At 65.3% G+C, this 56,583-nt stretch carries 46 protein-coding genes (1 of these 46 only partly in view); 15 read left to right on the forward strand and 31 right to left on the reverse strand.

What is annotated here, in order from left to right; all coding sequences use genetic code 11:
- From xrtA to AC07VI_RS06570, 8 genes are all read right to left on the reverse strand, one after another.
- Nucleotides 1-928 (reverse strand): exosortase A (gene xrtA, locus AC07VI_RS06535; protein WP_494808779.1); only part of this gene is annotated, 928 nt, incomplete at its 3' end.
- Entirely contained in the window at nucleotides 925-2,211 is a 1,287-nt protein-coding gene (locus AC07VI_RS06540; RefSeq protein ID WP_099420063.1) for a TIGR03087 family PEP-CTERM/XrtA system glycosyltransferase, read from the reverse strand. The genes xrtA and AC07VI_RS06540, both read right to left, overlap by 4 nt.
- Before the next feature lie 15 nt (nucleotides 2,212-2,226).
- Nucleotides 2,227-3,333 (reverse strand): FemAB family XrtA/PEP-CTERM system-associated protein, encoded by a 1,107-nt coding sequence (locus AC07VI_RS06545; protein WP_193068868.1) that lies wholly within the window; start codon nucleotides 3,331-3,333, stop codon nucleotides 2,227-2,229.
- Nucleotides 3,333-4,184, reverse strand: coding sequence for an XrtA system polysaccharide deacetylase (locus AC07VI_RS06550; RefSeq protein WP_492994068.1), 852 nt, complete (start codon nucleotides 4,182-4,184; stop codon nucleotides 3,333-3,335). The genes AC07VI_RS06545 and AC07VI_RS06550 overlap by 1 nt, the downstream gene beginning before the upstream one ends.
- The gene (wecB, locus tag AC07VI_RS06555; protein ID WP_099420062.1) at nucleotides 4,181-5,338 is read right to left on the reverse strand and encodes a non-hydrolyzing UDP-N-acetylglucosamine 2-epimerase; all 1,158 of its coding nucleotides are present in this window, start codon (nucleotides 5,336-5,338) and stop codon (nucleotides 4,181-4,183) included. The genes AC07VI_RS06550 and wecB overlap by 4 nt, the downstream gene beginning before the upstream one ends.
- 9 nt (nucleotides 5,339-5,347) lie before the next feature.
- A complete protein-coding gene (locus tag AC07VI_RS06560) occupies nucleotides 5,348-6,883 on the reverse strand; it encodes a TIGR03016 family PEP-CTERM system-associated outer membrane protein (protein ID WP_492994070.1) in 1,536 nt (511 codons plus the stop codon).
- Nucleotides 6,867-7,721, reverse strand: coding sequence for an XrtA-associated tyrosine autokinase (locus tag AC07VI_RS06565; protein ID WP_086148449.1), 855 nt, complete (start codon nucleotides 7,719-7,721; stop codon nucleotides 6,867-6,869). The genes AC07VI_RS06560 and AC07VI_RS06565 overlap by 17 nt, the downstream gene beginning before the upstream one ends.
- Nucleotides 7,722-7,741: 20 nt before the next feature.
- Nucleotides 7,742-9,271 carry an XrtA system polysaccharide chain length determinant gene (locus AC07VI_RS06570; protein ID WP_086148448.1) on the reverse strand — a complete coding sequence of 510 codons (1,530 nt, stop codon included), beginning with the start codon at nucleotides 9,269-9,271 and terminating at the stop codon, nucleotides 7,742-7,744.
- A gap of 250 nt (nucleotides 9,272-9,521) precedes the next feature.
- Here AC07VI_RS06570 and AC07VI_RS06575 point away from each other — a divergent pair, with 250 nt between their 5' ends.
- Both AC07VI_RS06575 and AC07VI_RS06580 read left to right on the forward strand, forming a co-directional pair.
- Complete coding sequence (locus tag AC07VI_RS06575; protein ID WP_086148447.1) at nucleotides 9,522-10,145, forward strand: XrtA/PEP-CTERM system exopolysaccharide export protein; 624 nt, start codon at nucleotides 9,522-9,524, stop codon at nucleotides 10,143-10,145.
- A gap of 198 nt (nucleotides 10,146-10,343) precedes the next feature.
- Nucleotides 10,344-11,090: an N-acyl amino acid synthase FeeM domain-containing protein gene (locus tag AC07VI_RS06580; protein ID WP_086148446.1), complete on the forward strand. Its 747-nt coding sequence runs from the start codon at nucleotides 10,344-10,346 to the stop codon at nucleotides 11,088-11,090.
- Between the two features lie 4 nt (nucleotides 11,091-11,094).
- Here the strand turns inward: AC07VI_RS06580 and AC07VI_RS06585 are convergent, their stop codons facing one another.
- From AC07VI_RS06585 to prsT, 3 genes are read right to left on the reverse strand one after another with little or no spacing between them, the layout of a single operon-like run.
- Nucleotides 11,095-11,865 (reverse strand): S1 family peptidase, encoded by a 771-nt coding sequence (locus AC07VI_RS06585; protein WP_086148445.1) that lies wholly within the window; start codon nucleotides 11,863-11,865, stop codon nucleotides 11,095-11,097.
- Nucleotides 11,862-14,327 carry a hypothetical protein gene (locus tag AC07VI_RS06590; protein WP_492994074.1) on the reverse strand — a complete coding sequence of 822 codons (2,466 nt, stop codon included), beginning with the start codon at nucleotides 14,325-14,327 and terminating at the stop codon, nucleotides 11,862-11,864. The genes AC07VI_RS06585 and AC07VI_RS06590 overlap by 4 nt, the downstream gene beginning before the upstream one ends.
- Before the next feature lie 3 nt (nucleotides 14,328-14,330).
- Nucleotides 14,331-17,114, reverse strand: coding sequence for an XrtA/PEP-CTERM system TPR-repeat protein PrsT (prsT, locus tag AC07VI_RS06595; protein ID WP_492994076.1), 2,784 nt, complete (start codon nucleotides 17,112-17,114; stop codon nucleotides 14,331-14,333).
- A 219-nt stretch (nucleotides 17,115-17,333) separates the two neighbouring features.
- Here prsT and AC07VI_RS06600 point away from each other — a divergent pair, with 219 nt between their 5' ends.
- Both AC07VI_RS06600 and AC07VI_RS06605 read left to right on the forward strand, forming a co-directional pair.
- Nucleotides 17,334-18,641 carry a nucleotide sugar dehydrogenase gene (locus AC07VI_RS06600; RefSeq protein WP_492994078.1) on the forward strand — a complete coding sequence of 436 codons (1,308 nt, stop codon included), beginning with the start codon at nucleotides 17,334-17,336 and terminating at the stop codon, nucleotides 18,639-18,641.
- Nucleotides 18,641-19,966 (forward strand): SDR family oxidoreductase, encoded by a 1,326-nt coding sequence (locus AC07VI_RS06605; protein WP_226935639.1) that lies wholly within the window; start codon nucleotides 18,641-18,643, stop codon nucleotides 19,964-19,966. The genes AC07VI_RS06600 and AC07VI_RS06605 overlap by 1 nt, the downstream gene beginning before the upstream one ends.
- Nucleotides 19,967-20,268: 302 nt before the next feature.
- Here the strand turns inward: AC07VI_RS06605 and AC07VI_RS06610 are convergent, their stop codons facing one another.
- From AC07VI_RS06610 to AC07VI_RS06620, 3 genes are read right to left on the reverse strand one after another with little or no spacing between them, the layout of a single operon-like run.
- Nucleotides 20,269-21,765, reverse strand: a complete 1,497-nt coding sequence (locus AC07VI_RS06610) for a SpoVR family protein (RefSeq protein WP_099420058.1) — start codon at nucleotides 21,763-21,765, stop codon at nucleotides 20,269-20,271.
- A complete protein-coding gene (locus AC07VI_RS06615) occupies nucleotides 21,762-22,997 on the reverse strand; it encodes a DUF444 family protein (protein ID WP_086146214.1) in 1,236 nt (411 codons plus the stop codon). Before AC07VI_RS06615 ends, AC07VI_RS06610 begins: the two co-directional genes overlap by 4 nt.
- A 2-nt stretch (nucleotides 22,998-22,999) precedes the next feature.
- Nucleotides 23,000-25,036: a serine protein kinase gene (locus AC07VI_RS06620; protein WP_492994083.1), complete on the reverse strand. Its 2,037-nt coding sequence runs from the start codon at nucleotides 25,034-25,036 to the stop codon at nucleotides 23,000-23,002.
- Between the two features lie 250 nt (nucleotides 25,037-25,286).
- On the opposite strand from AC07VI_RS06620, the gene AC07VI_RS06625 reads away from it, so the two are divergent.
- Both AC07VI_RS06625 and AC07VI_RS06630 read left to right on the forward strand, forming a co-directional pair.
- Nucleotides 25,287-26,471, forward strand: coding sequence for a chymotrypsin family serine protease (locus tag AC07VI_RS06625; RefSeq protein WP_492994085.1), 1,185 nt, complete (start codon nucleotides 25,287-25,289; stop codon nucleotides 26,469-26,471).
- 105 nt (nucleotides 26,472-26,576) lie between these two features.
- On the forward strand, nucleotides 26,577-26,915 hold the full coding sequence (locus AC07VI_RS06630) for a hypothetical protein (protein ID WP_139842518.1): 339 nt from the start codon (nucleotides 26,577-26,579) through the stop codon (nucleotides 26,913-26,915).
- Nucleotides 26,916-27,028: 113 nt separating this feature from the next.
- Here the strand turns inward: AC07VI_RS06630 and AC07VI_RS06635 are convergent, their stop codons facing one another.
- From AC07VI_RS06635 to AC07VI_RS06655, 5 genes are all read right to left on the reverse strand, one after another.
- On the reverse strand, nucleotides 27,029-28,465 hold the full coding sequence (locus AC07VI_RS06635) for a catalase (protein WP_492994087.1): 1,437 nt from the start codon (nucleotides 28,463-28,465) through the stop codon (nucleotides 27,029-27,031).
- A 253-nt stretch (nucleotides 28,466-28,718) separates the two neighbouring features.
- Nucleotides 28,719-28,982, reverse strand: a complete 264-nt coding sequence (locus tag AC07VI_RS06640; protein ID WP_494808780.1) for a hypothetical protein — start codon at nucleotides 28,980-28,982, stop codon at nucleotides 28,719-28,721.
- Between the two features lie 128 nt (nucleotides 28,983-29,110).
- Nucleotides 29,111-29,809, reverse strand: coding sequence for a tetratricopeptide repeat protein (locus AC07VI_RS06645; protein ID WP_492994091.1), 699 nt, complete (start codon nucleotides 29,807-29,809; stop codon nucleotides 29,111-29,113).
- A 50-nt stretch (nucleotides 29,810-29,859) separates the two neighbouring features.
- A complete protein-coding gene (locus tag AC07VI_RS06650; protein ID WP_099374514.1) occupies nucleotides 29,860-31,956 on the reverse strand; it encodes a bifunctional 2',3'-cyclic-nucleotide 2'-phosphodiesterase/3'-nucleotidase in 2,097 nt (698 codons plus the stop codon).
- Between the two features lie 114 nt (nucleotides 31,957-32,070).
- Complete coding sequence (locus AC07VI_RS06655; protein ID WP_492994093.1) at nucleotides 32,071-33,117, reverse strand: hypothetical protein; 1,047 nt, start codon at nucleotides 33,115-33,117, stop codon at nucleotides 32,071-32,073.
- Between the two features lie 236 nt (nucleotides 33,118-33,353).
- On the opposite strand from AC07VI_RS06655, the gene zigA reads away from it, so the two are divergent.
- The 4 genes from zigA (at nucleotide 33,354) to AC07VI_RS06675 (ending at nucleotide 36,509) form a co-directional block, all read left to right on the forward strand.
- The gene (zigA, locus tag AC07VI_RS06660) at nucleotides 33,354-34,586 is read left to right on the forward strand and encodes a zinc metallochaperone GTPase ZigA (RefSeq protein WP_492994095.1); all 1,233 of its coding nucleotides are present in this window, start codon (nucleotides 33,354-33,356) and stop codon (nucleotides 34,584-34,586) included.
- A 13-nt stretch (nucleotides 34,587-34,599) separates the two neighbouring features.
- Nucleotides 34,600-35,604 carry a CobW family GTP-binding protein gene (locus tag AC07VI_RS06665; protein ID WP_492994097.1) on the forward strand — a complete coding sequence of 335 codons (1,005 nt, stop codon included), beginning with the start codon at nucleotides 34,600-34,602 and terminating at the stop codon, nucleotides 35,602-35,604.
- 120 nt (nucleotides 35,605-35,724) lie between these two features.
- Entirely contained in the window at nucleotides 35,725-35,946 is a 222-nt protein-coding gene (locus tag AC07VI_RS06670) for a hypothetical protein (RefSeq protein ID WP_099420053.1), read from the forward strand.
- A gap of 44 nt (nucleotides 35,947-35,990) precedes the next feature.
- A complete protein-coding gene (locus tag AC07VI_RS06675; RefSeq protein ID WP_086146224.1) occupies nucleotides 35,991-36,509 on the forward strand; it encodes a GNAT family N-acetyltransferase in 519 nt (172 codons plus the stop codon).
- 18 nt (nucleotides 36,510-36,527) lie between these two features.
- Here AC07VI_RS06675 and AC07VI_RS06680 read toward each other — a convergent pair whose 3' ends face one another.
- The 3 genes from AC07VI_RS06680 to AC07VI_RS06690 all read right to left on the reverse strand — a co-directional run bounded on the left by AC07VI_RS06680 (nucleotide 36,528) and on the right by AC07VI_RS06690 (nucleotide 39,918).
- Entirely contained in the window at nucleotides 36,528-36,953 is a 426-nt protein-coding gene (locus tag AC07VI_RS06680; RefSeq protein WP_076572177.1) for a Fur family transcriptional regulator, read from the reverse strand.
- 192 nt (nucleotides 36,954-37,145) lie between these two features.
- On the reverse strand, nucleotides 37,146-38,357 hold the full coding sequence (locus AC07VI_RS06685) for an SO2930 family diheme c-type cytochrome (protein WP_492994100.1): 1,212 nt from the start codon (nucleotides 38,355-38,357) through the stop codon (nucleotides 37,146-37,148).
- A gap of 82 nt (nucleotides 38,358-38,439) precedes the next feature.
- Nucleotides 38,440-39,918, reverse strand: a complete 1,479-nt coding sequence (locus AC07VI_RS06690) for a parallel beta-helix domain-containing protein (RefSeq protein WP_157792337.1) — start codon at nucleotides 39,916-39,918, stop codon at nucleotides 38,440-38,442.
- A gap of 158 nt (nucleotides 39,919-40,076) precedes the next feature.
- On the opposite strand from AC07VI_RS06690, the gene AC07VI_RS06695 reads away from it, so the two are divergent.
- Nucleotides 40,077-41,099, forward strand: coding sequence for an AraC family transcriptional regulator (locus AC07VI_RS06695; protein WP_492994102.1), 1,023 nt, complete (start codon nucleotides 40,077-40,079; stop codon nucleotides 41,097-41,099).
- Between the two features lie 21 nt (nucleotides 41,100-41,120).
- On the opposite strand, the gene AC07VI_RS06700 is transcribed toward AC07VI_RS06695, so the two are convergent.
- The 7 genes from AC07VI_RS06700 to AC07VI_RS06730 form a co-directional block, all read right to left on the reverse strand.
- On the reverse strand, nucleotides 41,121-42,473 hold the full coding sequence (locus AC07VI_RS06700) for an alpha/beta hydrolase (RefSeq protein WP_099420051.1): 1,353 nt from the start codon (nucleotides 42,471-42,473) through the stop codon (nucleotides 41,121-41,123).
- 108 nt (nucleotides 42,474-42,581) lie between these two features.
- Nucleotides 42,582-43,457, reverse strand: coding sequence for a proteasome-type protease (locus tag AC07VI_RS06705; protein ID WP_099420050.1), 876 nt, complete (start codon nucleotides 43,455-43,457; stop codon nucleotides 42,582-42,584).
- A 91-nt stretch (nucleotides 43,458-43,548) separates the two neighbouring features.
- A complete protein-coding gene (locus AC07VI_RS06710) occupies nucleotides 43,549-44,358 on the reverse strand; it encodes a transglutaminase family protein (protein ID WP_492994105.1) in 810 nt (269 codons plus the stop codon).
- Nucleotides 44,358-45,311 carry an alpha-E domain-containing protein gene (locus AC07VI_RS06715; protein WP_086146231.1) on the reverse strand — a complete coding sequence of 318 codons (954 nt, stop codon included), beginning with the start codon at nucleotides 45,309-45,311 and terminating at the stop codon, nucleotides 44,358-44,360. The genes AC07VI_RS06710 and AC07VI_RS06715 overlap by 1 nt, the downstream gene beginning before the upstream one ends.
- Nucleotides 45,305-46,759, reverse strand: coding sequence for a circularly permuted type 2 ATP-grasp protein (locus AC07VI_RS06720; RefSeq protein WP_086146232.1), 1,455 nt, complete (start codon nucleotides 46,757-46,759; stop codon nucleotides 45,305-45,307). Before AC07VI_RS06720 ends, AC07VI_RS06715 begins: the two co-directional genes overlap by 7 nt.
- Before the next feature lie 229 nt (nucleotides 46,760-46,988).
- A complete protein-coding gene (locus tag AC07VI_RS06725) occupies nucleotides 46,989-48,143 on the reverse strand; it encodes a hypothetical protein (protein ID WP_492994108.1) in 1,155 nt (384 codons plus the stop codon).
- Nucleotides 48,144-48,158: 15 nt separating this feature from the next.
- Nucleotides 48,159-48,506 carry a hypothetical protein gene (locus AC07VI_RS06730; RefSeq protein ID WP_086146234.1) on the reverse strand — a complete coding sequence of 116 codons (348 nt, stop codon included), beginning with the start codon at nucleotides 48,504-48,506 and terminating at the stop codon, nucleotides 48,159-48,161.
- Between the two features lie 971 nt (nucleotides 48,507-49,477).
- Between AC07VI_RS06730 and AC07VI_RS06735 the strand changes: the two genes are divergently transcribed.
- Entirely contained in the window at nucleotides 49,478-49,798 is a 321-nt protein-coding gene (locus tag AC07VI_RS06735) for a hypothetical protein (RefSeq protein WP_492994110.1), read from the forward strand.
- Between the two features lie 186 nt (nucleotides 49,799-49,984).
- Here the strand turns inward: AC07VI_RS06735 and AC07VI_RS06740 are convergent, their stop codons facing one another.
- Nucleotides 49,985-50,878 (reverse strand): hypothetical protein, encoded by an 894-nt coding sequence (locus tag AC07VI_RS06740; RefSeq protein ID WP_099374504.1) that lies wholly within the window; start codon nucleotides 50,876-50,878, stop codon nucleotides 49,985-49,987.
- Nucleotides 50,879-51,072: 194 nt separating this feature from the next.
- Between AC07VI_RS06740 and AC07VI_RS06745 the strand changes: the two genes are divergently transcribed.
- A complete protein-coding gene (locus AC07VI_RS06745) occupies nucleotides 51,073-52,671 on the forward strand; it encodes an eCIS core domain-containing protein (protein WP_492994112.1) in 1,599 nt (532 codons plus the stop codon).
- A 206-nt stretch (nucleotides 52,672-52,877) separates the two neighbouring features.
- Here the strand turns inward: AC07VI_RS06745 and AC07VI_RS06750 are convergent, their stop codons facing one another.
- Complete coding sequence (locus AC07VI_RS06750) at nucleotides 52,878-55,079, reverse strand: TonB-dependent receptor (protein ID WP_492994114.1); 2,202 nt, start codon at nucleotides 55,077-55,079, stop codon at nucleotides 52,878-52,880.
- Between the two features lie 232 nt (nucleotides 55,080-55,311).
- Between AC07VI_RS06750 and AC07VI_RS06755 the strand changes: the two genes are divergently transcribed.
- Nucleotides 55,312-55,983 carry a hypothetical protein gene (locus tag AC07VI_RS06755; protein WP_492994116.1) on the forward strand — a complete coding sequence of 224 codons (672 nt, stop codon included), beginning with the start codon at nucleotides 55,312-55,314 and terminating at the stop codon, nucleotides 55,981-55,983.
- Between the two features lie 112 nt (nucleotides 55,984-56,095).
- A protein-coding gene (locus AC07VI_RS06760; RefSeq protein ID WP_099374500.1) for a 2-hydroxyacid dehydrogenase crosses the window boundary here: on the forward strand, nucleotides 56,096-56,583 show its 5' portion. The gene runs 466 nt beyond the window's last position; 488 of the gene's 954 nt are visible here — the first part of the coding sequence; the start codon lies at nucleotides 56,096-56,098; its stop codon lies beyond the right edge, outside the window.

The following is a 56,583-nucleotide window of genomic DNA, read 5'->3' on the forward strand; positions in this document are numbered from 1 at the left end:
CGGCGGCGCGGCGGTCCGCCATGGGCGCGCGCACGGGCGCCGGCGCGGGCTGTGCGGCGCGCAGCAGCGGCGCTTCGCGCCAGCGGGCGGCGATCCAGAATAGCAGCAGGGCCACCAGGCCGAAGAACAGCCAGCCGTAGACCAGGTGGTCGACGCCGACGGCCAGGCGCATATTGCTCAGGTGCCCCAGCATCACGATCAGGTAGGCGCGCACGCCATTGGCGAGGATGGGCACGAGCAGGGCGGCGGCCATGACGGCCAGGCGCCGCCGCGCGCTGCGGAAATTCAGGTGGGCGTAGAGGGCGCCCAGGGCCAGCGCGGCGATCAGGTAGCGCAGGCCGCTGCACGCCTCGACCACCGACCAGTTGCCAGTGGGCAGCGACAAGTTATTGCCGTCGCGAAAGACCGGCACGCCCGTCAGCTGCAGCGCGGCCACCGTGAAGCTGGCCGTGAAGTCGATCAGCGGTTCGAGGAAGATTTCGCCGAAGGGCACGGCGAGGAACAGGTAGGCCAGCGGAAAGGCCAGCACGCGCACGGCCGGCCAGCCGAGGATGGCCAGCACGCAGGCGGGCAGCATGGCCGTGGCCGCGTATTGCTCCACCACCTGCACGTTGGCGGCGTCGGCCAGCAGCCAGGCCAGGCCCAGCAGGGCCAGCAGCAGCAAGCCCCACGGCGACGGGCGGTGCGCCAGCGCGGCCAGGCGGGCGCGGCGGCGCCAGGCCAGCCATGCGCTGATGGGCACGATCATGAAGCCGTGCGCGAAGGTCTGCGAACGCGACCACAGTTCCACCATTGACCAGAACGTGGCGTGGTACAGCAGCACGACGGCGGCCAGGGCCAGCAGCAGGGCGGGCAGGGCCAGGTCGCGGCGGCCGTCCGGCAGCAGGGCCGCGGGCAGGCGATTGACGCTGTCGAGTTGCACGTTCATGTCGACGCTTCCCGCGCCGGTCGCGCCGCGCCCTGGCCGGCGGGCCGTCCCGCGCCCGGCCCGCCGCCGCCCAGGCCCAGCATGGCGCCCAGTCCCTGCAGGTTTTTCTCCCAGTCATGGTCCTGCAGCACCAGCTGGCGCGCCGCCGCGCCGATCGCGGCGCCGCCGTCGCCGTCGCGCTGCTTGCACAGCACGCGCGCCGCGTGGTGGATGAATTCGATGTCGTCGCGCGCCAGCAGCAATTCCAGGCCCGGCTGGGCGGCGATGCCTTCGAGCGCCTGCGGCGTGGCCAGCACGATCTTGCCCATTGCCATCGCTTCAAGCACCTTGTTCTGCACGCCGCGGGCGATGCGCAGGGGCGCCACGGCCAGGGCCGCGCCCGCCAGGTAGGGGCGGATGTCGGGCACCTTGCCCGTCACCGTCACGCCGGCCACCCTGGCCAGCGCCGTGACGGCGGGCGCCGGCCGGCTGCCGACGATGTAGAACTGCAGCTGCGGGAACTGGCGCCGCAGGGCGGGCCACACATGGCGCACGAACCATTGCACGGCGTCGATATTCGGCCAGTAATCCATGGCGCCCGTAAACACCAGCACTTGCGCGCCGGGCGCGTACGGGCCCGGCGCCGCCGCCGCGGCCGGGGCGAAATACACGGCGTCGACACCGTTGTTGAAATGCCCCGTCTTGCGGCGCGCCATGGGGGCGCACTGGCGGAACAGGGCCGCCTCGGCCGGCGAGACGAAACTGGCGGCCGTGAACTGCTGCGCGATATGGCGTTCGTACTGCAGCAGCAGGCGGGCTTCGTGGCGGTACAGCTGCGACAGGGGCCAGGGCTTGCTGTCGCCGTACTGGCGCCACTTGTCGGAATCGACGTCGACGAAATCGATCACGCGGTGCAGGGAGCGGCCCGCGCTGCCGTCGATGTATTGCGCCATGGGCCCGGAATAGGCGACGGCGTGGCGCACCTTGCCGCTCGATATCACGCCGTCCACCCATTGCAGCAGCCGGGCGTCGCGGTAATAGTGCACGCTCATGGCTTGCCGCGCCAGCAGCGCCTGCGCCGCGCGCCAGCGGGCCGCGCCGCGCCGCAGGCCAATGAAGCGCGTGCTGGCGCACAGGGAGGCGACGGCTTTCGCGTGCCGCCAGTCGTCGTCGTCGTCGATGAAGCAGCCCAGGTGCACGCGGAAATGCCGGCTCAGGTATTGCAGCATGTGCCACGAGCGTATTTTGTCGCCCTTGTCGGGCGGATACGGCAGGCGGTGGACGAGGAAGAGCAGTTCGCGCATGGTGTGTTCCCTTGCTTAGCCCAGCTGCCGCACGATGTGCGGCCCCAGCAGGTTGGCCAGCGGCAGCGGCAGGCGGCGCCAGGCGCGGATGAACAGCGCGTATCGGGGATTGAGCGGATTGACCTCGGGCAAGGCCGTGGCGCGCACCAGCTTGTAGGCGTAGGGCAGCGGCTGCGGAACAAAACCCCAGTTTTTCTTGAAGTCCCAGGCGCCCGTGCCCAGCTTGCTGCGGCCGAAATCGAACAGGCGGCAGCCGCGCGCGGCCGCGCGGCGCATCACTTCCCAGTACATGAAGTCGTTGGCGCCCGTGCTGCGCGCCAGCAAGGCGCCGCCGCCGTAGTAGGGCAGCACTTCGTCGCGGAAGTAGAACGCGAGTACGCTGGCCTGCGCCTGCACGCCGTGGTACACGGTGAGGATGTCGCAAGCGTCGCCGAACACGCTGCGCAGCAGGGCGAAATGGCGGCGCGCGAAGACGGGCGTGCCCAGCCGGTGCACGCTGTCCGCGTAAATCGGGTAGAAACGGTCGAGATCATGGTCGATGGCGCTGTGCAAGCCGTTGGCGATGCCCTTGCGCACGACGGCGCGCTGCTTGCGGGGGATGGCCAGCAGGTTTTGCTCGTCATCAAGGTGCAGCGGACGGCGGAACGTCGCGTACAGGGGCCGCTGCAGCCAGGCTGCGCCTGCCTGCTCCGGCGCATCGCGCCAGCGGTATTCGAGGTGGCCCACGCCCAGGCGCCGCGCCAGCGCCTGGGCCGCCTCGTCGAGGGCCTGGCGCGCCCCGTCAGGGCCGCCGGCGATGCCGCCGTACACGCAAAACGGCAGCGCGACGAGGGCCGAGCCGAACAGGCGGCTGCGCACGTGGGCCAGCGGCAGCACGGCGGCGATGCGCCCGTCCTGCTCGGCATACAAAAAGTAGCTGTCGTGGCCAAAACCCTGTTCCATGACGGTTTGCCAGCCGGCCCGGTGAAAGAAGGTGGCGCCGGGACAGGCCGCGACGAAGGCGTCCCAGCGCGCGTGTTCGCGCGCCGCGCCTGGCAATTGCCGCACGGCGACGGCGGCGCGCGGCGGCAGGCTGCCGCACGGCGGCGCGGGGAGGTCGGGGGGCAGGCTGGCCTCGTGCATCATGTGCTTTCAAGAAAAATGCGGTCCATGCGGTCCCAGGCGAAGTCGAGGGTCAGGCGCGCCAGCCGCGCTTCCATGCGCCCCAGGTTCAGGTAGTGGCGAAAGCGCGTCTTCGCGCTCATGCCCGGCGGGCGCGGCTGGCCGGGATCGATTTCCCAGGGATGAAAATAGAATATGCCAGCTTGCCCGTCGCGCGAATTGATGCGCCGCAAAAGCCAGCGCGACAGTGGATACGGCAGCAGGCGGAAATAGCCGCCGCCGCCGGCAGGCAGGTTGCGCCGGCCCATGCGCACTGTGCTGACGGGCAATTCCAGCACGCCCTGCGGCCCCCGCGGGCGCCAGGCGAAGCGGGGAGCATCGGGCATGCCGTAATGGTCGTGGCGGATCGGGTAGATGCTGGAACTGTAGCGGTAGCCCGCTTGCTGCAGCACGTCGAAGGCCCACAGGTTGCCGGCGCCGATGGAAAAGCTGGGCGCCCGGTAGCCCAGCACGGCGCGGCCCGTCACCTGTTCCAGGATGGTTTTGCTCAGGCGCACGTCCTCGGCGAAGGCCGCGGCCGGCTGTTCGCTGGCGCGCAGGTGGGCGTAGCCGTGGCTGGCCACCTCGTGTCCCGCCTGCGCCACGCGCCGCAGCATGGCCGGATAGCGTGCGGCGATCCAGCCCAGCGCAAAAAAGGTGGCGTGGATGCGGCGGCTTTCGAGCAGCAGCAGGATGCGCTCGATGTTCGCCTCGACCCGGCATTCGAGGTGCGGCCAGTCGGCGCGGGCGACGTGCGGCGCGAAGGCGGAGACCTGGAAGTAATCCTCGACGTCGATGGTCAGCGCGTTGCGCAGCGGGCGCGGCGGCGTCATGGCGTGCCCCGGCGCGCGGCCAGCCACGGCACGGTGACGGCGGCGATGCGCGCGGCCGCGTGGCCGTCCCACAGCGCGGGCAGGCGGCCCCGCTTGCCGCCCGTGTCCAGCGTGGCGCGCGCCAGCGCCACGATGGCGGCCGGGTCGGTGCCGGCCAGCGTATTGGTGCCCTCGCTGATGGTGGCGGGCCGCTCCGTGTTGTCGCGCAGGGTCAGGCACGGCACATGCAGGGCCGTGGTTTCTTCCTGGACGCCGCCCGAATCGGTGAGCACGAGGCGGGCGCCGCGCATCAGGCCCAGCATTTCCAGGTAGCCCAGCGGCGGCAGGCAGACGATGGCGTGGCGCGCCAGCAGCGCGTCCAGTCCCGCCTGCTGCAGGGTGGCGCGCGTGCGCGGGTGGACGGGAAACAGCAGCGGCAGCTGGCTGGACAGGCCGCCCAGCGCCTGCAGCAGGGCGGCCAGACGGGCGCCGTCGTCGACGTTCGCGGGCCGGTGCAGCGTCAGCAGTCCGTAGGCGGGCGGGCAGGCGTGGCCGTGCGCGCGCAGGGTGGCGGCCGGGTCGACGGCGCGCGGCAACTGCTGCCGCAGGCTGTCGATCATGACGTTGCCGGCGAAGTGGATGCGCTCGTCCGCGACGCCTTCGCGCAGCAGGTTGGCGCGCGCCCCGTCCTCGCTGGTAAACAACAGGTCGGCCAACTGGTCCGTCAGCACGCGGTTGATTTCCTCGGGCATGCGCCGGTCGCCGCTGCGCAAGCCCGCTTCGACGTGGATCACGGGCGTGCCCCGCTTGGCCGCCACCAGCGCGCAGGCCAGCGTGGAATTGACGTCGCCCACCACCAGCACGGCGTCGGGCGCGCGCGGCAGCTCGCGCAGCACGGTGTCGAAGCGGCTCAGGATATCGGCCGTCTGCTGCGCGTGGCTGCCGGAACCCACGTCCAGGCTGACATCGGGCGCGCGCATGCCCAGGTCGGCAAACACCTGGCCGCTCATGGCCGGATCGTAATGTTGGCCGGTATGCAATAAGGTCACGCGCGGCGCGGGCGCCTGCCGCGCCAGCGCGGACAGGATGGGCGCCATTTTCATCAGGTTGGGACGCGCGGCCACCACGCACAGCAGGTGCGCGGGCGCGGCGGAGAGCGGGGCGTGATCCGGCATGCGGCCTCCCTAGAATTGCATGGTGAGCGTGGCGCTGACGCCGTTTTCGCGGTAGCCGCCGCCCCGGTTGCTGGTGTGGAGCGTGTGGCGCAGGTCGATGCTGGCCGTCACTTTGCGTTGCAGGATGCGGGTATAGCCAGCCGTCACGGTGGCGTTGCCGTCGCGCCGGGTAGTGCTCAGCGAGCGCGTGCCGGCATAGCCGGCGCTGACGTTGACGCTGCTGCGCGAGGACGCCTGCCAGCTCCAGCCGACGTTGCCGCCGATCTGGCGCGTGCGGTCTTCGCTGCCGAATTCCACCTCCGGCAGCAGGCCGCTGTCGATGCCGCTGGCCGTCTGCGCCGTGCGGTCGACGGCGGTGATGCCGACCAGCAGCGTGCTTTTTGCCGTCGCGCGCGCCATCGTCAGCTTGGCCTGCTTTTGCAGGAAATAGCGGTGGCTGAAATAGTTGATGGCGCCCAGCTCCGGCCCCAGCCCGTTGGCGTAGCGCAGGAAGGCGTTGATGCGCAGGCGCCGGTCCATCGCGTTGGGAAAGATGCCGCGCCATAGCTGGTCGAGCAGGGCGGCCGCGTCGCGGTTGCCCAGGCGCATGAATTGCGCGGGCATGGTGGTGATGTTTTCGCTGTAGCTCGCCTGCCAGCTGGTGTGGCGCTGCATGAAGCTGGCGTCCAGGCTGTAGGTATGGCCGAAGAAGCGCTTGCCCGTGCTGAAGGCCACGCTGGTGCGCGGCGACGGCGTCCACACGCCGCCCAGGGTCCAGAAGCGTCCCTGCGGCGCCTTGCCCGAGCTCGATTCATAGCCTTCCTTTTCCGTGCCGGCGCTGGCCGTGGCCGCCCATTTGCTGCTGAACGGATAGCGCAGGCCGGCGCTGCCGCGCTCCATGCGCTGCGTCGCCAGCTTGCTGTCCTGCGTGCGGCGCACGTCGTAGCTGGCGTTCCAGGTCCAGCCGCCGGCGCGCGGTTCGCCGCTGAGCAGCAGTTGCGCTTCGTCGCTGTGCACGGACAGCAGGTCGCCGCCGCTGTCGACCGTATTGCGCGTGTAGCGCAGCTCGGCCGTGGCCAGGCTGCGGAAGCGGTGGCGCATGTACGGGCTGATGCTGGTGGTGCGCACCGTGCTTTCATTCTGCGTGCCGGGCAGGTCGTCGATAACCTGCGGGCCGAACGGCGAGATGCTGCGCCGGCTGACGCCGGCGGCCGCATCGACAAAGAACCAGTCCTTGACCAGTTCGGCGTCGGCCCCGGCGTCCAGCTGATGCTGGTCCGTATCGGCGCGGCGCAGGTACAGCAGCTTGTGCCAGCTGTAGTCGAGGTGGACGCGCAGGCGCGGGCCGCTGCCGACGAGGGCGATGGCGGGCGCGATCTCGGTGATGAAATCGGACTGCGCCTGGCCGGGCGGCGCGCGCAGCGCATTGTCGGTATAGCTTTCGCGCAGGCGCAGCGACGGCTGCACCAGCCAGTCGACGGCGCAGGCCGGCGCGGGGAGCAGCAATAGCAGCAAGGACAGCAGCGGCGGGGTCGGCGGCGCGCGGCGGCTAGTCGTAATAGCCATAATAATCGTTGGCGGCGAACGATTTGGTCTTGTTGTAGATCAGATGGATGTGTTCGCACGATTCGATCTGGCGCAGCGCTTCCTTGACGGCGTGCTGGGTCGTCGTTTCCGCCTCGACCACCATCACCACTTGCCCCATCTGCCCCACCAGCGCGTGCGCTTCGCTGGTGATCAGCAGGGGCGGCGAGTCGAAGACGACGATGCGGTCGGCGTAGCGGCTGGCGATCTCGGCCAGCAGCCGGCTCATGGCGCGGCTGGCCAGCAGTTCCGTCGCATGCCGGTTGCTGCGTCCGGCGGGCAGGATGCTCAGGTTGGCCACGTTGGTCTTCAGGATCACGTCGGCCATGGCCAGCTGCGGGTCGAGCAGCACGTCCATCAGGCCCGGTTCCGGCGCCAGGCCCAGCACTTTGAGCACGGACGGGCGCGCCACGTCGGCGTCGACCAGCAGCACCGTGATGTCCATTTCCATGGCGATGCTCATGGCCAGGTTGATGGCGCAATACGTCTTGCCTTCGCCCGGCATGGCGCTGGTGACGACGATCAGGTTGCCGTGGCGGATGGCGTCGGCGCCGCTGGCGCGCGCCTGGCGCAGCAGCGGGCGCTTGATGATGCGGAAATCCTCGGCCACGGCGCTGCGTCCGCCGTCGTGCGTGAGCATGCCTTGCTCCTGCAGCCGGGCCAGGTTCAGGGCGCGGTAGCGGGGATTGGCGGCGGCCGCCGCGTCTTCGCCGCCGGCGCCGGCCGCGCTGTCCGGGCCGTACGGCACGGCGGCCTCGGCCACGCCCAGGATGATCGGTTCCTGCCTGCCGCTGTCCGTGCTGCGCTCCTTGCTGCTCATCGTGGCTCCCGTGGCGTCGTCTAGAATTTCAGCAGCGCGGCCGTCATGACCCCGCCGTACAGCACGAACAGGCTGCCCAGGCAGGCGCCGAAGCCATAGCGGGCGCGGCGGCGGCGCACCTGCTGCAGGGCCGTCCAGTTCATCGCGACCGTGCCCAGCACGCTCAAGCCCGTCGCATCGCGCAGTTCGGCCGGGCTGAGGAAGGTGGGGCGCACCTGGCTGATCAGCAATGCCGTGGCGACGCCGGCCACCAGGGCCGCGCCCAGCGCCGCGCTGAACAGCAGGGGACGGTTCGGCCCGACGGGCTTGTACTGCACCGTGGGCGGATCGATGATCTTGAAGGCCATCATGTCCGTGGTGGAGCTCAGTTCGCCCGACAGCTTGGCCGCTTCGCGCCGGCCGATCAGCTTTTCATAGTTTTCCTTGTTGATGATGTAGTCGCGGTTGAGCTGGGCCAGCTGCGACTCCACCTCGGGCACGGCATTGCTTTGCGCCAGCAGGCGCTCGTTGCGCGCGTTGTATTCCTGCACGCGGGCCTTGATGGCCGCCACCTTGGCGTCCGCATCCGTCAGCGCCACTTTCAGCTGCTGCAGCATGGGGCTGTAGTTCTTGCCCGGGTCGCCGGACGCCGCCTTGACCTTGCTTTCCTCGATCTTGCGCTCTTCCAGCTGGGCGACGAGGCGCTTCGAGGCGATGATGTCGGGATGCAGCTCCGTGAACTGCATGCGCAGGTTGTCGAGGTTCTTGTTGAGCGTGGCGATGCGCTCGTCGAGTTCGGGATTCGTGATGGACGCCGCGTTCGGCTCCATGTCCAGCACCGGCTCGTCGCCCTCGATCTGGCTCTGGATGGCCTTGCGCGCCTGCTCGGCCTCGAGCAGTTCCAGCTTGGCGTTGTTCAGGCTGTCGGACGACATCAGCAGCTGGCTGCCATAGTCGATGCCCTGGCGCGGCAGCAGCAGGTTGTTGCGGATCTTGAATTCCTTGACCAGGTTTTCCGCCGCGCTCAGCTTGTCCTCGTAATTCTTGATCTGTTCGTCGATGAATTGCACCGCCTTCTGCGAATCGCCCTTCTTGCCCTGGAAGCTGCCTTCGACGAAGATGGTGAGCAGGCTTTGCACGACGTCGCGCACGAGTTTCGGGTCGCGCCCGCTGTAGCTGATGGTGTAGATGTCGTAGGCGTTGGTGCCCGTGATCTTGATGTTGCTCATCAGCTCGTCGAGCCGCGCCTCGTGCTCGCGCACGGTCTTCGAATCGAGGTCGAGGTCGACCATGCGCATGACGCGCTCGACGTTGGGGCGGCTGAGCAGGGTGCGGCTCATGATGGCCACCTGCTGCTCCGCGTTCGGCACGCTGGTCATGCCGGCCATCAGCGGCTTGAGGATGGTTTGCGTATCGACAAACACGCGGGCCGACGTCTGGAAGTCGTCGGGCAGGCTGATCACCTTGATGAAGCCGGCGATGGCCACCAGCCAAGCCACGAGCACCGCATGCCAGCGGTATTTCCAGATGCCTTTCAGGCTGGAAAGCAGCTGCTGTATCAGTTCCTCCATGTCGCTTCCTTCGGATGACGGTGCTTCGTGGTGGATGGGCCCAAGGCGCGCACGCTCCGGCGCGCGGCGGAAAATGCTTGCCGGGTACGCAAAGTATATGGCGGCTGTTGAGTAAGATTTCCCGAAATGATTGCTTCTTGATACGCCTCAAGGTTCGCTTGCCAGGTTTTCATAATCATAGGAACTTCGCGGCCCAGGCTGCTTCTGCGCGGCCGGCCATGGACGCGCCATCGACTCGAAGAGGCCCCGCATGAATCCGTTTCGCCGTGTATTTGTCCGCAACACGCTGGTGCTCGCCTGCGCCGCCGGCCTGCTGGGCGCCTGCCGCGCGCGCTACCCGCTGGCCCCCGCCGACGACAGCGCCCCCATGCACGACTACCTGATCGGGCCGGGCGACTCCGTCAACATCATCGTCTGGCGCAATCCGGAAGTGTCGCTGACGGTGGCCGTGCGGCCCGACGGCAAGATCACCACGCCGCTGGTGGAAGACCTGGCGGCCAGCGGCAAGACCTCGACCCAGCTGGCGCGCGATGTCGAGCAAGCCTTGAGCAAGTTCATCCAGCAGCCCGTGGTGACGGTGATCGTCACCAATTTCTCGGGGCCGTATGGCGAGCAGATCCGCGTGATCGGCGAGGCGGCCAAGCCGCAGGCGCTGCCGTACCGGCTCGGCATGTCGCTGATGGACGTGCTCATCGCCGTGGGCGGCATCACCGATTTCGCCGCCGGCAACAAGGCCAGCATCATCCGCATGCGCGACGGCAGCCAGCAGCAGCTGGGCGTGCGCCTCGATGATTTACTGAAGAACGGCGATATTTCCGCGAATGTCATGATGCGGCCCGGCGACGTGCTCCTGATACCGGAGAGCTTTTTCTAAATCGGCAACATCGATATCAAAACAGCATTTTGTGTGTAATTTTGTACTTGCGGGCAAATTTAAGCGTGTAATTTTGCTATGAAATAGCCCATTTCTTCTGTTTTTTTTGCCCGGAGTGGGAACTTCTCCACTTTTCCTCTTGTCACAAGGCATTGGCTTCAGTCCGTCTCGACGGCGGCCGATGAACGTGAGGACAAGATGAGCTTTGAAGACGAACCCATAATTTCCTTCGACACGCCCGGCGCATTCAGCGACCTGGTGGTGGGTGAAGGCAAGATCGATCCGGCCATGGAACACGAGCTGGACCTGCAGCGCTTTCATATCCGCATGGCCAATTCGCGCGGACGGCGCGAGGCGGCCAGCCTGCTGATCCGCAAGATGTACGGCTGGCGCGGCTATGCCGTCGATCCCGGCACCGCGCATGCGCTCAACAAGATCACCCTGTTCGCGGAAACGGCCGGCACCACCGTGGGCACCATGACCCTGTGCCTGGACAATGACGAGACCGGCTTGCCGGCCGACGAGAATTTCCGCGACAAGCTCGACGTGCTGCGCGAAGAGGGCCGCCGCCTGTGCGAACCGTCGCGCCTGGCCATCGACAAGGGCGTGAGCAAGCGCGTCTTCGCGGCGCTGATTCATATTTCCTACATCTATGCCCACAATATCCACGGCTTCACGGATTACGTCATTGAAGTCAATCCGCGCCACGTGGTGTTCTACAAGCGCATGCTGGGCTTCCAGGACTTCGGCGGCGAGCGGGAGTGTACGCGCGTGGGCGCGCCGGCCGTGCTGCTGCGGCTCGATCTCGACTACATGGGCGCGCAGATCCGCAAATACGGCGGCTTGATGGAACAGCATGGGGGTGAACGGTCGTTTTACCCCTTTTTTTTTCCAACATGGGATGAGCCTGGTATTACCGACCGCTTGCGGCAAGGGCGCAACTGAACGCTCATTTGTTTTTCAATAAGATCGCCTGCATGTGGTTGCCCGGGATCGCGTAGGTGATGCCGCTGGGGGCGCTGATGGCCGTTTCCTTCAGGCCCTTGACCCAGACCATGTTGACGATGCCGTAGACGAGACCGGTCTCGGGATCGAACAGGGGGCTGCCGCTGCTGCCCGGATACGCCGTCGCGTCCAGCTGGAATACGGTGTACGGCGCCTTTTGCAGCTGCGCCAGGCGCCGCGTGTCGAGCCGCTGCGCGTTTTCGCTGGGCATGACGACGGGCGTGAGCGAGGACACGGTGGCGCGGTGCGTCACGTGGTGCAAGCCCAGCAGCATGCCCAGCGGGAAGCCCGTGAAGGCCATGGCCTGGCCTTCGCGCACGCTGGCCGCGTCGCCCAGCGCCAGGGCCGGCAGCGGCGCGCCGGCCAGGCGCAGCAGGGCCAGGTCGTGCTCGGTGTCGATGGACAGCACTTGCGCGGGGCGGAATTGCGCCGCCTCGCCCTGGCCCGTGAGGATGCCGATGACTTCGTTCGCGTTCGCGTCCAGCAGCTTCTGGATCACGTGGGCGCAGGTCAGCACGCTCAAGCCGTCGCCCGCGACGAAGCCCGTGCCGATGAAATTCATCGGCGGCGTGCGCGTCTTTTGCAGGCTGCCCACGCCGACGACGGAGGGCTTGACCCTGGCGATCACTTGCGCCAGCGTTGCGTCGGCGCGGCACGGCGCAGCGGCAAGGCACAGCGCCAGGCAGAACAGTAACGGAAACAGCCGTGTTTTCATGGGGGCGCCCTTTCGGCGGGGTGGGATGGCAAGGGCTGCAGCAGGGTACCCAGCAGCATCAGGTAGTACAGCAGGGCGATGCGCGGCACGTCGATCAGGCTGTCGAACAGGCCGACGACGAGAAAGCCGGCCAGCGCGGCGCCGCAGGCCAGGGCGCCGCAGCGGCCCTGGCGGGCCTGGCGCTGCGCGCGCGCGCCCGCCAGGCCCATCAGGGCGAGCATCGACAGGGCGCCGCACCAGCCCGTTTCCACCAGCAGCTGCAGGGCCATGTTCTTGATGTGCCACGGCAGGTGATGGTGGTCGCTGCTGAAAAACCAGTCATTGTGCGCTTGCGCAAACTGGCCGTTGGCCACCAGTTCCTCGCCGCCCGGCGCGCGCAGGCTGATGTTGTCGACGTCGACCACGGACGAGTCGGCCGCGCCGCTGGCCGCCAGCTCCAGCTGCACGGGCGGGCGCAGCAGCCAGGCGCCCGCGCCCAGCCCGGCGCTGTCGAGCTCTACCGAGTAATGCTGCCATGCCGTGGCCGGCGCGCCGGGCGGCGGCGCGCGCAGGCGCAGCGGGGCGTTCACGCAATTTTGTGGATACAGCAATTGTCGCTGGCACAGCCGCACCTGCAGCACGGGCATGGCGCCCGCGCGGCGCGCGTCCAGCGCCAGGGTGTAGCGCGTGGCCGGCTGCACGGGCAGCCGTTGCAGCAGCCGCAGCAGCTCGCCATAGCCGGCGCTGTAGCCGGGACTGGCCAGGCGCACGTAGATGTTGCCGGGGCGGCCACCTTCTGCGGCATACGTGATGCTGGCGGGCACGTCGCGCTGGGGATTGTGCCAGTAATAGGTGGCGGGAAAGCTGCCCATGCCCATGCCGAACAGCCGGCTGTCCCAGCCGGACGGCTGCATGGCCAGCACTTGCCGCCAGTGGCGCAAGCGGCCCTGCAAGTCGCCCGCGCTGGTGGCAAAGCGTTCCGTGGCGTAGTAGCTGGCGGAAACGGGGATGGCCAGCAGCAACAGCATGCCGGCCGCGCCCGCGATGCCGAGGCTGGCGCGGTCCAGCTGCCACAGCGGCGGGCGCAAGGCGCGGTTGCACAGCATCAGCGCGGCCAGCAGCACGGCGAGGCCGGCCGGCAGCAGGGCGGGGCTGCCGGCCCAATGCCAGGCGATCCAGCCAAGATTACAGGCGAGCAAGGTCCACGCCATCATGGCCAGGCCCAGCCTGGCGGGTCCTTTGGCGGCGCTGCCGTCCGGCCGCGGGGGGCCGGGCAGCAGCACGGCCGCCAGCAGCAGGGCCGCCAGCAGGAACAGGAAATATGGCCCTTTCAGCCAGCCGGCCGCCAGGCGAGCGGGGTCCGGCCACCAGCTGGCCAGGAGCAATTGCAGGCACAGCGCGCACAGCACGCTGGCCGGCGCCAGGCGCCACGGCAGCGGGCGCGCGGCCAGCACGAAGCTTGCGGCGAGCAGGACCACGGCGGCCGCCAGGCCCCGGTAGCCGGCCAGGCTGAACATATAGACGAGCAAGGCCCCGCCCAGGCCCGCCAGCAGCAGGCCCAGCAAGGCGCGGCGGCGCGGCAGCGGCTGGGCGGCGCGGCGGCCTGCCGCCAGCGCCTGCCACAGGAACAGCAGCACGCCGGCCAGGATGGCCGCGTACAGGCCCCGCGAAAACGTCGTCAGGGCCGCATGCAGCGCCAGTCCCAGCAGGAGCAGGGCCAGCGCCGCCTGCCAGCGGCTGCGCGCGCGGGCCAGCCACAGGGCGGCAAACGGCAGGCCCAGGGCCAGGTAGCCGTCGAGGGCGGCGCCGCCCGTGTGCATGGCGGAAAACGGCGCCGTGATGCGGTAGTCGCTGGACATGTTCAGCAGGCCGGGAAACACGGCCCTTTCCCACAGGGCGAACAGCGACACCATGGCCAGGCCCGCCAGCATGCCGGGCAGCGCATGGCGGCGCAAGCCGTCGGCGCCGGCGTCGCGCAGCAGCAGGGGCAGCAGCAGCATGCTCCAGGCCCAGGCCTTGCCCAGGCGCAGGCTGTTGTAGGGACTCAGGTAGGTATTCCACGCATTCAGGTCGCTGGCCGGCAGCGGCAGCACGCCGCGCAGCAGCGCCGCCAGCCAGGCCAGGCTGCACAGCAGCAGACAGGTCCGGGCCGCCGGCGACAGCCGCGCCGCCGCCGGCTGGGGCGGGCCGCCCAGGCGCCAGTAGCCGCAGGCCACCGTCAGCAGCAGCAGGATGTCGATTTCTTCCAGAAAGAACCAGCCCGTCCACGGCGCCAGGTCCAGCACGGGCAGCAGGGCGGGCAGGCAGAACATCCAGCTGGCGGGACGCCAGCACAGCAGCAGGAAATACGCGGGCAGGATGATGGCGAACAGCAGGCCGGGCCAGCCGTGCTCGAGCGGATAGTGGCGCAGGGCCAGCACGCAGGCCGCGCCCGCGAGCAGGGCCAGCGGCCGCGCCGCCAGGCTGGGCAAGGCTGCGCGCATGGCCTAGAGCCGGGTCAGCAAGGCCTGCGCCTCGGCCCGCTGCGGGAACTCCTTGTTGGCGGCCAGCAGTTGCTCGAGCTGCTTGCGCGCGCCCGGCTTGTCGCCCGACTGCGCCAGGGCCGCGCCCAGGTGGTACTGGATTTCCGGCGACGCCGGCGCCAGGCCCGCCGCCTTGCGCAGCACGGTGAGCGCGCGTTTCACGTCGCCCTGTTCCAGCACGATCCAGCCCAGGGTGTCGAGCACGGCAGGGTTGTCCGGCGCCAGCTTGAGCGCCTGTTCGGCCGTCACCTGCGCGCGCGGGTCGCGCTCCTGCTGGTAGGCCCAGGCCAGGTCGTTCAGCGCCACCACGTTGCCCGTGTCCTTGGCAACGATGTACTGGAACTGCTCGATGGCGGCGCGGTATTGCCTGGCCGCCAGCTTGGTGCCGGCCAGGTAGTTGCGCGTGGGCAGGTCGTCAGGATAGTCCTTCAACCAGGCCGCCATGCGCGCGTCCGCCTCGCGCGCCTGGCCCGCCGCCTGCATGGCGCGGTACAGCTGTACCTGCAGGGCGCCGATGCGGCTGATCTGGAACGCGTGCTCGTACAGCTTGACGGCTTGCTGCGGCAGTTTCTGTTCCATCAGCACGTCGCCCTCGAGCTTGTAGCCGGCCGCCAGCTTCGGCTGCTGCTCCTGCACCTTGCGCGCCACGGCCAGCGCCTCGCGCTGGCGGTTCAGGGCCAGCAGCATGGCCACTTCGACCACGCGGGCGTCGAGCAGGGTGGGGTCGAGCGCCTGCGCCCGCTTGACGGCCTGCAAGGTGGCCGCATGGTCGCCCAGCGCCAGGTGCAGGCTGGCGATGCGCATCTGCAGCGGCGCCGACGTCGTCTGTATGCTGGCCAGCTTGCTGTAGCTGTCGAGCGCGGCCTGCGCCTGGCCGGCGCTGTATTCGACCTGCGCCCGCAGGGCCAGCGCGTCGGCGTCGCCCGGGTGGCCCGCTTGCAGGGTGCGCGCCAGTTCCAGCGCCTTGTCCGGCGCCCCCGTCTTCAGGTAGAAATTACTGAGCAGCAGGGCCGGCGCGACGGCGTCCGGATTGTCGCGGTGGCCTCGCTCGAGCCAGCGCCGCGCCTCGTCCGTGTTGCCCTGCGAGGCGGCCAGCTTGGCCAGCGCGGCGCTCAGGTCGGCATTTTTCGGCGCTTTCGCCAGCGCCCGCTCGAAACGCATTTTCGCCTGTTCCGGCTTTTTCTCGGCCAGGTCGATCTGCGCCAGGTTGCTCAGGGCGGGCAGGTAGACGGGGTCCATGCCCAGCGCCTGCTCGAAACTGGCGCGCGCGGCCGGCAAGTCGCGCAAGGCCAGGTAGACGCCGCCCTTCAGGTTCAGCAGCAGGGGATTCGTGCCTTTCTGCTGCTGTTCCATCATCTTGACGGTGGCCAGGGCTTTGTCGTTCTGCTTGTTGCGCAGCAAGGTCATCACCAGCATGGTGCCCGCCTGCGGCGTGCCCCGGTCGAGCATGCTGGCCCGCTCCAGCTCGTTGATGGCGCGGCCGTTCTCGCCCATGCCCAGGCGGCTGATGCCCAGCGCCGCATGCAGTCTGGCCGTGTCCGGCGCCAGGCTGCTGGCCTTTTCAAAGTAGGCCGTGGCCTTGTCGTAGCGGCGCGCGCGCAAGTGCGCCTCGCCCGCCAGCGACAGCAGCTCCACGTCGTCGGGAAAGGCGGACAACGCGGGCAGGAGCAGCTCGATGGCGGCGTCCGTCCTGTTGCGCATCAGCTCGATCGACGCCATCATCTTGATCGCATACAGGTGCTTGGGATAGACGGCCAGGAAGCGCTGCAGATAACCTTCCGCCAGTTGCGGCGAACCGAGCGACAGCTGCACGGCGGCCGCCAGCAGGATGGACGGCATGTGGTCGGGCGCCGCCTTGAGCACCAGCTGCAACGATTGCAGGGCCGCCTTCGGCTTGCCCTGGCGGAAATCGAGCAAGCCCTGCGCCTGCAGTACGCCCAGGCTGTTGGGCGCCGTGCGGCGCGCCGAGGCCAGCTGCGCGCCCGCTTCCGCAAAACGGCTTTGCGCGATGTCGAGGTTGGCGAGATCGATGTGGGCCTGGGTATTGTCGGGCTTGAGCTTGAGGATGTGCATATAGGTGAGCCGCGCCGCGTCGTCCTTGCCTTGCAGCCGCTGCAGGTCGCCCTGCAGGCGCAGGGCGTCGATGCTGGACGGCGCGCTTTTCAGCGCCTGCGCCAGCAGCAGCTCGGCGGTCGTCGTCTGCTGCTCCAGCGCCGCGATGCGCGCCAGCCCCAGCAGCGCTTCGACCTGCTCCGGGTGGGCTTCGAGCATGCGCGTATACACGGTGCGCGCCTCGTCGCGGCGTTCGAGGGCCAGCAGGGCGTCGCCGCGCAGGGCCAGCATGGCCGGCGGCAGGGCCGCATCGTCGGCGATCTCGGCGAGAACCTTGTCGGCCTGGCCCAGCATCAGCCAGGCCTTGCCCAGCAGGGGCATCACCTGCTGTTGCGCCAGGCCCAGCGATTTCGCCTTGCGCAATTCTTTCTCTGCAGATAGGGCTTCGCCCGTATCGATATAGATGCTGCCCAGCAGCAGGCGCGCCGCCGCGTTTTCCGGGTCTTTCTGCAGCAGGTTCTTCAGCTGGATGATGGCGGCCCGCGCCTCGCCCTTCTGGCGGTATTGCTGCGCGTCGGCCAGCAGGGTGTCGCTGTTCTGCGTGCCGTGGCAGCCGGTCAGGACGGGCAGCAGCAGGCTGCAGCACAGCGCGGCGGCCGGCAGGGCGGGGAAGGTAAGTGACAGGAATCGGGCCATGGAAGTCTCCGGTTGCGGCATGCACGAGGAATCGGCATGGCCTACTTTAAAAAGATGGCCTGTGCGCTCATTGATTGCGCTCAACAGGCCGCCGAATGATGGCGCGGCGGACGGCGTCCGCTCCGTGTTTCTTGTTCCTGCTCAAGAATGGCCGTGCCTGCGACCGTAGAATTTCCCGGACGGCGACAGTCCGGCCGCAACCATTCGGAGCACAGGCATATGGACAGCAAGATGGAAAGCAAGGGGGGCGATGTGGTGGCCGTGGTGGGGCTCGGTTATGTGGGCCTGCAGCTGGCCGTGGCGTTCGGCAAGCGGCAGCGCACGATAGGCTTTGACTTGTCGGCGCGCAAGGTGGAAAGTTACCGGCGTCACGTCGATCCCACGGGCGAAGTGAGCACGGAACAGCTGCTGGCGGCGCAATGGCTGAGCGTGGGCTGCGATCCGGCCGAGCTGCAGCTGGCCGACTTCATCGTCGTGGCCGTGCCCACGCCCGTCGACAGCGCGCACAATCCCGACTTTTCCGCCCTGGCCGGCGCCAGCGCGGCCGTCGGACGCCACATGCGGCGCGGCGCCATCGTCATCTACGAATCGACCGTGTATCCGGGCGCCACCGAGGAAATCTGCATTCCCCTGCTGGAACGGCATTCGGGCCTGCGCTGGAAGGAAGACTTCCACGTGGGTTTTTCGCCCGAGCGCATCAACCCCGGCGACAAGGACCACACCCTGCACAGCATCCGCAAGGTGGTCGCGGGCGACGATGGCGCCACGCTGGAGCAGGTGGCGGCCCTGTACGAAGGCGTGGTCGCGGCCGGCGTGCACCGGGCCTCGAGCATCCGCGTGGCCGAAGCGGCCAAGGTCATCGAAAACACGCAGCGCGACCTGAACATCGCGCTGATGAACGAGCTGGCCATCATCTTCGACCGCATCGGCATCGACACGCTGGAAGTGCTGCAGGCGGCGGGCACGAAATGGAATTTCCTGCCGTTCCGCCCCGGCCTCGTGGGCGGCCACTGCATCGGCGTCGACCCGTACTATTTGACGCACAAGGCGGAAATGCTGGGCTACCACCCGCACGTGATCCTGGCCGGGCGCCGCATCAACGACGGCATGGCCAAGTTCGTGGCGGAAAAAACCATCAAGGAAATGGTGCGCGCCGGCTTCAAGCTGAAGGGCTCGCACGTGAATGTGCTGGGCCTGACCTTCAAGGAAAATTGCCCCGACCTGCGCAATTCGAAGGTGGTCGACATGATCCGCGAACTGCAATCGTACGGCGTGCAGGTGCACGTGCACGACCCCGTCGCCGACGGCCGCGAGGCGCTGGAAGAATACGGGCTGTCGCTGGAAAGCTGGGAACAGCTGCCGCGGGCCGAAGCCATCATCAGCGCCGTGTCGCACGAGGCGCTGCTGGCCCGTCCGCTGGCCGACTACCAGGCCAAGGTGCTGGAAAACGGTTGCTTCATCGATATCAAGTCGCATTTCGACCCCCGCCAGCTGCAAGACGGCGGCCTGCGCGTGTGGCGGCTGTGATGGCGGCCGGCGATCGCGCTGCGCCGCAGTCCGGCCTGGCCGCTGCCGCGCCGGGCATTCCGGCCGCCGGCGACAGCGCGTATGGCCAGGCTTGCGCGCGCCTGGCGCATGCGCCGCGGCGCTGGCTGGTGACGGGCGTGGCCGGCTTCATCGGCTCGCACCTGCTGGAAACCCTGTTGCGACTGGGCCAGGAAGTACGCGGCCTGGACAATTTCCTGACGGGCCACCGCCACAACCTTGAACAGGTGCGCGCCAGCGTGGGCGAAGCGGCGTGGCGGCGCTTCACCTTCATCGAAGGCGACATCCGCGACCCTCAGGCGTGCGCGGCCGCGTGCGGCGCGGCCCCGTCGAGCGCCGCTGCTGCCGCGTCCGCCGCCCCTGCGGGCCGTGGCGGACGGGGCGGAGTGGCTGCGGGAGCCGACGGTGGCCGGGCCGCAGCCGCAGGCCCGCGCGCCGGCATGGCGGCCGGGGACGTCGCAAACGGGGGCGCGGCGCGCCGGGAGACCGCCGGCGGCGGCGTGGCGCAGCCAGGCGGGGCGCCGGAAAACGTGGCGCATGCCGGCGTCGACTACGTGCTGCACCAGGCCGCGCTCGGTTCCGTGGCCCGCTCGCTGGAAGACCCGCTGCTGTGCCATGCCGTCAATGTCAGCGGCTTTCTCAGCATGCTGGCCGCCGCCCGCGACGCCGGCGTGCGCCGCTTCGTGTATGCGGCGTCCAGCGCCACGTATGGCGACCACCCGGCCTTGCCGAAGGTGGAGCAGCACATCGGCGCACCGCTGTCGCCATATGCCTTGAGCAAATACGTCAATGAGCTGTACGCGCAAATCTACGCGCGCTGCTATGCCACGGAAACGGTGGGGCTGCGCTACTTCAACGTCTTCGGCCCGCGCCAGGACCCGCTGGGCGCTTACGCGGCCGTGATACCGCGCTGGATCGCCGCCATGCTCGACGAGCGGGCCGTGCAGATCCACGGCGACGGCGCCACCAGCCGCGACTTCTGCTACGTGCAGAACGCCGTGCAGGCGAACATCCTGGCCGCCACCTGCAGCGACCCGGCGGCCGTCAACCAGGTCTACAACGTGGCCGTGAACGCCCGCACCAGCCTGACACAGCTGCACGCGACCATGCAGCGCATGCTGCTGGCCGCCTGTCCCGGCCACCGGCCGCTGGCGCCCGCCTACGGCGACTTCCGCGCCGGCGACGTGCGCCACTCGCAGGCCGACATCGCCAAGGCGTCCCGCCTGCTCGGCTACGTCCCCACGCACGACCTGGCGCAAGGCCTGCGCCAGACCATCGCCTGGTACGTGGCGCAGGCGCCAGCGTAGGCGCCAGCGACGATGCCAGCGCAAGCGCAAGCCAATGGCAGCACAAGCCGCGGCCCGGACACTGGTATCGGCGCCGAGGCGGACGCAGGGTCCCGAGGCCCCAGCCGTTCGCCAGTGCCAGCCGCCCCGGCTACGCGCCGGCTGGACCGGCCATGGTCCCGCCGGCGCGCCGTCAACCTCGGAGCACCTCGGAGCACCTCGGAGTTCGGGACCATGGACGCGGCTGCCGGCAGGGCATCCAGGCCCGGCTTGCGATGCAGCCGGCAGCCGGCAGCCAGCTGGTGGAGCCGGGCGGGCGCCTTTCAGCGCGGCACGGGCGCCGGGGTCGGCGCGGGCGGTTCCGGCACGCCGTCCTTTTTGCTGTTGAGCACTTTTGGCGTGCCGCGGAAATCGGCCGTGTGCAGGGTGACGGGCCGGCGCCACACGCGGGCGATGTAGGCCAGCACCTGCTGTGCGCGCTCCAGGTCCAGGCCGCGGCCATCGCGCTGGTGGTCATGGCGCAGCACCAGGCTGCCGTCATCGTTGAGCAGGGTGACGGCGATGCACGGCGCGCCGTAATTGTACTTGGGCGCCAGGATCGCTTCGCGGATGGCCGCCAGTTCGCGGCTGGCCAGCCGCGTCTCGCCATCGCGGCGGCTTTCATGCACGAACAGGCCCAGGCGGTCGGCCAGCTCCGCGTCCAGGTAGTTGCGGATGAAGCTGAAATCGTCGTCATCGCGGCAGATTTCGCGCGCGCGCGCCAGTCCCTGCCTTTCGATGATGCGCTCCCACATGCAAAAACCCAGGTGGTAGGGATTGACGGCCAGCGCCAGTTGATGTTCTCCCGCATATGGGCGCACGACGTCGGAATGGGACTTGATGGCCGACAGGTACAGTTCCGGCGGCAGGAAGCGCGCTTCGCGCAGCAGCCGCGCATGCCAGTAGGACGCCCAGCCTTCGTTCATGATCTGGCAGGCATACACGGGGTAGAAATAGAACGATTCCTCGCGCACGGCGAGGAAGATGTCGCGCTCCCAGTCGGCCAGTTCCGGGCCGTAGCGGGCGATGAACCACAATACATCATATTCGGCCTGCGGCGGCAGCAGCGGACGCTGCGCCAGCCGCCCGCGCACCGCCTCGTGCGCCGCCAGCGCGGCCGCTTCGCCTGGCAGGCGCCGGTAGCGCCGCGCGAAGGGACCGGCGTCGCCCGCATCGGCGCCCTGGCCGGCATCGGCCGCGCCGCCCGTGTCGGGGTAAGGAGGGCGGTGCAGGGCGGCGTGGATGTCGACGTGCTGTTCCAGGGCCAGCGCCGCGTCGAGCACGGCCTCGACCTGGTCCTGCCCGTGGCGCTGCAGGGCCGCCTCGATGCGGCGGGCACGCGCCGCGCTTTGTTCGAGGATATTCTTGCCGGCCATGGCGCCGAAGCGCAGGAACAGTTCGTTGCGGCTGGCAAAGTCGGCGTGGCCCAGCACATGCGCCGTGACGAGGGTGTTTTCGGCCACGGAATTGTGTTCGGCCATGTAGGCGTGGCAGGGATCGCCGGGAAACATGACTTCGAAGATGTGCGAGTTGCCCATCTTCTGGTGTACCAGCTGGTGGATGTAGCGCACGCCGAACGACCAGTGGCGCATGCGCACGGGCAAGCCATAGATGGCGATCTCGGCCATGAAGCTGTCGGGCACCAGCTCGAAATCGACGCGGGGAAACGCCAGCCCCAGTTCCCGCGCCAGCGCTTCGATGCGGGCCGCGTAGCTGGCCAGGGCGGTGCTGTCGCCGGCGTGGCCCGTGGCATGCTCGTGCGTGGCATGGCGGCCGCTCATGCCGCGTCCTCCACGCCGGCGCTTTCGTGGCGGAAGAAGGTGCGGATGGCGGCCCATACGTCGTCCGGCCGGGCCAGTATGCTGCTGTGCAAGGGCAAGCCCTGGCGTTCCTGCTCGGCCCACAGCCGGTGCATTTCCGTTTCCAGGCTGTGTGCCGTGCCGGGCACGGTTTCCACATAGCCCATGTAATTGAGCAGGGGCGCCAGGTCCCCGAGCGCCCGGCTGGCCGCGCTGCGGTCTTCGCTGAAGTTCTCGCCGTCGGACGCGTAGAACAGATAGGCATTGTAGCGGCCGGGCGCATAGTGTTGCTGCAACAATTCATGGCTCAGGCGGAAGGCGCCGGACGCCATGGTGCCGCCCATGCCGTTGACCTGGAAAAACTCGGCCTCGGAGAATTCCCAGGCCCGCGTCGTATGGGCGATGAAGCGCGTTTCCACCCTGGCATAGCTGCGCCGCAAGCCCTGCAAGGCAAAGAAGAAGAAGGACTTGGCCAGCTTGCGCTCGGCCTGCGCCATGCTGGCCGACACGTCGAGCACGAAAAACACGACGGCGTTCGCGCTGGGGCGCGGCAGCTGGCGCACTTGCCGGTAGCGCAAGTCGTCATTGGTGAAGGGCACGGGCCGGGCCTGCAGGGCGCGCCGCTTGATGGCTTCCTTCACGGTGCGCCGCCGGTCCAGGCGCGAGCGCGCGCCATGGCGGTCCAGGCCGGCGCGCTGCAGCTGCACCTCGTCGATGGCGCTCAGGTGGCGCGGTTTCAGGTGCGGCAGTTTCAGCTCGTCCCACAGCCAGTCGAGGATGTCGTCGACGGCAAATTCGAGCAGCAGGCGCACCTCGCCCTCGCCATTGCCGCCTTCGCCCTGCGCTTCGCCATCGCCCGCGCCGGCAGGACGCGCGGCGCGCAGGATATCGCCGGGCTGGCCTTCGCCCTGGCCCGCGCCCACGCTGTTGCGCGCCGGCGCTAGGCGGAAACGCGCGTGTTCGAGCAGGCGCACGGGCACTTGCACGGTGCGCTGCTGCGGTCCGCCGATCAGGTCAGGGCCGGCGATGAGCTCGGGCAAGTGCGCCTGCACGGCGGCGCGCACCTTCTGGTTATGGCGCAGCCAGTCGCGCGCGCCGCGCGAGAACAGCGCATACCAGGGCTGGGCCAGGGTGCGCCCGGGTGCGGCCGCTGCGGCCCCCGCCGCCGGCGCGGCGTCCCGTCTGTCCCTGTCTGGCGTGGTGGCGGCGGGCATGGTTACTCCTGGGCCAGCAGGGTAGTGACATAGTTGAGCGCTTCGCGCGCGCTGTGCGCGTCGTAGCCGTACTCGTCGACGAGGCGCTGCTCGACGGCGGAAATCTTCGCCCGCACGTCGTCGTCGGGGCGCTTGGCCGAGCTGACGAGGCGCAGCACGTCGCGCCGCTGCTCGAACAGATATTGCTGCACGGCATCGTTGAGCTGCACATGGCTGCCCAGGCCGAACGCTTCGCCCCGCTTGAAGGCGCCCATGGCCTTGCGCACCACTTCCTGACGGAATGATTGCTTGCCAGAATCACTGATCTGGATCTTTTCTTCCACGGCGCGCAGGAAGCGCTCGTCGGGCCGCCGCTCCTCGCTGGTGATGGGATCGCGGATCTGCCGGTTGTCGAGCATGGCTTCGACCTCATCGAGATATTTGTTCAGCAAGTCCTGCGCCTCGTGCTCGAACGAGACGAACAGGGCCTTGTGCACGTCGGCCTTGACCCAGCGGTTATAGAAGTCCTTGCGCGTGAGCACGAGATAATCGATCCACTTGCGCTTGCGCCGCGGTTCGATGCGCGCATCGCTCTCGATGCCGTCCTTCAGGGCCAGCAGCACGTCCATGGTGCTCAGGCTGTTGCGCTGGGCGGCGATGATGGCGTGCGACAGGGCGTTGATGACGAAGCGGGGCGACACGCCGGCCAGGCCCTCGTCGGGCGCCTTGTCGCGCTCGCGGATGCGCCTGACCTCGGCATACTGCAGGTCATCGACATCTTCATCGGCATAGACGCGCAGCTTCTTGACCAGTTCCGCTTCCTTGTCGTCGCCCTCGGGCAGGCGGCTCAGGATGGCGAACACGGCCGCCGCGTGCAGCACATGCGGGTCCAGGTGCACGCCATGGAAGGCGGGCGCGGCCGACAGGATCAGCTTGCGGTAGATGCGCGCTTCCTCGCGGTAATTGAGGGTGTAGGGCACTTGCACGATGACCATGCGGTCGAGCAGGGCCTCGTTTTCACTTTCTTGCAGGAATTTGCGAAATTCCGCCAGGTTCGTGTGCGCGAGGATGGTTTCATCGAGGTAAATCAGGGGGAAGCGCGACACCTTGACGTTCTTTTCCTGGGTTAATGTCAGCAGCAGGTACAGGAATTCGCGCTTGACCTTGAGGATTTCGATCATTTCCAGCATGCCCCGGCTGGCCGCGTAGACGGCGCCCGACCACGACCACGCACGCGGGTCGCCCTCGTCGCCGTACTGCGCCACCTTCGACAGGTCGACGGAACCGACGAGGTCGGCCAGGTCGGCCGTCGTGGGGTCGTGCGGCGCATACGTGCCGATGCCGCAGCGGCCCGCTTCCGAGATATAGATGCGTTCGACGGGCATGCGCAGGAAGTCGCCCGCGTACTGCTCTTCCAGGCGGGCCATGCAATGGGGGCACAGCTCGCCGTGCAGCTCGAGCTCGTAGCTGGCGCGAAAACCCGCGCGCATGCTGTGTGGCACCAGGTGCAGCGGCGATTCGTGGACGGGACAGCCGGCGATGGCGTACAGCGCGCCTTCGCTGCTGTGGCTGTACTCTTCCAGGCCCCGCTTGAGCAGGATCACCATGGTCGACTTGCCGCCCGACGGCGGGCCCAGCAACAGCAGCATGCGCCGGCCCACCTCGGAACCGGCGGCGGCCGCCTTGAAATACGCGGCCACGCGGTCGATGGCTTCGTCAATGCCGAACAGCTCGTCGTCGAACAGGCGGCAGCGGAAGCGCCCGCTGCCGTCCGTGTCGCCGTTCGAGCGCATCATGTCCCACAGATACTGGTGCGCGCTGCGCGCCAGCAGGGCGGCGCCCGTGGGCAGGATGTGTTCGAGGAAGTCGCCAAAGCTGCCGCGCCAGGGGTTGCCGCGGTGCTGCGCCGCATACGCCGCCAGGCCGTGCATGAAGCGGTTGCGCCGGTCTTCGCCGTCGGCCTGCTCCCGGCCGTCATGGCGGTCGGCCTCGTCCGCCTGCGCCGCCGGCGCGGGCGCATCGTTGTCGCTGGATAGGCGTGTCTTACCTGGGCTCGTCATCGTTTCTCCATCCTTGCCGTTGCCGTGCACTGCCGTGGTGCAGGCCATGCTCCCAGCCTGCCGATCCAGTATACGGCGCGCAGCCTAGTTGCACGCCTGATCTGGCTCAAGCCAGAAAAGGGAACTATTTCCAGCGCAGTTGGCACAGGGGCGGGCCGCCCGTCCTGCGCCGGCGCCCATTCAATCCAGATCAATACCGTCCGCCACAGCCGGCCCACACTGAACGTTCGCAGCGACCCAAGAGGAGAACATGATGATCGGCAATGACAACGGTTTCAGCGCCCCGCCGGGCAGTGCGCCGGGCAGGGGACAGAGTGCGGACGATGAAGAAGCGCCGCAGCAGTTTGCCGCGCCGGGCGATGACGACGGCCATATCGAGAGCGCGTCCGTGTCGGAGGTAGCGGACGCCTTGAGCGGCGTCAGCATGGAATTACTGGAGATCAAGCGCAGCATCGAGGACGGCATGCGCCAGGCCATATCGCAGGCGGCGGGCGTGCGCGCGGCCGACGCCTTCAGCGATGCGGGCAATATCCAGGGCGTGTCCATCGGCCTGGGCGAAGGCGCCAGCGACAGCTCGTCCGGCGAACCGGGCATGCCGGCGCTGACCGTGTACGTGGCCGAGCCCACCTCCGTCGACCGCGCCAAGGCCGCCATCGTGGGCGCCATGGGCGTGCGCGCCGTGGCCAGCGACAAGGCGCCCGTGAATATCGTCGTCACGGGCGTGATCGACGCGCAGCCGCACCGTTTCCGCTTGCGTCCGGCGCCGGGCGGCGTGTCGGTCGGGCATTTCCGCATCACGGCCGGCACCATCGGCTGCCTGGCCGTGGGGCGCACGCCGCCGCGCAACACCCGCCTGATGATCCTGAGCAACAATCACGTACTGGCCAATTCCAACGGCGGCGTGTTCAACGACTGCATCGTGCAGCCGGGCCCCATCGACGGCGGCCGCTGCCCGCAAGACCAGGTCGCCGTGCTCGAGCGTTTCGTGCCCATCAATTTCAGCGGCGGCGTCAATTTCGTCGATTGCGCCACCGGCTGGGCCTGGCCTGACCGCGTGCGGCCGGAACTGGTCTACCTGAGCGGCGGCGTGCCCGCGTATTTCCGTATCAGCAATGCGCTGGTGGCGCCCGCGCTGGGCATGCTGGTCGGCAAATCGGGACGCACGACGCAATTGACGCAGGGCCGCGTCACGGGCCTGGGCGCCACCATCAACGTCAATTACGGCGGCGGCAGGATCGCGCTGTTCCAGGACCAGATCGCCATCACGGGCGTGAGCGGCGCCTTCAGCGCGGGCGGCGATTCCGGCTCGTCCATCTGGACGTGGAACCAGCAGCGCAATCCCGTCGGCCTGCTGTTTGCCGGCGGCGGCAACATCACGTTCGCCAACCAGATGCGGCGCGTCGTGGCGGCGCTCGACATCAGTCTGTACACCTGAGCGTTACGCAGGCGGGCAGCGCCGCCGCATGGCGCGGCGGCCTTGCACTAGGCGGGCTTTTGCACGATGATGATACGGTCAGGTGCAGTATCGGAAGGGGTTGTCATGTCAAACAGTAAATTCATGGAGTCGCCCTACGGCGTCTTCGAAGATGCCGCCATGCCGTATGTCCCGGAGGGGAGCGGCGACCGGGACCCATATGGCGGCGGCCAGCCGGCAGTTGACGCGCAGCACAGGCGCCTGGAAGCGGCCAGGCGGCGCAACGAGCGGGCGCTGATGGCCATCGACGGCGTGGAAGGCGTCAGCCTGGGACAGACGGCCCTGGGCCGCGACGCCCTTGTCGTGTATCTGCGCGACTCGTCCGTCAAGCGGCGGGTGCCGCTGCAGGTCGAAGGTTATCCGGTGGAAACGAGCATCACGGGCCAGATCGATATCCAGCGCTGACAGCAAAGCCGGCCTGGCGGGCCTGCACGCCGCGGTGCGCTGCGGCGGCAGCGGCGCATGGCCAGTTGCCAGGCCTTGCGGCCGAGGTTCCCGCTGCCGGCTGTCAGCCTGCCTTACTTGCTGAGCCGGCCGATGGCTTCTGCCACGCCCGCGCCGTAGGCGGGGTCGCACAGGGTGCAGTTGCCGATGTGGCGTTGCTTGACCTGCTCCGAGGCGCCCGAGATGGCGCGCGCCGTGTTGTCGAACAGCGCCTGCTGCTGTGCCGGCGTCATCAGCTGGAACAGGGCGCGCGGCTGCGAGTAGTAATCCTCGTCGACGCGGTGGTTCCAGTGGTCGGCCGCGCCCTCGATGCTCAATGGCGGCTCGCGGAAATCGGGCTGCTCGGCCCATTGCTGTTCGCTGTTCGGCTCATAGCCCAGCGTTCCCCCCTGATTGCCGTCGACGCGCATCTGGCCGTCGCGGTGGTAGCTGTGGAACGGGCATTTCGGCGCGTTGACGGGGATATGACTGTGGTTGACGCCGAGACGGTAGCGCTGCGCGTCGCCATACGAAAACAGACGGCCTTGCAGCATCTTGTCCGGCGAGAAGCTGATGCCGGGCACGACGTTGGCCGGGTTGAAGGCCGCCTGTTCCACTTCCGCGAAATGGTTGTGTGCATTGCGGTTCAGTTCCAGCACGCCCACTTCGATCAGCGGGTAGTCGCCGTGCGGCCATACTTTCGACAGGTCGAAGGGGTTCAGGTGGTACGTGCCCGCCTCTTTTTCCGGCATGATCTGCACGTACAGGGTCCAGCGGGGGAAATCCCCGTTTTCGATGCTTTCATACAGGTCGCGGTGCGAGCTTTCGCGGTCCTTGCCCACCAGCGCCTCGGCCTCGGCGTCCGTCAGGTTTTGTATGCCTTGCTGGGTTTTGAACGTGAACTTGACCCAGAAACGCTCGTTTTGCGCATTCAGGAAGCTGAAGGTATGGCTGCCGAAGCCGTGCATGTGGCGGAAGCTGCGCGGCAAGCCACGGTCGCTCATCACCACCGTCACCTGGTGCAGCGCTTCGGGCAGCGAGGTCCAGAAGTCCCAGTTGCTGTTGGCGCTACGCAAGCCGGTGCACGGGTCGCGCTTGATGGCGTGGTTCAGATCGGGGAATTTCAGCGGGTCGCGCATGAAAAACACGGGCGTATTGTTGCCGACGAGGTCCCAGTTGCCTTCTTCCGTGTAAAACTTCAGGGCAAAGCCGCGGATGTCGCGCTCCGCGTCGGCCGCGCCCCGTTCGCCGGCCACCGTGGAAAAGCGCGCGAACATGGAGGTTTGTTTGCCCACTTCAGCAAAAATCTTCGCCCGCGTGTAGCGCGTGATGTCGTGCGTGACGGTAAACGTGCCATGCGCGCCCGATCCCTTGGCGTGCATGCGGCGTTCGGGGATGACTTCGCGGTCGAAGTGGGCCAGTTTTTCCAGGAACCAGACATCTTGTAGCAGGGCGGGGCCGCGGGGGCCGGCCGTCTGGATGTTCTGGTTGTCGACAACAGGCGCGCCAAAGGCGGTGGTCAGCTTTTTCATTGGACTCTTTCTTTATAGGGAGGACGACGGACGAGTCAGGGCCTGCCCAAACACTGGCTGGGCTGAGCATTGCAACGCTCACCTTGGCTGGTCCAGAGTAACAAATTTCTAAAAAGCAAATACAGTGTGCCACTTCGGGGCGTGCTGCTTCCCCGCCGCCTGTTGAAAGGCAGCATGATCATCATAGCTCGTCAGCCAGGTCTAGCCCAACACGGTAGACCTGGCGCAAAGGGCGGCGTGACTGCGCAGCGCGTCAGCGGTAGCGGGACCAGTTGGCGCGCAGCCACGCCAGCACGGCCGCATGGCCCCGTATCCTGGCCGGCAAGTGGCGCTGGATCAGGCGCTCGCATTTCAAGGCCGTGGCCAGGCTGCCGCCGGACCAGCTGTTGCAGCTGTACAGCATTTCATACCATTCGTGGCGGTTCAGCAGGACGCTGTCGGGGATGGCGCGCCGGGCCGGGTCGTCGCCGTCCGCCGGGCCGTCCGGATAGCTGAACTGCAAGTCGCTCTTTTTCATGGGACCCAAGCGGTAATCTGCCATGCCTGCCTCGCGTTGAGATTGCGCACGACCACATGTGCGTGCCAGGCAAGCTTATGCCTGCGGCAAGCATTCCACTGAGCAATATGGGCTGGCCTTGATTTGCCTTAAAACTTGTTCCAGTTATTGTGCCGGTGCTCCGTCGCTTCCTTCATCAGGTGGCCCGCGCGCAGGGCGTCGTCGGCCTGTACCGTCATGGCCAGTTCCTGGATGGCGGGCGGGTACTCGTGGTGGGCCGCTTCTTCCAGCAGCTCACGGCCCTTGGCCAGGTCGCGCGGCACGCCGCGGCCTTCGCGGTAGGCGTTGTACAGCAGGAACATGGCGTGTGGATTGCCCAGTTCGCTGGACTTGGCCAGCCAGTGCGCGGCGATCGCGGCATCTTTCGGCACGCCTTCGCCGTTGGCGGCCAGCAAGCCCAGCATCAGGGCCGCCTTCGCATGGCCTTGCTGCGCCGCCTGCCGGTACCATGGCCAGGCCTGGGCCGGTGCGGCCGCTCGCAGCATCTGGCCCAGTTCGAACGCCGCTTCCGTGTCGCCGGCGCGGGCGGCCTGCTCGAACAGGCTCAATGCCTCGGCGCGGCGCTCGGGCCGGGGCTGGTAAATCAGCGCCAGCTCGCGTTTGGCGACGGGCATGTCCTTGCCGGCCCAGCTGCGCACGCGGCGCTCGGCCTGGTGGTCGTCCGCCTGGCGCGCATGCATGGCGACGGCTTCGATTTCGGCCGCCGTGGGCGGCGGCGAGGACTGGCAGGCGGCCAGGACGCCGGCCAGCACGAGGGCGGGGAGGGAGAGCGCTTGTTTCATCTGCATCAGCTTTCATCAAAACAGGCCGGAACTGCGGCAGTCCCGGCCCAAGGACCTTATTTGCTCAGGTCGATGCCGTACTTGGCAAAACCGCTGGCGTCGAGTCCGCCTTCGGACGCCACATTGGCAATGCCGCTGCTCTTCGCCAGCGCCAGGTGACCGGGCGCCGAACGCAGGATCACGGGGCCGGCCGTGGCCGTCTTGACGAAGCTCCAGCTGCGCGCGCTGCCATTGTTGGCCAGAGTCACCTTGCCGCCCTTGGTGCTCAGCGACGCCAGGTAGTTGCTGACCACGGCCTGGTTGGCATCGGGCGACTTGATGATGGTCTTGCTGCCGTCAATGCCGGGCACGGCGCCGCCGCCGCCGGCGCGGTAGTCGTTGGTCGCGACGATGAAGTCATCGCCGTCGGCCACCGCTGCGCCCTTGTACGTGAGGTTGACGATGCGGCTGCCCGGCTTCTTCGTCACGTCGATCTGGTAGGTCAGCGCGTTGTTTTCCGCATAGAACACGTCATAGTTGTAAATCGTGCCATACGACGGCACCAGGTCCTGCTCGGCCGTGGCGTTCGGATCGATCTGCGCGAATTGCTTGGCCGACGTTTCCAGCCAGGCCTTCAAGTCCGCTCCCTTGATTTTCACGGCTTGCAGGTTGTTGTTGCTATATAAATACAAATCGCCCGGATTGCGCACTTGCAAGCCGATCGGCGCGGCCGGCGAGGCGCCGGACGCCACGTCCGTGAAGTCCGACGGCCCGTTGCGGCCCGCCTTGAACGGCGCGCTGCACGAGATGACGGGGATGGTCTTGTAGCTGGACAAGGTGGCATCCGTGCTGGTGGCGATGAAATTTTTCACGTAGTCGAGCTGGGCCTGGTTGACCAGCTGGATGGCGCTCACATCGCCCACCAGCGCAAAATACGCGGACATCTCGAAATCCGTGCTGATGCCCAGCGGCTGCTTGGCGTAGGCGATGGTGGCCGCGTGTTCGGTGGCCACCAGCGGCGCGATGGCCGGATCGGCTTTCACGAGCGTCTTGCCATCCGTGTATTTGAAACCGCGCGATTCGACCGTCGTCCTGGCCGGCTGCACCACCCAACGCCCGGACTGGAAGGCGAGGGTCAGCTTGATGATGCCCAGGCGGCGGCCCCAGCTTTGCGCCATGACGGTCGGCACGCCGTTGACAAAACCGTTGACGGCGTCGATCCTGGCGCTGGCCGGGAAGGCGGCAAACGAGGCGTCCAGCGCGGCCGCGCCTTCTTCCTTGCCTTTCGGGAAGATCAAATGCGAGTGGCCTATCATCAGCGCGTCGATGCCCGTGCTGGTCAGGTGATAACTGCCGTTTTCCATCTTCGGGCTGTAGGCGCTGGTGTCCAGGCCGCCATGCGACAGGGCCACGACGATATCGGCGCCCTTGCTGCGCAATTCCGGCACATACTGCTTCGCCGCTTCCTGCACGCCCGTCACGCTGACCTTGCCGGCGAGCACTTTCTGATCCCACTCGAGGATTTGCGGCGGAACAAAGCTCAGCACGCCCACATTGATTTTGACGTCGAGCTTGCCGCCATCGGGCTTGACGGCCGTGAAATCGCGGGGCAGCACGGTGTAAGGCTGGAAGATGGGCTTGCCGCTGGCCACGCCGACGACGTTGCTCAGCACGGAAGGGAAGGCGGGCGCGCCGCAGTTGCCCGCCGGCTTGGCCACGCCCGGTATGCCAAAGTCCGTGTTGGTGATCTGGCTCAGGTAAGCGAGGCCATAGTTGAATTCATGGTTGCCCATGCCGCCCGCGTCGTATTTCAGCGCGTTCATGGCTTTGTGCACGGCCAGGGTGCCGGAGCAGGGCACGGGCGCGGCCACGGCCTGCAGGTCGGCCAGCAGGGTGCCCTGGATGACGTCGCCATCGTCGAGCAGGACAGTGTTCGGATTTTCCGCGCGCGCCGCCTGGATCAGGGTCGACGTGCGCTCCAGGCCCAGGCTGGTGTCTTCGGCCAGCGCGTAATAGTTATAGCTGAGCACATTCGAGTGGATATCCGTCGTTTCCAGCAGCGCCACGGTGACCGTCGTGCCCTCTGGAATGACCAGCGCCGTCGTCGAACTGCCGTTGCAGCCAGTCAAACCCACACTTGCCAGCGCCGCCAGCATGACCCAATTTGTTTTCATTACCGCCCTCGGAAAGATTCAAAGGACGCGACTGTAACGCCGCCATATGACGCGGCGATGACAGCCGTGCAAGTCGCGTGGATGCTGGGCTGCGCGCGATGGCGCGGCTGCCTGTCAATGGGCCGGCAGTTTTTTCAGCACTTCATTGCTGAAGTAAGGCTCGTCTTCTACCCAGAAAATATAGTCGAGGTCCAGGTAATGGCGGGCAAAATCGAGCAGATCGTCGACTGAATTTTTTTTCCCGGTACGGGGATTGATCTGGCGCAGGTTGCCGTCCTGGACTGCCATGCCCTTGACCAGGCGCCCAGGATAGTCCCTGATAAAGCCGTAGCTCTGGCCCATATGGCTTTTCCGATACGGCATCAGGTCAGGACCGCCCACGCCCATCTGCAGCGCTTGCGCTTGCGCAAACAGGCTGCGCATATAGCCCTTGTCGCTCCACGGCAGCCATTCACCGGGCAGAAAATTCAAATACACCATGGTGGTGGTGCGGGGAAAAGCCGCGGCCAGGACCTGCATGTTCTCCTTGATGGCGTCCACATAGTGTTGCGGCTTGAAATCATCGGGGAACGTCGTATTGCCTTGGCTGTCTTCAACGCCGATGTCGATCGAGCTTTCGCTGAAATTGATGCCCTCGATCTTCCCGTCAAATTCCTTGCCCAGCGCCCGGATCAGGCGTTGATAACGCTCGCGTACCGGCGCTTCCCACATTTTTGGCGACCAGCCATATTCGTCATCCGTCACCGCTTTGTTCGGGTCGCGCTCCGGCGCCGAAAGCATGCTCTGCTTGATGATGCCGCCCCGGTAGCGCGGATCGCCGAGCAGATAGGCGGGCACATTCTGGCGCGGCGTGAAGGATTTTTCCTGCAGTTGTATCCACAGCTTTTTTCCGATCGAGTCGAGATAGCTGATGTCGTGGCGGATCGTCGCAAAATCGTAACGGTCCTGTTCCGGCTCCAGGCTTCGCCAGGTGTACACGATCTGGGCGCCGCTGAAGCGCGCATCGTGCAATGCCTTATCCGAGCGTATGTTTTCCCCGTCCGGTTCACGGTGATTGAAGTAAATATAGTGCTTGATCGGGGGCTTTATTTCCGCGGCAATCGCACTGCCCGTCATCACCATAACTAGTGCGAAAAACGTTGCATGGCTGCGTAAGATCATCGATTCCTTGAGCTGTGAGAATGTAGCCGTTCCGTCGCCAGGCGCTCGCTTCGATAGCGTGGCCGGCGCAATGCCACTATAGCACCCTGAAGCGCGTGGCCTGGACTGCGCGGCGTGTTCAGGATGACAGGTGACGATTATCATGCCAATGCAACTAAGTTGCATTATAATTCGCCAATGCAATTGAACTGCATTTGCATCCACCATCATGCACCCACCAATTCGAAGGATTCCCCATGCCCCAGCGCAAACTCCCTGTCACCGTCCTGTCCGGCTTTCTCGGCGCCGGCAAGACCACCTTGCTCAACCACATACTGCGCAACCGCGAAGGCAAGCGCGTGGCCGTCATCGTCAACGACATGAGCGAAGTCAACATCGACGCCGCGCTTGTCCGCGATGGCGCCGAGGCGGCCGGCGCAGCGCTGTCGCGCACGGAAGAAAAACTCGTGGAAATGTCGAACGGCTGCATCTGCTGCACCCTGCGCGACGATCTGTTGCAGGAAGTGCGGCGCCTGGCTGCCGAGGACCGTTTCGATTACCTGCTGATCGAATCGACGGGCGTGGGCGAGCCGATGCCCGTGGCCGCCACCTTCGACTTCGAGGACGAGCACGGCGACAGCCTGAACGACGTGGCGCGCATCGACTGCATGGTCACCGTCGTCGACTGCGCCAACCTGCTGACGGACTTTCATAGCGAAGACAGCCTGGCGCAGCGCGGCGAGATCGCGGGCGAGGGCGACGACCGCCAGCTGGCCAATTTGCTCACGGAACAGATCGAATTTGCCAATGTCATCGTCCTCAACAAGGTCGACATGGTGGCGGCGGCCGAGCGCCTGCGGGTGCTGGCCATTTTAAAAGCCTTGAATCCCGGCGCGCGCATCCTCGAAACCAACCAGTCCGTCGTGCCGCTCGACGCCATCCTGGGCACGGACTTGTTCGACCTGGAGCAGGCGGCCGCCATGCCGGGCTGGGCGCAGGAGCTGGCCGGCAGCCACACGCCGGAGACGGAAACCTACGGCATCAGCAGTTTTGTGTACCGCGCCAAGGAGCCGTTCCACGCGCAGCGCCTGCACGACTACATTTCCCGGCCAATTCCCGGCGTGCTGCGCAGCAAGGGATACTTTTGGCTGGCCAGCCGCCCCGAATGGGTGGCCAGCCTGTCCGGCGCGGGCAAGCTGATGAATGTCGAACCCGTGGGCCTGTGGTGGGCGGCCGTGCCGCAGGAGCGCTGGCCCACGGATGCGGCATCGCTGGCGGCAGTCAAGGCGGGCTGGAGCGAGACGTATGGCGACCGCTACCAGGAGCTCGTCTTCATCGGCCAGGACATGGACCAGGCCGCCATCGAGGCGGACTTGAGGAAATGTCAACTCAACACCACGGAAACGCGCCAGGGCATGGCCGGCTGGCGCCAGCTGCCCGACCCGTTCCCACTATGGCAGCGGATGGAAGAACTCGAAGATCTAGCTTGACCGGGAGCGCGCCATGACAGAATTGATCCCCGTCACCATCATCACGGGTTTTCTCGGCAGCGGGAAAACCACCTTGCTCAAGCGCATATTGCAGGGCGATCACGGCATGCGCATCGCCGTGATCGAAAATGAATTCGCCGCCGAAAGCATCGACCACGGCTTGCTGGTGCAGGACAGCGACGAGCAGATCGTGGAAATGAACAATGGCTGCATCTGCTGCAGCGTGCGGGGCGACCTGATCCGCATCCTGGGAGAATTGCACGCCAGGCGCAGCGCCGGGGCGATCGCGTTTGATCATGTGATCATCGAAACGACGGGCCTGGCCGCACCCGGTCCCGTGGCGCAGACCTTCTTTGCCGAGCCATCCGTCAGCGAGTGCTATATGCTCGACGCCATCCTGACGGTGGTCGATGCGCGCCATGCGCAGCAGCAATTGACGGTGCACAGGGAAGCGCAGGAGCAGGTGGGCTTTGCCGACCGCATCCTGCTGTCGAAGACGGACCTGGTCGGCAAGGATGAACTGGCCGCGCTGCGCCAGCGTTTGATCGCCATCAATGGCCGCGCCGGCATACAGAAAGTGCGTTTCGGCAATGTGCCGCTGCGCGACATCCTGAACATCCGCGGTTTCAACCTGAACGCCATCGTCGAGCTGGAGCCGGATTTCCTCGGTGAACTGGGCCACCGCCATGGCGACGGCGTGCAATCGTTCGTCTACCACCAGTCCCGGCCCCTTGATCTGCAGCAGGTGGAGCATTTTCTCGATGCCGTGGTGCAACTGTTCGGCAGCCAGCTGATGCGCTACAAGGGCATTTTATATGTTGCCGACCTGCCATGCCGCGCCGTCTTCCAGGGCGTGCACATGCTGATGGGCTCGGAACTGGGCGCGCCGTGGCGCGACGGGGAAACGCGCGCCAGCAAGATCATTTTTATTGGCCGCGACTTGCCGCAGGACATGCTGATCCGGGGCCTGGACCGCTGCGTGCTTACGTCAGCCAGCCCGGCCCAGCCGGCCGCATGAGCGTGGAAGCGCTCTTGCCGTCCTGGCGCTGCTTTTTATCCTCGGCATGCGGCACGGTTTGGAGCCGGACCACCTGGCCGCCGTCAACGGCCTGACCTTGCGCAGCCAGGCCGCCGATCCGTGCTGGGACATGGCCTCGCCGTGCTGGCCATCGTGGCCGTCGCCGCCCTGGCGTCGCGGCGGTTTTCTCCTGCGCGCACCGTGCTCGGCCCGCTGGATGTCGTGCGCGCGTTGCGGCGCCGCCTGGGCTGGCCCATCGTCGCCGTCTGCGTGGCCATGCTGCTGCTGATGGCCATCCTGTACGGCTGGACCTTGTACGGCTTGCGCCGCGTGCGTGCATGAGGGCAGGGCGTGGGTATAATGGCAAAAAACTGCCGACTCCTCCCATGTCCACACCCGATATCGTCATCCGCCAGCTGACGCCAGCCGACAGCGCCGCCTTTTGCGCGCTGCGCCTGCGCGCCATCCAGAACTCGCCCAGCTCGTTTTCCTCGTCGCGCGAGGACGAGCTGGCCCGCACGCCCGAGGAACACGTGCAGCGCATCGCCGGCGGCGCCATGCAGCGCGCGTTTGGCGCCTTCGACGGCGGACGCCTGGTCGGTTTTGCTGGCCTGCGCCGCGAAGCCATGCGGCAGCTGTCGCACAAGGCCTTGCTATGGGGCGTGTTTGTCGATGTGCCCCAGCGGGGCAAGGGCGTGGCGCGCCGGCTCGTCGCCGCCTGTATCGCGCTGGCCGAGAACGACCCGGCCATCTTGCAGGTGCATTTGAGCGTGAATGCGGAAAACAATTCGGCGCGGCAATTGTATGAATCGCTGGGCTTCATCCGCTACGGCACGGAGCCGAGGTCCATGCGCGTGGGCGAGCTGTTTTATGACGAGCATCACCTGGCCTTGCTGCTCAAGTGACGGAAGCAGGCGGAAACGCTATTTGCAGCGCGGGCACAGGCCCTTGATCAGGTAATCGACCTCGTCGCCGCTGAAGCCTTCGGGCAGGGCCACGGGCGTGGGCAGCTTGACTTCATTGAAGCAGGTGACATTGGCGCACTTGGTGCACTGGAAATGCGCGTGTTCGTGCGCCTGGTGGCCGGCGCCCGCGCTGAAGCGCCACACCTGGTCGGCGCCCGCGATGCGGTGCACGAGTTCATTTTCCGTCAGCCATTCCAGCACGCGGTACAGGGTAACGGAATCGATATCGCTGTCCTGCGACAGCGCCTGCTGGATTTCATGGTGGGTCAGCGAACGGCTTTGCGCCATTAAAAAGTCGAGCACCTTCACGCGCGTCTTGGTGACGCGGGCGTTGGTGTTGCGGATCAGCGATTCGGCTTGCGGTGTAGAAGAAGATGTCAACATGATATGGCCTGCTTACGGGTGGACGGGCGGGCGGCGTGATCGCCGTGCCCCTGGCACCCTCTGGGCCATATCTTAGCATGCGTGCCGCGCCGCATGAAGACGCGTCATGGTTTGCACGTCAATTCGGCATGCCGGCGCCGCCAGCATGCCCGCGATGGCGGGCCGCGCCAGCGGCGCCGGACGCGCCACGGCTCAGGGCGCCGAACATTCGGCCCTGGCCATGGCGGCGATCCATGCGCTCAACATGGCGTTCGCTTCCGCGTGATTCGAGGCGCGCCCGATCACGGGCATGACCGATTCCGAATCCGTATGGCTGGTGCGGTACAACAAGATGGAGGTTTCCGGCGAGCCCGGCACGATATCGTACTGGTACGGTAGTCCCGGCCCGCCGTAGGCCAGCGGCTTCTTGCAGATGCCGCGCTTGATCGCGTCAACCTGCGGATTGGCCGTCTGCTTAAAGCCCAGCAATAGTCCGCTTTGCTGGGCCTGGCCGGTGGTGGAATGACAGTGCGCGCAGTTCGCTTCCAGGTAGGCTTGCGCGCGCGCATCGAGCGTTTGCGAGGCATCGCTCCAGTCGGCCGCCCTGGGCGCGGCGGCAGCGCCGGTATAGCCGCTCAACAAACCGAGGTCGTTGAGATTGTCGAGCTGGTTTTTTGCACCGGCCGCATACACATACGTCTTGTTGAGGTTATGCGCCTTGGTGCCTATCGGCAGCAGCTCGCCCCCGCCAGCCGAAGTGGTGGCGTGGCATTGCTGGCATTGCTGTGCGCTCGGTACTTGATAGCTGATTTTCTGGCGCGATCCATTCTCGCTGAGCAGTTCCACGCGTTTGACGGCGCCGCCGATTTTCAGCGTGGCGTCTTTTTGATCGTCATCCCACACGTAAGGCAGGCCCAGCCAGCTGCCGTCGGCCTGCTTGACCAGCAGGCGGGTTTCGATCAGGTGGTTCTTGCCCAGGTCGATGGAGTCGCCCTGTACCGTCTGGTGGCTGACCGCCTGGGCGCCGATGTAGCCGGCGTCGCTGCCTGCCGCCTTCGGGTAATAGAAAGTCTTGACGATGACCGCGCCATTGGGAAACGCAAAAGGATCGGCGCCATTGCCGTTATAGCTGATCTTGCCGCCCCTGGGGACATAAATGGCGCGCAGCTTGCTGGAGTAATCGGAAAACAGGGGGCTGTTCAAATCATACGCCACGGTGGCGGCATTGAGCCGCATCAACTTGCCATCGCTCCGCACCAAATTCCAGCTCGATAATTTGTCCGGCGCGGTGGTGCGTTCAAACAGTTTCACCTCGGCGGCAAGGCTGTCGTCCCCGGCGGTCTTGCCGCCGCCGCAGGCGCTGAGCAAGCTGATGGTGAGCAGGAGGGGGCAAAGTGCGGCAAAAAAGGTCGATCTGGTCTTCATATCATGGACTCCTGACGCGCAAAAGTGGATGGCAAGCATAGTGCGCCCTGTGGCGCGGGCACGCGCTGCGGCCCTGGCATGCCTACTTGATGATCGGAAAGGCTGGAATGGCTGGCAGCGTCAATTGACAATGCATGCGCGGCGCGAAAGGAAAGGCCGGCTGCAACAACCCGGCGGGGATGCCGGCTATCGCTTCGGGCGGCGTTTCCCCCGCCGCGACGGACGCGCCCAGCTTGAGCCCGATGAGATTGATATCCAGTGTTTCATAGGAAATCACGGCGTCGACGACGGGCGTATCGAGCGCGGTGTTGTTCATGATGCAAATGCGGCTGTCATCATTGGCCACGCCGCCGATGCCCAGGCCGCCCATGCCGGGCAAGGGGATCAGGCCGCTGCTTCTGGCCGGATCGAGGATGCCGTCCCACACGCCGTACGGCAGCAGCGTCGGCAAGCCGTTCGATGCCAGCTGCGCGAACAGGCCGTCGACCAGCGGTTTGAGCTCCTTGCCGAATGCGCCGCCGGGCGCGTGGCCCGAGGCCGAGACGGTATTGCCGTAGGCATACAGGCCATGGATATACGGGTTGTAGTCCGGGTCGTTGATGGCGAAACCGGTCGCCTGATAGCTGAGCGCCAGGATGCTGGTGGTCTGATGGTTCTTGATGACATTGTTTTTGATTTCGGTATTGTCCGCCGCCAGCACCATGATGCCGGTGCCGACGGGCACCGATGTGACAAAGCCCGTGGCATTGGCGGCGACCGGCGTATTGTTATCGTGAATATTGTTGTTTTGTATCAAAACCCCGGCCCCTTTTTTGAAGCGATAGGTGCCGGGTAGCGAGAACACCAGCACGCCGCCCGTGTTGTCATGCAAATCGTTGTTCTCCACGATGGCATTGAGCGAGTTTTCTATCTCCACTCCCGCCACGTTCAAATACACTTCATTGTTGCTGACACGGATGTTTTGCGATTGGCCGACATAGATGCCCGCATCTTCCGAACCGATCACTTTGCTGTTCCTGACGATGATATTGTCGGAGTTGACCGGATAGAGGCCATACGCCATTTTCGACGTGCGGGTCGGGTCGGTGGTCCACTCCGCGCGCAAGCCATCCATGGTCACATTGCTCGACGCCGAAACAAACACGGCATTGCCGGCCGCGTCTTCCACCGCGAAATTTTTCAGCGTGATGGTCTTGACATTGCTGACCTGCAAGCCGTTGCGGCTGCTGGCGTCCCTGAAGGACAGGATCGTGTCGCTGGCCGGATTGCTGCCGCTGCCCTTGCCGATGATCGTCACGCCGCTGGTGTTCATGATCAGGGGACGGTCAAAGTGGAACTTGCCGGCCGGCAGCATGACGGTGGAGCCTTCCCTGAGACGAAACAGCAGATTGCTCATGTCGCTGTCATTCATCTGCGCGGCCGTGACGACGACGTCCAGTGCCGGCGGCGGCACGACAGCGGCAACGGGCTCGCTGGAACTGCCGCCGCAACTGGCCAGCAGGAGCATGGCGCTCGCGCATGCAATGGTGGGACAGCGGCTGAGGCGCGGTGGTTTTTTCATGCAATGTCTCCCTTGTTGTATGGCGGTTTTTATCTTTTTATCCATATTTATGCGATGATTATAGTTCTGCCCTTGTCTTTTCCTAGTGACAGAAATGGCCTAAATATGTGCATTTCATGCCAAATTTCGGGAGCTAAAATGTTGCATTGCATTATTTAATGAGCCACCGGAGCGCGACCATTTCGGTGGGGCTGGCGAGCGATCTGCTGGCGGGACTCGATCCCGCTTCGGACCTGGTCAGGACCGTCCTGGCGCGCGCCAGGATTGCTCCCGAACTCTTGCTGGAGCAGGGGGGGCGCATTACGATAGAGCAATTTTCTACCTTGCTGCGCCAGACGGCGCTCCTGCTCGACGACGAAACCCCGCGTTTCTTTTCCCGCCCCCTGCGCAACGGCACGCTGAAGTTTCTCTGCCTGGCGATGCTCGACGCCCCGAATCTGGATATCGCGCTGCACCGTTTCGTCCGCTATTTCCGCTTGCTGCTCGATGACATGGGCTTTGAGGTCGCGCGCGGCAAGCAGCTGACCCGTATTGCCCTGATCGAACATGCGCCGCCACTGGGAGGGCGGGTGCTCGTGCATGAGCTGATGCTGAAACTGGTGCATGGCCTCGCTTCCTGGATGATAGGGCGCGAGATACCGCTGGCGCGGGCCGATTTTGCGTTCCCCCGGCCGGCGCGGGTGGCGGAATACGTGTACCTGTTTCCCGGTCCCCTGTATTTCGAGCAAGCCCAGACCGCGCTGTACATCGGCTCCGGGCATCTGGGCGCGCCATTGCGCCAGGACAAGAGTGCGCTCAACCAGTTCCTGCGCAATGCGCCCGCCGATTGGCTATATGTGCCATTCAATGACAAGATCCTCACGCACCGGCTGCGTGACCACCTGGCTTCGCGCCTGGCCGATGTGACGAGCATCGCTTCCTGTGCGAAGGCGCTGCATTTTTCCGTCCGCACGCTGTCGCGGCGCCTGGCCGGGGAAGGCAGTTCGTTTCAGACAGTAAAGGATGAGTTGCGGCGCGACATGGCGATTGTGCAGCTGATCAAGAGCGATTTGACGATCGCGGCGATAGGGCAGAGCCTGGGCTTCGATGACCCCACCACGTTCAGCCGGGCGTTCAAGCTATGGACCGGCAGCGCCCCCGGCGTCTACCGCCGTCTCGGTGGCTGCGAAAAGTGCCGCTGAACGGCGCGGCTGGCCGCCATCTCAGGGCTTGAAGGTCCAGTAGCGGCCCGCCACGGTGTCGACGGGATCGAGAAAGCGCTCGTCGGCGCGGGCATTGTTGCGTATCAAATAAAACATGTCGGACAGGGCGGAGCGCTTTTCCGCAAAGTATGCGTGCTTCATGAAGCTCGTGTCGACTCCCGTGGCGTCGATGGTTTCCACGCCGGCCACGATCAGCATGCCGGCGCCGCTGTCGCCCGCGCGCGGGTAGCCGTGCACGGCTTTCGAGGCGGCCAGCGCCAGGTCTTGCGACGAGGCATACAAGGTGACGGGATGGCGCGCGCCGGCCAGTTTCGGCGCGATGTCGTGCTTGAAGATGGCGGCGTCGATGTCGGGCGCCGTCAGGATGATTTCCGTGATCTTTTGCGCCAGCAGCGGCTGCGCGCCCATCAGCTCGGCCACGGCGCGCGCCAGGCCCCGGTTGCCCATGCTGTGGCCGATCAGGTAGACCTGCGCCGCTTCCGTGTTGGCGAGGAAGTCGGCCAGGAAGGCCGTGATGTGGGGCGTGCTCCATTCGATATTGTTTTCATCGACGGTGTAGGCGGCGATCTCGCCCCTCGACGGCCAGCTGTAGAACACGGGCGCGCCGTCAAAGCCCAGGTCGTAGGCCATCTGCCCCGTGCGCCGGGCCGCGTCCTCGAACGTCACGTTGTAGCCGTGGATAAAGATAAATGCGCTCTTGCCGGCCGAAGCGCGCACCTGCGTCTTCAAGGCGGCGAAGAAGTTGTCATGGTCCAGCACCGTGGCGTCGAGCAGCACGACGTGCTTGGCCGGGTCTTCGCGGAACTCCAGGCGCCACAGCGACGGCGATTCCAGCTGGCCCATGCGGTGGTCGCGGGGGATGCTGACGTCGCAGCTGCCATAGCTGAGCGGTCCATCGTTGCCGCCATTGCCTCCCGTGAGGCTGCGCTCGCTGCTGAAGCGCTGGGCCGGCGGCTTGCCCAGGTCGCGCTGGCGGTCCGTGGCGAAATACACTTTGACCACCGCATAGTTCGACACGACGGCGCTCTTGTCGGCGGGCGCGGGCGCCGCTTCCACCTCCGGCAGCGGTGACGGCGGGCGCTGCAGCGCATCGAGCAAGCCTTGCGCGGCAAACAGGGTTTGCATGTCGTCGGGAACCTTCGCCGTAGCCAGGGCGGCCGACAGGGCCAGTTGCAGCTGGCTATTGCCCGGTTCGGCCTCCAGCGCGGCGATGGCGGGCAGGATGGCGGCGGCGGCGTCGAACTTGGCGATGGCCAGCTTCAGGCGCTGATAGTGGCTGGCGACGGCTTCCGGCGCGTGGCCGGGCGCGCCGTGTTCGATGGCCGCGACGACGGCGGAAGTGATCAAGTCCATGCGCCACCTGCCTCTCTGATTAATATGAATTAAATATCAACTCATATTGCCATAAAAGCACGCGGAAAGCGACTTGTCCAGCACTGCGCGCAACCGGTGCGCGGCAGATCAATGTTGCTTGTCGTCGCTGAACTGCTGCGCCAGCGATTGCGGGGGCGCCGCCGTCACGCCGCCGCTCACGTGCCCGGGGATGGCCACGCGCACGGGCTTGCCGTGCATGTTGGCGGACGACAGCACATTCGCCGCGGTTTCCGGCGCCGCGTTCCACACGGGATCGGCGATGCCTTCGAACACCTGCTTCAGCTGTTCGCCCCAGGTGTCGCGGAGCATGCGGAAGTACTGGTTCTTTTCATCGATGGCGACGAAGCGCGTGACGGCCAGGCTGCCGGCCGTGTAGACGAGCAAGTCCAGCGGCAAGCCGACGGAAATGTTCGAGCGCAGGGTGGAATCCATGGAAATGAGCGCGCACTTGGCCGCCTCATCGAGGCCGGTTGCGGGATTGATCACGCGGTCGATGATGGGCTTGCCATACTTGGCTTCGCCGATCTGGAAATACGTGTTTTCATCGTGCGACTCGATGAAGTTGCCGGCAGAATACACCTGGAACAGCCGGCAGCGCTCCGCTTGAATCTGGCCGCCCACGATGATGCTGACATTGAAATCGATGCCGCAGTCGGCCAGGGCCTTCGCTTCGCGCTGGTGCACGGCGCGCACGGCGTCGCCCACGATGCGGGCCGCATCGTACATGCTGGCCACGTTCCAGATGCTGCGCCCGTCCGCATCGACGTGGTCGGCGACGATCTGGCGGATGGCTTGCGAAATCGATAAGTTGCCGGCCGTCATCAGGACCAGCATGCGGTCGCCCGGGTTCTCGAACACGCTCATCTTGCGGAAGGTGCCGACCTGGTCCACGCCGGCATTCGTGCGGGAATCGGACAGGAAGACCAGGCCTTCGTTCAGGCGCATGCCTATGCAGTAAGTCATTGTCGTAAATCAAATCAAAAGGGGTCGCATTCTACACCAGCCGGGGCCAGGCTATCCGCCGCAAGCCCCGCCCAGCCTCGTTCCTGCCGATTTACACGGGCACGATCTGCACGTCCACGTGCAAGGTTTCCGTGCCCCCACCCTGGCGCACGCCGCGCACGGGGGCCGCGGAATCGTAGTCGCGGCCGATGGCCAGGCGGCAATACGCATCCGTCATCAGCCGCGCATGCGTGACGTCGATGCTGACCCAGCCCGTGAAATCCGTGTCTTGCGCCCAGGCGTCGACCCAGGCGTGGCTGGCCGCGTGGCCCGTCGTGCCCGGATCGATGTAGCCGGACACATAGCGGGCCGGGATGCCCCAGGCGTGGCAGCAGGCGAGGAACAGATGCGCGTGGTCCTGGCACACGCCGCGCCCCAGGGCCAGGGCGCCGCCGGCCGTGGTGGTGACCATGGTGGCGCCGCTTTCATACGCCACCTTGCCGACGATGTGTTCGGCCAGGCGCAGCAGATGGCCCGTGCCGGCCGTCACGCGGCGGTCCGGCAGGCTGGCGGCCGTCAGTTCCATGATGGCGGGATTGGCCTGCGTCAGCGGCGTCGGCATGGTAAACAACAGCGGTGACAGGGAATCGACCAGGTTCAGCCGTCCCTTGTGCGGGTAGATGGTTTCCACCACGCCCTGGGCGACCAGGCTCAGCGACTGATGGCTGCCGTTGATGGTCAGCATGTGCGACAGATTGCCGTAGGCATCCGTATAGGCGTGGCACTGGCCTGGCGTGGTGATTTGCCAGGAGATTGCCCGCTGCTGCGGCTCGACGCGCGGCGTCAGGTGCAGCTGCTGTATCGTGTGGGCCAGCGGCGCACTGTAGGCGTAGCGGGTTTCATGGCGGATGGTGAGCTGCATCAGGCCGCCAGGGGAACGAGGAAGTCGCGGCTGACCCGGTTGCCCAGGTCGTAGATGTTTTCCAGAAACTCCGTCAGGGTATGGTGCAAGCCGGCCTTCATGATGTCGTCGATATGGCCGAATTTCAGCTCCGCATGCAGCTTGCCGGCGAACCGTTCCGTATCGGCCGACACGTCGTTGCGGATATGTTTTAAATTTTCCACCACGTCATCCATGCAGGCCAGGAGCGACCTGGGCATGTCGCCGCGCAGCATCAGCAGTTCCGCCACCCGCGCCGGCGTGATCACGTCGCGGTACACCTTGCGGTAGATTTCGAAGCCGGAAACGGAGCGCAGCAGGGCCGCCCAGTAGTAAAAGTCGCGCTGGGTGATGTCCTTGGAGGTGTCGCGCGCGCCGTGGAACTTCACGTCGAGGATGCGCGCCGTGTTGTCGGCCCGTTCCAGGAAGGTGCCCAGGCGGATGAAATGGATGGCCTCATCCTTGAGCATGGTGCCCAGGGTCACGCCGCGCGACAGGTGCGAGCGGTACTTGACCCACTCGAAGAAGGCGCTGGGGTCCGTTTCCAGCAGATTGCCTTTCAAGCGCTTCTGCATGTCGAGCCAGGTGGCGTTCTGGATTTCCCACACTTCCGTCGTCAGGGTCCCCCGCACGGCGCGGGCGTTTTCGCGCGCGCCCGTCAGGCAGGCGAGGATGGAAGACGGGTTGTTCGGGTCGCGCACCATGAAATCGAGCACGTCGCGCGTGTGGAATTGACCATCGCGGCCGTATTTGTGGTCGTAGGCGCTTTGCAGCTCGGAAATACCCAGGGTGGCGCGCCAGCCCTGTTCCGCGTCCTGCTCGGACTGGGGCAGCATGGAGGTCTGCATGTTGACGTCGAGCATGCGCGCCGTGTTTTCTGCGCGCTCCGTGTAGCGGGCCATCCAGAACAAATGATCGGCGGTGCGGCTCAGCATGTTTTTTCTCCTGCGAAGGCGGACGTCGCTTCCAGTACCCAGGTGTCCTTGGTGCCGCCCCCTTGCGAGGAATTGACCACCAGCGAGCCTTCGCCCAGGGCCACGCGGGTCAGGCCACCGGGCACCATGGAAATGGTCTTGCCCGACAGCACGAACGGACGCAGATCGATGTGACGCGGCGCGATGCCCGCGTCCACGTACGTGGGGCAGGCCGACAGGGCCAGGGTAGGCTGGGCGATGTAGCCGCCCGGATTGGCCAGCAGGCGCTGGCGGAAGTCCTCGATCTGCGCGGCGCTCGACGCCGGCCCCACCAGCATGCCGTAGCCGCCCGCGCCATGCACTTCCTTGACCACCAGTTTCGGCAAGTTCGCCAGCACGTAGGACAGGTCGGCCGCCTTGCGGCACTGGTAGGTCGGCACGTTGTTCAGAATCGGTTCCTGCGACAGGTAGAATTTGATCATGTCGGGCACGAAAGGATAGATCGACTTGTCGTCGGCCACGCCCGTGCCGATGGCGTTCGCCAGGGTGACTCTTCCCGCGCGATACACGGACAGCAGGCCCGGCACGCCCAGCGAGGAGTCGGAGCGGAAGGCCAGCGGATCGAGGAAATCGTCGTCGACCCTGCGGTAGATCACGTCCACGCGCCTGGGCCCCCGCGTCGTGCGCATGTACACGGAATTGTCGTTGACAAACAAATCCTTGCCCTCGACCAGTTCCACGCCCATCTGCTGGGCCAGGAAGGCGTGCTCGAAGTAGGCGGAGTTGTACATGCCCGGCGTCATGACGACGACCGTCGGGTCGTCCACGCCCATGGGCGCGACGGAGCGCAGGTTGTCGAGCAGCATGTCCGGGTAATGGTCGACGGGGGCGATGCGGTTGCGGGCGAACAGTTCCGGGAACAGCCGCATCATCATCTTGCGGTCTTCCAGCATGTAGGACACGCCCGAGGGCACCCTTAAATTGTCTTCCAGCACATAGAATTCGCCCTGGCCCGCGCGCACGATGTCGACGCCCGCGATGTGGGCGTAAATGTCGGAAGCGACGGCAATGCCCTGCATTTCCGGGCGGTACTGGGCATTCCTGTAGATTTGCTCGGCGGGAATGATGCCGGCCTTGATGATGTTTTGCTCATGATAAATATCATGGATGAACATGTTCAGGGCTTGCACGCGCTGCACTAGGCCCGTCTGCATCTGCGCCCATTCGGCGGCGGGGATGATGCGGGGGATGGTGTCGAACGGGATCAGGCGTTCCGTGCCGGCATCGTCGCCGTAGACGGCAAACGTGATGCCCACGCGGCGGAAGGTCAGGTCGGCTTCGGCCCGCTTGCGGGCGATGGTTTCCGGCGATTGCTGCGCCAGCCAGCTGTCAAATTCACGATAGTGGTCGCGTACCTTGCTGTCCGCTCCCACGTCATCTGCAGTCATTTCATTGAAAAAATTTGCCATGGTGTGATTTCCCTTGAGCCGAGTCTGACTATAGCTCAGCAGAAATCGTGCCAGAGCCGTGGCCATGCGGCAACGGCGGCAAGGTATGAAAATGACCATTTTTGTGGCGGCAGGCCAGCCGCCGCACCGGCTTGGTGCATTTAATGTCAGTTTATGGGGAAACGGGCCGCTGCCGTGAAGAAGCGGCGCGACACGCTTTCGTTTCTCACTCTGTTTCTCATTCTGTTTCTCACTCCATTTCCTTGCATTTTCCTATCATGCAACTCATCGCGAAAGACAGATTCATCAGCCCTTTGGTTTCCGTTTCCTTGCCGTCCGCGGTAGTGCTTTTCCCATAACGAAGTTGCAGCCAGATTCCTTTCTGTACCAATTTGTCTATACCCACAGCGGACTTGAACGTTGCTTCGTGTGACGCGCCCTTGTTTGCCTTCGCGTTGCTCACCTCTAGCAGGTAGCGCAGCGTCGCCTTGTCGCTGCCGACCACATATCGTGCGGCGAGCAAATTGGAGTTACTCAACTCTACCGCCGTTGCCAATTTCGTCACATCGACGGCATTCCTCGTGCATTGATAAGTCATATACAGTCCGGCGTCGTCACTGATTTCAAACAGCCCGGTGATAATGAATTTCTTGCCCAGCTGGTATTTCTGTGAACCGGACGTGTCATTCTGTATGTGCCCCTGGCCATAAGAAATGGCCACACGGCTGGCGTTCCATTTGATTCTCTTTTTTTCCTCGGTATCACAGCTCGATTGCGCGGTCCATGCCCGTTGATCATATTTCTCAATTTCCTCCGGCGAAGGCATTCTTTTCGCCTCGATTTCCGTTCGAATATATGCATTCTTTTCATCATCGATGGTTTTGCTGGCAGTGCATGACTTGAATGCCTTCCACAGCATCAGGATCGGATCATCGTCGGCTTTTAAATAGAAATATGTGTCGAGCGCAAACGCATTTTTTTTGAACTTGAGGGATGAAATTTCTGTCTGGTTTTCGGCATAGCTGAGCGAGGTATTCGCCAGCATCCTTTGCAGCGTATTGCCATTCACGTAATAGCTGGCGCCGATGGGAACAAAGGGCAGGCGATAGGGGTTGACCGACAGACCTTTGCCATCCTTCGATTCCCTGGATTCAATTGGATTCCAAAATGCAACAATATCTTGTGCCGTCTGTATCGTAGTAATGGCGGAGCCGGACAAGCCGACAATCGAAGCGGCTGACACGGCTGCCGGCGAAATATCGACCTGGAAAGCCGCCAGTTTGTCCTCGGCGGGGGATTTTGAACCGGGTTTGGCCGCTGTTTTTTCCCCTTTTTCCGCCTCGGCCCAGACATGGTTGGAAGTCAGAAGCAGGGCCAGCAAAGGGCTAATCATGCGCATCATCATTTTATTCTCCGCATTTTATATGAGTGTCAACTCGATTTTTGCATAGCCGCTATCTTTTCCAGTTTTAATTGTCCCTTTTGCTTTCGCAATGACTTTCCCGTCTATGAATACCTTTGAATCATAATTCTTCCCCATCCCGTCGTATTCATACACGTCGAGAAAAATATAGCCGTTGTTCGTCCCTTTATTGCGGTTCTCGAAGGTCTTGGTCAGATCAGTCGCGTTGATATCATCGAAATCAAGCAATATGTCGCCGGCCCTGAATTCAAGTCGTACGCGCGCTTTGCCATTGTCGACAATTCGCACCTTCATGGACGCGGCATTTGCTTGAACTTTTTCCGATGCCTTAATTTCGATAGCCATGCTGATTCCCCTCGTGTAGTTTATTAATTATTAACCAATATTGCAGGCAATTGAATAACATATCAAATGCACATTAATTTTGCGCTGAATATGCCGCCCCAATCTCACGAACTGTCACATTGTTGTTGAACAGTCACATGAATTGGTTTTTAGGCATTGTCACGGCCTCACTGGTGAGAGGGGTGTTGTGCAGGGGAGCAAGCCAGGGGCATAGCGGAAATTCTTGTTCCGGCTGACCGATGGAGAGACGAGACAGGCTGTGGACCTGTGCGTAAAAAACGGCCAGCATGAGGCGCGGCTTGCGGCCCATGCACAGGACAGGCCTGGCTGCCGCTGTACGATACAATTGAGGCAGGCACTGCGGAAGGGCCAAGGAAGAACGTGTCTGTTCGTCTCTTCATGTTGCGACTTTTGGGCGACCGCATTTGTTTTGCCTAAAAGAACTCCAAGACCGTGGAATCTCCGGGCGGCGGCCGTGCAGCGGCCATCGCGCTCGGCAAGGGGCCGGGAACCGCATGGCGCGAGGCCAGTTCATCTGGTATTTTTGCAGCAGTTTATATGCTGACTACTATACGGATTTTTTGTATTGACGATTATTTTCAAAAGGCCTTATGCGTTCCCAATTTTATTGCACCGCGATTGAAGACTATGCTGATCAACGCACTGCTATAGTTCGCGGCGCGCTACAGGCCGGACCCGTTTCAGCGGGGATGTCGCTATGCATACGGGTAAACCCCGCATGGGAAATAGCTGTCCCGATCATTGCCGTGCTCGATTCAGGCGAACTGTTGGTAGACTGCGATGATCAGGAAGGCGTCGATGTACTCCTTGCCTGCGGCATAAGGAACGAAAGCCTGCACATGGAATGCTAGCCGTGGCCATGCGTGCTGTTCTACTTGCCGGCTTGGCATGGTCATGGATCACTGACGGCCAGGCGGATCCACTGTCCAATTCATTTTGAATGCAAAGAAATGACAAAAATCATTGTTCGACGCAAGAAGGCAATTTGGCAAGATAGGGGCCGGCAATACATCATTCTTCTGGATGGGTGTGAAATTGGCAGGGTATCCAATGGCGCGGAGCTTGAATCCGATGTCGAGCCTGGAAAGCACGCGGTGCAAATGAAAATCGACTGGTGTCATTCACGGCAGTTTGACATCGACGTTCGTCTTGCAGAGACTGCGATACTCGAATGCGGACCGAACGCGTCACCATTTCTTGCGCTCCTTTATATCACCCTGTGGAAGAACAGATATATCTGGTTGCGAGATTGTCGCAAGATGAACGCCTGAGCAACTCGGACGCGATCCGGCCGGAACGTCCCCCCGGGTTTGTCTTTCAGTTTGATGCTGCGTTGATAGCCCCCATGCGGATGGCTATCTGAACGTCAGCGTCCCCGCGTCTTTTTACTCGGGGCAAGCGCGGCCGGCAGCGGTGCGCGAGGATGGCGATGGTTTTTCAGCCGGGCCGGCGCGCCTTCATCGCTGCTGCTGACGTTGCGCTTGGCCCGCTTCCAGGGCCGCGTGCAGGCGGTCGAGCGCTTGCGACCAGTCGGCCAGGGAAAAGTTTTGCGGATCGTCATGGCCATTCGCGTAGCCCGTATCGAGCACGGCGTGGAAGGCGGGGATCAGCCACGTGCCCTTGCGCACGCTGGCGGCCATGTACAGCAGGGCCAGGCGCTCGTATTGCGCGGGCGTAAAGCCCGGATCGGGCGCCAGGCCGTCGTTGCCCTTGCCGCCGCCGGGCACGGAATGGCGCGGCTGCACCAGTTCCACGTGCAGGAACAGGCCCGTCAGCGATGGCTTTTCCTTCTCCAGCTTGCTTGCGTAGCCGGCCGTGCCGAAGTCGCGCACGGCCAGGGAATCGCCGAGGCGGTTCACGTACACATGGCCTTTCGGGCCGCCGCCCAGCGCGGGATTGCGCAAGGTAAAGTCGTTGAAGTCCCAGCTGGCGTCGTTGATGTGGCCGGGAATGCTTTCTAACAAGAAATTCGGGTAGCTGGTGTCGTGGATGACGAAGTAGCGGGCCATGGGCGCGGCCAGCCGTCCCGTGGCGCGCGACAGGGGCGCGTCGACGGGGCCGCCCAGCTCGCTTTCCGCGATGTCTTGCCCGGCCAGCCAGGCGCGCAGCCGGGCCGGGGGGATGCCCGTGCGCCGGCCGATGTGCGCGTCGAGAAACTCCGGCAAGGGCGCGCTGTCGTCCAGGCGCGCATATAGCTTGACGGGACGCAATAAACACGTGGCTTGCGCCCGCGCATCGCCCTTGAAGCCGCTTTTCCAGGCGGCATAGGGGCAGGCGGCTTGTTTCTGGGCGTGGGCGGCGCCGGCGATGGCGCAGAAAAGCAGGGCGAGGAGGGCGGGGCGCAGTGTCATGTGCGCATTGTCGCCGAAGCGCGGCTTGCGGCACAGGCGCGCACGCAAAAAAATTGTCCGAGGGACGCTATTGGAGGCAGGCTGGCGATCGCATGGCCACGGCTTGGGCAGAACAGGTCGCCAGGCAGCCTGAAAAAGGGGCTATGATAAAGGGGTCATATTGATAACAACATCGATCGATAAAGGCCCTCATCATGCATACACCCCTGCACGCACCGCGCCAGGCGAAAGAGCAATTTGCTGCGGCCCACAGCAACACTGCCAGGACGGCGGCACAAGGGCGGGGTCTGGCGGACAAGCGGCCAGAGGCGGTGGCGCAACGAAAACTGGCCGCGATGATCGATGACAGCCCGCGCGTGCTGCAGCAACAGGCATTGAGTAAGGCCATTCGCGGCAACGCGTGGAAGGCGGGCCAGCGCGATGAGCAGGCCGGCAATGGCGCTCTGCCTGCTCAGCTGAAGTCAGGGATAGAGTCCCTGTCCGGCATGCGCATGGATCATGTGAAGGTGCACTACAACTCGGCGAAACCGGCGCAATTGCATGCGCATGCATATGCGCAAGGCAGCGAGATCCATTTGGGACCCGGGCAGGAGAAGCATTTGCCACATGAGGCTTGGCATGTGGTGCAGCAGGCGCAGGGTCGCGTGAGGCCTACGATGCAGATGAAGCATGGCAGGCAGATTAACAATGACGCCGGTCTCGAACGAGAGGCTGATGCGATGGGGGAGCGGGCGCTTGGCGCCGCGCAGCTGGCCCGGTATGGATCGGCCGCAATGCCGGACGCAACAAGGCCGGCACCAGGGATGGGAGCACATGGCACAGCCAGCGTAGCGCAACTGATCGAGAAGAATAAGCTTGGTCTGAGCTCCGCCAACGGCATGTACATGATCAATCGTGATAATACCAAGGTCTTATATGGCATGACCGCCAGTCAAAAACCGAGTCCCGCCGGATTGTATGTGGAAACGGAGGAAAAGGTGACTGGTGACGGGAATGAGTATTCCGTCAAAAAATGGACGCCTAACGTCATACTTTTCTCGAAAGACCGACAACTGGGATTTACGTCGGCACATGACGAAAATAGGGAAAACAACAAGGAAGATCACAACCGCCAATCTTTTTTCGATTGGATCAAGGGGAACAAGACAAAATACGAAATTAACGACGCGCAAATCAATGCAGCATGGCTGGAGGCAATTAAGCTTGATAAAAGATCGATAGCCGCAGCCATGGAACTGGGGGCGCGGATAGGCATACTTGGAAACAATGATTGCGCGCTGTTTGCCAGGACGCTGCATCATTTGATACGGGACGAGATAGAAAGCAGGGAGAAGGAGGCCGTTACGGAATTCGGAGAATTCGCCAGCGGCCCTCGTATGGGAGATGATCCGGTGGTGGGGTCGATGTTACAACATAAATTTCCGGCAGGACTAAGTGACTGTGGGTATCACGGCGTCACCGTCGTGGCCAAGGACGGTGAGACACTCATCACGTTGGAAGCGCATGCATCACGACAGAAGATGAATAAGCCGGATTTTGAGATGAGAAAAGGAGTAAACGGATTCAAAGAAGACAACTTCCCGCTAGGCATGAGTAAAGAACACGCTAAATTATGGAAAGCAAGTCATGTGATAGTTGAACATCCAGACAAAAAGAGCAAGCTTCACCTGGGCGGGGGGCTCGATTTGTACCAGAAAAATTATCGCGAATTGGATGAGCTGGACAGGCCCGTGACATCGCAGGATATCGGGATAAGCATGAGCACGATAGGAGTGACATCCCGGCCAGAATAGGCGGCCAGCCCGCAAGCTGAGGGCCTGCGGGCGGATGCCCGCATTTACCTGGCCAGCCCGGAATCATGCGCTTCATCCCGCGGCAAATGCTGTCTTCGGCAACACGGCCAGGATGGCGCGCCCCACTGCGGCGACATGGGCCTGCCGGCGGCGGACTGGCGCCTGGAATGGCGGCAATGGCGGTGGTTCCGGCTCGCCGCCGCTTGTCAAAACGCCACGCTGCCCGAGACGACGACGGTGCGCGGCGCGGCCAGCACCAGCGAGCCGATATTGAACGATGACACGGCCGAGGACCAGTAATTGCGGTCCGTCGCATTGTCCACGCGGGCGCGCAAGGTCACGTCATGGCCCGCCACCTGCGTCAGGTAGCGCGCGCCGAGGTCGACGCGAGTCCACGACGGCAGCTGCTTGCTGTTGGCCAGGTCCGCGTACTGCGTCGAGGTGTAGATGGCGCGGGCGTTCAGGCTCAGGCCCGGCGCGCCGGGCACGTCCCATTCGCCGCCCACGCTCAGCTGGGTTTGCGGCGCGCCGATGGGGCGCTTGTCATTGTTGGCGGCCACGCCGGTCCTGCTCTGTCGGGCATCGAGCCAGGTCAGCCCGCCCAGCAGGCGCACGCCCTGTACCGGCGTGCCGAAAATCGACAGTTCCACGCCGCGGTTGCGCTGCTCGCCGTTCATTTCCGCCCGCTTGCCGGCCACGGCCAGCAAGGGCTTGGCCGTCGTGAACAGGGCGGCGCTCATGCCCAGCTTGCCGCCGTCGTACTTGACGCCGATTTCCTTCTGCTTCGATTTGTACGGCGCAAACACCTCGCCCATGTTGTCGACATTGCGCCGCTGGCCGTTTTCCGCGTAGGTGCCGCTGGCCGCCGGCCCCTTGACCAGCGCCTCGATGTAGTTGGCGTACAGCGACACGTTCTTGCCGGTCTTGAAGACGATGCCCGCCACGGGCGTCGTGGCGCTCTCATCATAGGCCTTGCCCTGCAGCACCGAGGTATTGTAGTCGTAGCCGGCATCCCTGATCTGCTGGCGGCGCAGGCCCACGGTCAGCAGCAGCTTGTCGTCGAGGAAGGCCATGGTGTCGGCCAGGGCATAGCTGCTGAGAATGGTTTTCTGGGTCAGGCGCGGGTCGCTCATGATGCCGCCCGCATACGGCGTGGCCGGCGCGGCCACGTCGACGGGCGCGTAGATATTGGTGGCGAAGGCGTTGCCGATGGCATACGCATTCTTCGCTTCATTCCAGTGCCCGGACCAGCTGGCCACCAGGGTGTGCCGGACGGCGCCCGTCTGGAGCTTGCCGCGCACGCCCAGTTCGCCCGTGCGGATCTGCTGCTTGCGCGCATTGTCGAAGCGCGACACCGTGGCGTCGCCGTTGACCGAGGCCAGGGACGGTTCGGCCAGGCTGTTGGCTTCCTTCGTCGAGCGGCCGCCGAAGGCGGCCCAGGCCACCACGTCCCTGGCCAGATCGACTTCGGCGCGCGCCGTGCCGAACACGTCGCGTTCCTTCGAATCGCTCCACGGCTGGGCAAAGTTCTGCGCGGCGTCGGGCGCGCCCGGCAGCACGGCCACGCCGCCAATGGCGACGGACGGACGCGGCGCCGTCAAAGCGAAGTTCTGGTAGCCGGCGTCGGCCGACAGGCGGACGTGGCGGCCGCGATAGTCGAGGCCGACGGAAAACATGCCCACGTCGTGGTCTTCGCGCTGGACGGCCGTCTCGCCCTGGCGCCTGGCGGCGTTCACGCGCACGCCCCATTCCCGGTTTTCGCCGAAGCGGCGCGCCACGTCGATGGCGGCATAGGCGTGGCCGCCCGATTCCACGCCCACCGTCAGTTCCGTCAGCGGCGCGTTGCCGGCGCGCTTGGGCATCAGATTGATGGCCCCGCCGATGCCGCTGCCGCCGGGCGCCGCGCCGTTGAGGAAGGCGCTGGCGCCGCGGAACACTTCCACTCTTTCCAGCAGTTCCGGCGAGACATACTGACGGGGCAGGACGCCGTACAGGCCGTTATACGCGACGTCATCGGAATCGAGGGCGAAGCCGCGTATCACATACACTTCCTGGAAATTGCCGTAGCCGCGCGACAGGCGCACGGCCGGATCGCTCTGCAGCAAGTCGCCCACGCTGCGCGCTTGCTGGTCGGCAATGAATTGCTGCGTATAACTGGTGCTGCCGAATGGCGCATCCATCATGTCCACGGAGCCGAGAATGCCCATGCGTCCGCCGCGCGCCACCTGGCCGCCCGCATAGGCCTTCGACAAGCCTTCGGCCGAAGCGTCGGCCGAGGCATTCACGACCACCGTCGGCATGGTTGGCGCGTCGCCGCCGGCCGGCGTGTTCTGGGCGTGGGCAGCGGCGCTGGCCAGCAGGAAGGCGGCCAGGGCGAACGGGGTAGGGACGGTACGGAAGGAGCGCATGATGTTGTTGGATAATAATGAGAATGATTATCATTATATTCCAGCACCGTGCCGCGTGTGAGAAAGTGTGAGAAAGTGACAAAAAAGTCGCCATGCATGCAACACGGGACAGGCGCGGGTGCCGGAATCTGGCGGAAAAAGGCGCGCCAGGCGATACCTTGCGGATTTGTTAATGTACAGATCCAAGTTTCGCTAGAATAGGCCACCGCGCGCCGCGCCTCCAGGACCCCGCATGCCATTGCACCACCATTTACGTTCCACCGCCCTGCGCCTGCGGCGCGGCCTGAGCTTCAAGGGCGCGGCCGTCGCGCTGATCCTGGCCATGCACGCGCTGGGCCTGTATTTCCTCCTCCTGCCGGCGCGGCAACTGAAGCAGTACACGGAGGTGGCCTTCATGACCTTGCTGCCGCCCCGGCCCGTGCCGCGCACGCCGCCGATGGCCCTGCCGATGCCCATGCCCGGCCCCCGGTTCACTGCACCCGCCGCGCCGCGCCCCTTGCCGCCGGCCCCGGCCCCGGCCGAAACGGCGCCCGCGACGGCCGAGGCCATCACCATGCCGACAGAGCCCGCTCCCGCCGTACCCGCGGACGATCTGCGCACGCGCGCCCGGCTGGCGGCGGGGACGGTCGACCGGGCCCTGCGCGCCGAACTGAAGAAAGACAAGCCGTGGCTGGCCGCGCCGGAATTCTCGGGCGACAGCGCCTTCCAGAAACTGGCCGCGTCCGCCTGGCGCGGCGGCCCCATCATCCGCGTGGAGGAGTACCAGACGGCCGACGGCCGGCCCGTCACGCGCGTCGTCAGCGCCGGCGGCGCCGCGTGCTACGGCCTGGACGCGAACCCGGGCGCGGGCGCCGACCCCGGCAGGACTGGCGGCAAGGTCAAGCGCGTGCCTTGCCCGGGCTAAAGACCGTTCCAGCCGCAGGGTTTTGACGGCGATTGCGGGGCCGTCATCCCCGGCCGGGCGTCAAATATGCTAAGTTGCGTCTGCAAATCCATACACACGCCCCCGGACGCCCATGCCACCCGATCTCCTCATCCTCGCCCCCAGCCCGTCGGCTGCCGTCAACGCGCAGCTGGAACGGCAGTACGCCTGCCATCACGCCTGGCAAGTGCCGGCGGACGAGCGCCATGCCTGGCTGGCCGAACGCGCGCCGGTCATCCGCGCCGTCGTCACGACGGGCGCGCTGGGCCTGAACGCCGCCGACATGGGCTCGCTGCCCAAGTTGGAAATCGTCGCCGTCAACGGCGTGGGCCTCGACGCCGTGGCGCTGGACAAGGCGCGCGAACGGGGCATCGCCGTCACGACCACGCCGAACGTGCTGACGGACGACGTGGCCGATCTCGCGCTGGGCCTGCTGCTGGCCAGCGCCCGCCACATCGCCGCGCTCGACCGTTTCGTGCGCGACGGCGGCTGGGAGCGCCGCGCAGCCATCGCCCCGGCGTCCAGCCTGCGCGGCAAGACGGCCGGCATCTTCGGCTTCGGGCAGATCGGGCAGGCCATCGC

It is taken from the genome of Janthinobacterium sp. GW821-FHT03A03 (assembly GCF_059421435.1).

What these genes read in the sequence shown, in the direction of transcription:
- AC07VI_RS06610 (WP_099420058.1), bottom strand. Translation starts at nt 21,765, where the DNA reads ATGAGCGGCCGCCATGCCACGCACGAGCATGCCACGGGCCACGCCGGC.
- AC07VI_RS06580 (WP_086148446.1), top strand. Translation starts at nt 10,344, where the DNA reads ATGAGCTTTGAAGACGAACCCATAATTTCCTTCGACACGCCCGGCGCA.
- AC07VI_RS06655 (WP_492994093.1), bottom strand. Translation starts at nt 33,117, where the DNA reads ATGATCTTACGCAGCCATGCAACGTTTTTCGCACTAGTTATGGTGATG.
- AC07VI_RS06565 (WP_086148449.1), bottom strand. Translation starts at nt 7,721, where the DNA reads ATGAGCAGCAAGGAGCGCAGCACGGACAGCGGCAGGCAGGAACCGATC.
- AC07VI_RS06585 (WP_086148445.1), bottom strand. Translation starts at nt 11,865, where the DNA reads ATGAAAACACGGCTGTTTCCGTTACTGTTCTGCCTGGCGCTGTGCCTT.
- AC07VI_RS06715 (WP_086146231.1), bottom strand. Translation starts at nt 45,311, where the DNA reads ATGCTGAGCCGCACCGCCGATCATTTGTTCTGGATGGCCCGCTACACG.
- AC07VI_RS06680 (WP_076572177.1), bottom strand. Translation starts at nt 36,953, where the DNA reads ATGTTGACATCTTCTTCTACACCGCAAGCCGAATCGCTGATCCGCAAC.
- AC07VI_RS06740 (WP_099374504.1), bottom strand. Translation starts at nt 50,878, where the DNA reads ATGACACTGCGCCCCGCCCTCCTCGCCCTGCTTTTCTGCGCCATCGCC.
- AC07VI_RS06540 (WP_099420063.1), bottom strand. Translation starts at nt 2,211, where the DNA reads ATGCGCGAACTGCTCTTCCTCGTCCACCGCCTGCCGTATCCGCCCGAC.
- AC07VI_RS06755 (WP_492994116.1), top strand. Translation starts at nt 55,312, where the DNA reads ATGCCATTGCACCACCATTTACGTTCCACCGCCCTGCGCCTGCGGCGC.
- AC07VI_RS06640 (WP_494808780.1), bottom strand. Translation starts at nt 28,982, where the DNA reads ATGAAAAAGAGCGACTTGCAGTTCAGCTATCCGGACGGCCCGGCGGAC.
- AC07VI_RS06750 (WP_492994114.1), bottom strand. Translation starts at nt 55,079, where the DNA reads ATGCGCTCCTTCCGTACCGTCCCTACCCCGTTCGCCCTGGCCGCCTTC.
- AC07VI_RS06560 (WP_492994070.1), bottom strand. Translation starts at nt 6,883, where the DNA reads ATGGCTATTACGACTAGCCGCCGCGCGCCGCCGACCCCGCCGCTGCTG.
- AC07VI_RS06735 (WP_492994110.1), top strand. Translation starts at nt 49,478, where the DNA reads ATGACAAAAATCATTGTTCGACGCAAGAAGGCAATTTGGCAAGATAGG.
- AC07VI_RS06590 (WP_492994074.1), bottom strand. Translation starts at nt 14,327, where the DNA reads ATGCGCGCAGCCTTGCCCAGCCTGGCGGCGCGGCCGCTGGCCCTGCTC.
- wecB (WP_099420062.1), bottom strand. Translation starts at nt 5,338, where the DNA reads ATGCCGGATCACGCCCCGCTCTCCGCCGCGCCCGCGCACCTGCTGTGC.
- prsT (WP_492994076.1), bottom strand. Translation starts at nt 17,114, where the DNA reads ATGGCCCGATTCCTGTCACTTACCTTCCCCGCCCTGCCGGCCGCCGCG.
- AC07VI_RS06600 (WP_492994078.1), top strand. Translation starts at nt 17,334, where the DNA reads ATGGACAGCAAGATGGAAAGCAAGGGGGGCGATGTGGTGGCCGTGGTG.
- AC07VI_RS06575 (WP_086148447.1), top strand. Translation starts at nt 9,522, where the DNA reads ATGAATCCGTTTCGCCGTGTATTTGTCCGCAACACGCTGGTGCTCGCC.
- AC07VI_RS06630 (WP_139842518.1), top strand. Translation starts at nt 26,577, where the DNA reads ATGTCAAACAGTAAATTCATGGAGTCGCCCTACGGCGTCTTCGAAGAT.
- AC07VI_RS06620 (WP_492994083.1), bottom strand. Translation starts at nt 25,036, where the DNA reads ATGACGAGCCCAGGTAAGACACGCCTATCCAGCGACAACGATGCGCCC.
- AC07VI_RS06685 (WP_492994100.1), bottom strand. Translation starts at nt 38,357, where the DNA reads ATGAAGACCAGATCGACCTTTTTTGCCGCACTTTGCCCCCTCCTGCTC.
- AC07VI_RS06705 (WP_099420050.1), bottom strand. Translation starts at nt 43,457, where the DNA reads ATGACTTACTGCATAGGCATGCGCCTGAACGAAGGCCTGGTCTTCCTG.
- AC07VI_RS06745 (WP_492994112.1), top strand. Translation starts at nt 51,073, where the DNA reads ATGCATACACCCCTGCACGCACCGCGCCAGGCGAAAGAGCAATTTGCT.
- AC07VI_RS06650 (WP_099374514.1), bottom strand. Translation starts at nt 31,956, where the DNA reads ATGAAAACAAATTGGGTCATGCTGGCGGCGCTGGCAAGTGTGGGTTTG.
- AC07VI_RS06700 (WP_099420051.1), bottom strand. Translation starts at nt 42,473, where the DNA reads ATGGACTTGATCACTTCCGCCGTCGTCGCGGCCATCGAACACGGCGCG.
- zigA (WP_492994095.1), top strand. Translation starts at nt 33,354, where the DNA reads ATGCCCCAGCGCAAACTCCCTGTCACCGTCCTGTCCGGCTTTCTCGGC.
- AC07VI_RS06550 (WP_492994068.1), bottom strand. Translation starts at nt 4,184, where the DNA reads ATGACGCCGCCGCGCCCGCTGCGCAACGCGCTGACCATCGACGTCGAG.
- AC07VI_RS06635 (WP_492994087.1), bottom strand. Translation starts at nt 28,465, where the DNA reads ATGAAAAAGCTGACCACCGCCTTTGGCGCGCCTGTTGTCGACAACCAG.
- AC07VI_RS06690 (WP_157792337.1), bottom strand. Translation starts at nt 39,918, where the DNA reads ATGAAAAAACCACCGCGCCTCAGCCGCTGTCCCACCATTGCATGCGCG.
- AC07VI_RS06625 (WP_492994085.1), top strand. Translation starts at nt 25,287, where the DNA reads ATGATGATCGGCAATGACAACGGTTTCAGCGCCCCGCCGGGCAGTGCG.
- AC07VI_RS06615 (WP_086146214.1), bottom strand. Translation starts at nt 22,997, where the DNA reads ATGCCCGCCGCCACCACGCCAGACAGGGACAGACGGGACGCCGCGCCG.
- AC07VI_RS06710 (WP_492994105.1), bottom strand. Translation starts at nt 44,358, where the DNA reads ATGCAGCTCACCATCCGCCATGAAACCCGCTACGCCTACAGTGCGCCG.
- AC07VI_RS06545 (WP_193068868.1), bottom strand. Translation starts at nt 3,333, where the DNA reads ATGCACGAGGCCAGCCTGCCCCCCGACCTCCCCGCGCCGCCGTGCGGC.
- AC07VI_RS06645 (WP_492994091.1), bottom strand. Translation starts at nt 29,809, where the DNA reads ATGCAGATGAAACAAGCGCTCTCCCTCCCCGCCCTCGTGCTGGCCGGC.
- AC07VI_RS06730 (WP_086146234.1), bottom strand. Translation starts at nt 48,506, where the DNA reads ATGGCTATCGAAATTAAGGCATCGGAAAAAGTTCAAGCAAATGCCGCG.
- AC07VI_RS06605 (WP_226935639.1), top strand. Translation starts at nt 18,641, where the DNA reads ATGGCGGCCGGCGATCGCGCTGCGCCGCAGTCCGGCCTGGCCGCTGCC.
- AC07VI_RS06675 (WP_086146224.1), top strand. Translation starts at nt 35,991, where the DNA reads ATGTCCACACCCGATATCGTCATCCGCCAGCTGACGCCAGCCGACAGC.
- AC07VI_RS06720 (WP_086146232.1), bottom strand. Translation starts at nt 46,759, where the DNA reads ATGGCAAATTTTTTCAATGAAATGACTGCAGATGACGTGGGAGCGGAC.
- AC07VI_RS06725 (WP_492994108.1), bottom strand. Translation starts at nt 48,143, where the DNA reads ATGATGATGCGCATGATTAGCCCTTTGCTGGCCCTGCTTCTGACTTCC.
- AC07VI_RS06570 (WP_086148448.1), bottom strand. Translation starts at nt 9,271, where the DNA reads ATGGAGGAACTGATACAGCAGCTGCTTTCCAGCCTGAAAGGCATCTGG.
- AC07VI_RS06665 (WP_492994097.1), top strand. Translation starts at nt 34,600, where the DNA reads ATGACAGAATTGATCCCCGTCACCATCATCACGGGTTTTCTCGGCAGC.
- AC07VI_RS06695 (WP_492994102.1), top strand. Translation starts at nt 40,077, where the DNA reads ATGAGCCACCGGAGCGCGACCATTTCGGTGGGGCTGGCGAGCGATCTG.